The organism is Flammeovirgaceae bacterium (assembly GCA_015180985.1).
In the GTDB taxonomy this organism is placed as follows: Bacteria; Bacteroidota; Bacteroidia; order Cytophagales; family Cyclobacteriaceae; genus UBA2336.
Genome location: CP054185.1, coordinates 634387 through 692057 on the forward strand (window position 1 = coordinate 634387; position 57671 = coordinate 692057).

At 46.6% G+C, this 57671-nt stretch carries 60 protein-coding genes (2 of these 60 only partly in view); 32 read left to right on the forward strand and 28 right to left on the reverse strand.

Annotated elements, in window-relative coordinates; all coding sequences use genetic code 11:
• From HRU69_03055 to HRU69_03115, 13 genes are all read left to right on the forward strand, one after another.
• Positions 1–153, forward strand: the 3' portion of a protein-coding gene (locus HRU69_03055; GenBank protein ID QOI96525.1) for a hypothetical protein. 246 nt of this gene lie to the left of the window's left edge; only the last 153 of its 399 coding nucleotides appear in the window; its start codon lies off the left edge, out of view; it ends in the stop codon at positions 151–153.
• Complete coding sequence (locus tag HRU69_03060) at positions 154–1125, forward strand: hypothetical protein (protein ID QOI96526.1); 972 nt, start codon at positions 154–156, stop codon at positions 1123–1125. It begins immediately after the preceding gene.
• A 13-nt stretch (positions 1126–1138) separates the two neighbouring features.
• Positions 1139–1666 (forward strand): peptidoglycan domain protein, encoded by a 528-nt coding sequence (locus HRU69_03065; protein QOI96527.1) that lies wholly within the window; start codon positions 1139–1141, stop codon positions 1664–1666.
• Positions 1667–1692: 26 nt separating this feature from the next.
• A complete protein-coding gene (locus HRU69_03070) occupies positions 1693–2367 on the forward strand; it encodes a hypothetical protein (GenBank protein QOI96528.1) in 675 nt (224 codons plus the stop codon).
• Positions 2354–3235 carry a hypothetical protein gene (locus HRU69_03075; GenBank protein ID QOI96529.1) on the forward strand — a complete coding sequence of 294 codons (882 nt, stop codon included), beginning with the start codon at positions 2354–2356 and terminating at the stop codon, positions 3233–3235. The genes HRU69_03070 and HRU69_03075 overlap by 14 nt, the downstream gene beginning before the upstream one ends.
• A gap of 2 nt (positions 3236–3237) precedes the next feature.
• Positions 3238–3534, forward strand: a complete 297-nt coding sequence (locus HRU69_03080) for a helix-turn-helix domain-containing protein (GenBank protein QOI96530.1) — start codon at positions 3238–3240, stop codon at positions 3532–3534.
• A gap of 994 nt (positions 3535–4528) precedes the next feature.
• Positions 4529–4762 (forward strand): hypothetical protein, encoded by a 234-nt coding sequence (locus HRU69_03085; protein QOI96531.1) that lies wholly within the window; start codon positions 4529–4531, stop codon positions 4760–4762.
• Positions 4763–4866: 104 nt separating this feature from the next.
• Positions 4867–5955: an efflux RND transporter periplasmic adaptor subunit gene (locus tag HRU69_03090; GenBank protein ID QOI96532.1), complete on the forward strand. Its 1089-nt coding sequence runs from the start codon at positions 4867–4869 to the stop codon at positions 5953–5955.
• A gap of 19 nt (positions 5956–5974) precedes the next feature.
• Positions 5975–9220, forward strand: a complete 3246-nt coding sequence (locus HRU69_03095; protein ID QOI96533.1) for an efflux RND transporter permease subunit — start codon at positions 5975–5977, stop codon at positions 9218–9220.
• Positions 9210–10643 carry an efflux transporter outer membrane subunit gene (locus HRU69_03100; GenBank protein ID QOI96534.1) on the forward strand — a complete coding sequence of 478 codons (1434 nt, stop codon included), beginning with the start codon at positions 9210–9212 and terminating at the stop codon, positions 10641–10643. The genes HRU69_03095 and HRU69_03100 overlap by 11 nt, the downstream gene beginning before the upstream one ends.
• 85 nt (positions 10644–10728) lie before the next feature.
• Positions 10729–11484 carry a phosphatase PAP2 family protein gene (locus HRU69_03105; protein ID QOI96535.1) on the forward strand — a complete coding sequence of 252 codons (756 nt, stop codon included), beginning with the start codon at positions 10729–10731 and terminating at the stop codon, positions 11482–11484.
• A gap of 3 nt (positions 11485–11487) precedes the next feature.
• On the forward strand, positions 11488–12693 hold the full coding sequence (locus HRU69_03110) for an MFS transporter (protein QOI96536.1): 1206 nt from the start codon (positions 11488–11490) through the stop codon (positions 12691–12693).
• Between the two features lie 4 nt (positions 12694–12697).
• The gene (locus HRU69_03115; GenBank protein ID QOI96537.1) at positions 12698–13114 is read left to right on the forward strand and encodes a hypothetical protein; all 417 of its coding nucleotides are present in this window, start codon (positions 12698–12700) and stop codon (positions 13112–13114) included.
• A 12-nt stretch (positions 13115–13126) separates the two neighbouring features.
• On the opposite strand, the gene HRU69_03120 is transcribed toward HRU69_03115, so the two are convergent.
• The 5 genes from HRU69_03120 to ribD all read right to left on the reverse strand — a co-directional run bounded on the left by HRU69_03120 (position 13127) and on the right by ribD (position 17598).
• Positions 13127–13807 (reverse strand): hypothetical protein, encoded by a 681-nt coding sequence (locus HRU69_03120; GenBank protein ID QOI96538.1) that lies wholly within the window; start codon positions 13805–13807, stop codon positions 13127–13129.
• A gap of 4 nt (positions 13808–13811) precedes the next feature.
• Positions 13812–14954: a histidinol-phosphate aminotransferase family protein gene (locus HRU69_03125; protein QOI96539.1), complete on the reverse strand. Its 1143-nt coding sequence runs from the start codon at positions 14952–14954 to the stop codon at positions 13812–13814.
• Between the two features lie 84 nt (positions 14955–15038).
• Positions 15039–16025, reverse strand: coding sequence for a hypothetical protein (locus tag HRU69_03130; protein QOI96540.1), 987 nt, complete (start codon positions 16023–16025; stop codon positions 15039–15041).
• 39 nt (positions 16026–16064) lie between these two features.
• Entirely contained in the window at positions 16065–16547 is a 483-nt protein-coding gene (locus tag HRU69_03135; protein QOI96541.1) for a GAF domain-containing protein, read from the reverse strand.
• 10 nt (positions 16548–16557) lie between these two features.
• Positions 16558–17598, reverse strand: a complete 1041-nt coding sequence (ribD, locus tag HRU69_03140; GenBank protein ID QOI96542.1) for a bifunctional diaminohydroxyphosphoribosylaminopyrimidine deaminase/5-amino-6-(5-phosphoribosylamino)uracil reductase RibD — start codon at positions 17596–17598, stop codon at positions 16558–16560.
• A 28-nt stretch (positions 17599–17626) separates the two neighbouring features.
• Between ribD and prmC the strand changes: the two genes are divergently transcribed.
• Complete coding sequence (prmC, locus tag HRU69_03145; GenBank protein QOI96543.1) at positions 17627–18478, forward strand: peptide chain release factor N(5)-glutamine methyltransferase; 852 nt, start codon at positions 17627–17629, stop codon at positions 18476–18478.
• Positions 18475–19155 (forward strand): alpha/beta hydrolase, encoded by a 681-nt coding sequence (locus tag HRU69_03150; GenBank protein ID QOI96544.1) that lies wholly within the window; start codon positions 18475–18477, stop codon positions 19153–19155. The genes prmC and HRU69_03150 overlap by 4 nt, the downstream gene beginning before the upstream one ends.
• Here HRU69_03150 and HRU69_03155 read toward each other — a convergent pair.
• On the reverse strand, positions 19065–19607 hold the full coding sequence (locus HRU69_03155) for a hypothetical protein (protein ID QOI96545.1): 543 nt from the start codon (positions 19605–19607) through the stop codon (positions 19065–19067). The genes HRU69_03150 and HRU69_03155 overlap by 91 nt on opposite strands.
• Before the next feature lie 173 nt (positions 19608–19780).
• Here HRU69_03155 and HRU69_03160 point away from each other — a divergent pair, with 173 nt between their 5' ends.
• Together HRU69_03160 and HRU69_03165 are read left to right on the forward strand one after the other, a co-directional pair.
• A complete protein-coding gene (locus HRU69_03160; protein ID QOI96546.1) occupies positions 19781–20386 on the forward strand; it encodes a DUF4254 domain-containing protein in 606 nt (201 codons plus the stop codon).
• Positions 20383–21444: a glycosyltransferase family 9 protein gene (locus HRU69_03165; GenBank protein QOI96547.1), complete on the forward strand. Its 1062-nt coding sequence runs from the start codon at positions 20383–20385 to the stop codon at positions 21442–21444. Before HRU69_03160 ends, HRU69_03165 begins: the two co-directional genes overlap by 4 nt.
• Here HRU69_03165 and HRU69_03170 read toward each other — a convergent pair.
• Genes HRU69_03170 through HRU69_03185 form a run of 4 tightly spaced genes read right to left on the reverse strand, consistent with a single transcriptional unit; the run spans position 21416 to position 24167 of the window.
• A complete protein-coding gene (locus HRU69_03170) occupies positions 21416–21769 on the reverse strand; it encodes a DUF3307 domain-containing protein (GenBank protein QOI96548.1) in 354 nt (117 codons plus the stop codon). The two genes, HRU69_03165 and HRU69_03170, sit on opposite strands and share 29 nt — an antisense overlap.
• Before the next feature lie 12 nt (positions 21770–21781).
• Positions 21782–22324, reverse strand: coding sequence for a cupin domain-containing protein (locus tag HRU69_03175; protein ID QOI96549.1), 543 nt, complete (start codon positions 22322–22324; stop codon positions 21782–21784).
• Positions 22325–22337: 13 nt separating this feature from the next.
• Positions 22338–22940 carry a short chain dehydrogenase gene (locus HRU69_03180; protein QOI96550.1) on the reverse strand — a complete coding sequence of 201 codons (603 nt, stop codon included), beginning with the start codon at positions 22938–22940 and terminating at the stop codon, positions 22338–22340.
• A gap of 15 nt (positions 22941–22955) precedes the next feature.
• Entirely contained in the window at positions 22956–24167 is a 1212-nt protein-coding gene (locus HRU69_03185) for an alanine dehydrogenase (GenBank protein ID QOI96551.1), read from the reverse strand.
• Positions 24168–24216: 49 nt separating this feature from the next.
• Here HRU69_03185 and HRU69_03190 point away from each other — a divergent pair, with 49 nt between their 5' ends.
• The gene (locus HRU69_03190; GenBank protein QOI96552.1) at positions 24217–24792 is read left to right on the forward strand and encodes an isoprenylcysteine carboxylmethyltransferase family protein; all 576 of its coding nucleotides are present in this window, start codon (positions 24217–24219) and stop codon (positions 24790–24792) included.
• An 11-nt stretch (positions 24793–24803) separates the two neighbouring features.
• Here the strand turns inward: HRU69_03190 and HRU69_03195 are convergent, their stop codons facing one another.
• Positions 24804–25028 carry a hypothetical protein gene (locus HRU69_03195; GenBank protein QOI96553.1) on the reverse strand — a complete coding sequence of 75 codons (225 nt, stop codon included), beginning with the start codon at positions 25026–25028 and terminating at the stop codon, positions 24804–24806.
• Complete coding sequence (locus tag HRU69_03200) at positions 25025–26566, reverse strand: glutamate--tRNA ligase (GenBank protein QOI96554.1); 1542 nt, start codon at positions 26564–26566, stop codon at positions 25025–25027. Before HRU69_03200 ends, HRU69_03195 begins: the two co-directional genes overlap by 4 nt.
• Positions 26567–26846: 280 nt before the next feature.
• Between HRU69_03200 and HRU69_03205 the strand changes: the two genes are divergently transcribed.
• Complete coding sequence (locus HRU69_03205; GenBank protein QOI96555.1) at positions 26847–28508, forward strand: glutamine--tRNA ligase/YqeY domain fusion protein; 1662 nt, start codon at positions 26847–26849, stop codon at positions 28506–28508.
• Positions 28509–28574: 66 nt separating this feature from the next.
• Here the strand turns inward: HRU69_03205 and HRU69_03210 are convergent, their stop codons facing one another.
• A complete protein-coding gene (locus HRU69_03210; GenBank protein ID QOI96556.1) occupies positions 28575–28955 on the reverse strand; it encodes a RidA family protein in 381 nt (126 codons plus the stop codon).
• A gap of 60 nt (positions 28956–29015) precedes the next feature.
• Here HRU69_03210 and HRU69_03215 point away from each other — a divergent pair, with 60 nt between their 5' ends.
• On the forward strand, positions 29016–29678 hold the full coding sequence (locus tag HRU69_03215; GenBank protein QOI96557.1) for a 3-hydroxyacyl-CoA dehydrogenase: 663 nt from the start codon (positions 29016–29018) through the stop codon (positions 29676–29678).
• Positions 29679–29722: 44 nt separating this feature from the next.
• On the opposite strand, the gene HRU69_03220 is transcribed toward HRU69_03215, so the two are convergent.
• From HRU69_03220 to HRU69_03240, 5 genes are all read right to left on the reverse strand, one after another.
• The gene (locus tag HRU69_03220) at positions 29723–30046 is read right to left on the reverse strand and encodes a type II toxin-antitoxin system PemK/MazF family toxin (protein QOI96558.1); all 324 of its coding nucleotides are present in this window, start codon (positions 30044–30046) and stop codon (positions 29723–29725) included.
• Complete coding sequence (locus HRU69_03225) at positions 30040–30282, reverse strand: AbrB/MazE/SpoVT family DNA-binding domain-containing protein (protein ID QOI96559.1); 243 nt, start codon at positions 30280–30282, stop codon at positions 30040–30042. Before HRU69_03225 ends, HRU69_03220 begins: the two co-directional genes overlap by 7 nt.
• Before the next feature lie 154 nt (positions 30283–30436).
• A complete protein-coding gene (glmS, locus tag HRU69_03230) occupies positions 30437–32272 on the reverse strand; it encodes a glutamine--fructose-6-phosphate transaminase (isomerizing) (protein QOI96560.1) in 1836 nt (611 codons plus the stop codon).
• A 2-nt stretch (positions 32273–32274) separates the two neighbouring features.
• A complete protein-coding gene (locus HRU69_03235) occupies positions 32275–33741 on the reverse strand; it encodes a DUF4270 family protein (GenBank protein ID QOI96561.1) in 1467 nt (488 codons plus the stop codon).
• Entirely contained in the window at positions 33725–34528 is an 804-nt protein-coding gene (locus HRU69_03240) for a glycogen/starch synthase (GenBank protein ID QOI96562.1), read from the reverse strand. The genes HRU69_03235 and HRU69_03240 overlap by 17 nt, the downstream gene beginning before the upstream one ends.
• Before the next feature lie 252 nt (positions 34529–34780).
• On the opposite strand from HRU69_03240, the gene HRU69_03245 reads away from it, so the two are divergent.
• The 3 genes from HRU69_03245 to HRU69_03255 all read left to right on the forward strand — a co-directional run bounded on the left by HRU69_03245 (position 34781) and on the right by HRU69_03255 (position 37799).
• Positions 34781–35797, forward strand: a complete 1017-nt coding sequence (locus tag HRU69_03245; GenBank protein ID QOI96563.1) for a flippase-like domain-containing protein — start codon at positions 34781–34783, stop codon at positions 35795–35797.
• An 88-nt stretch (positions 35798–35885) separates the two neighbouring features.
• A complete protein-coding gene (locus tag HRU69_03250; GenBank protein ID QOI96564.1) occupies positions 35886–36581 on the forward strand; it encodes a zinc metallopeptidase in 696 nt (231 codons plus the stop codon).
• A 75-nt stretch (positions 36582–36656) separates the two neighbouring features.
• Positions 36657–37799: an acyl-CoA dehydrogenase gene (locus HRU69_03255; protein QOI96565.1), complete on the forward strand. Its 1143-nt coding sequence runs from the start codon at positions 36657–36659 to the stop codon at positions 37797–37799.
• Between the two features lie 3 nt (positions 37800–37802).
• Here the strand turns inward: HRU69_03255 and HRU69_03260 are convergent, their stop codons facing one another.
• Positions 37803–39020: a M20/M25/M40 family metallo-hydrolase gene (locus HRU69_03260; GenBank protein ID QOI96566.1), complete on the reverse strand. Its 1218-nt coding sequence runs from the start codon at positions 39018–39020 to the stop codon at positions 37803–37805.
• A gap of 50 nt (positions 39021–39070) precedes the next feature.
• Between HRU69_03260 and HRU69_03265 the strand changes: the two genes are divergently transcribed.
• Positions 39071–40231, forward strand: coding sequence for an AraC family transcriptional regulator (locus HRU69_03265; protein ID QOI96567.1), 1161 nt, complete (start codon positions 39071–39073; stop codon positions 40229–40231).
• The gene (locus HRU69_03270; GenBank protein QOI96568.1) at positions 40231–40998 is read left to right on the forward strand and encodes a hypothetical protein; all 768 of its coding nucleotides are present in this window, start codon (positions 40231–40233) and stop codon (positions 40996–40998) included. Before HRU69_03265 ends, HRU69_03270 begins: the two co-directional genes overlap by 1 nt.
• Before the next feature lie 6 nt (positions 40999–41004).
• Here HRU69_03270 and HRU69_03275 read toward each other — a convergent pair whose 3' ends face one another.
• Positions 41005–42477: an aminopeptidase P family protein gene (locus HRU69_03275; protein ID QOI96569.1), complete on the reverse strand. Its 1473-nt coding sequence runs from the start codon at positions 42475–42477 to the stop codon at positions 41005–41007.
• 96 nt (positions 42478–42573) lie between these two features.
• Here HRU69_03275 and HRU69_03280 point away from each other — a divergent pair, with 96 nt between their 5' ends.
• The gene (locus HRU69_03280) at positions 42574–44385 is read left to right on the forward strand and encodes a serine hydrolase (GenBank protein ID QOI96570.1); all 1812 of its coding nucleotides are present in this window, start codon (positions 42574–42576) and stop codon (positions 44383–44385) included.
• A 1-nt stretch (position 44386) separates the two neighbouring features.
• Here the strand turns inward: HRU69_03280 and HRU69_03285 are convergent, their stop codons facing one another.
• Both HRU69_03285 and HRU69_03290 read right to left on the reverse strand, forming a co-directional pair.
• A complete protein-coding gene (locus HRU69_03285; protein QOI96571.1) occupies positions 44387–45883 on the reverse strand; it encodes a serine hydrolase in 1497 nt (498 codons plus the stop codon).
• A gap of 20 nt (positions 45884–45903) precedes the next feature.
• A complete protein-coding gene (locus tag HRU69_03290; GenBank protein ID QOI96572.1) occupies positions 45904–46419 on the reverse strand; it encodes a GNAT family N-acetyltransferase in 516 nt (171 codons plus the stop codon).
• Between the two features lie 154 nt (positions 46420–46573).
• On the opposite strand from HRU69_03290, the gene HRU69_03295 reads away from it, so the two are divergent.
• The 5 genes from HRU69_03295 to HRU69_03315 are packed head-to-tail and all read left to right on the forward strand — an operon-like array spanning position 46574 to position 52510.
• Entirely contained in the window at positions 46574–47797 is a 1224-nt protein-coding gene (locus tag HRU69_03295; protein ID QOI96573.1) for an acyltransferase family protein, read from the forward strand.
• Positions 47798–47808: 11 nt separating this feature from the next.
• Entirely contained in the window at positions 47809–48966 is a 1158-nt protein-coding gene (locus HRU69_03300; GenBank protein ID QOI96574.1) for a serine hydrolase, read from the forward strand.
• A 60-nt stretch (positions 48967–49026) separates the two neighbouring features.
• Positions 49027–50277, forward strand: a complete 1251-nt coding sequence (locus tag HRU69_03305) for a right-handed parallel beta-helix repeat-containing protein (GenBank protein ID QOI96575.1) — start codon at positions 49027–49029, stop codon at positions 50275–50277.
• Positions 50278–50303: 26 nt separating this feature from the next.
• Positions 50304–51344 carry a hypothetical protein gene (locus HRU69_03310; GenBank protein ID QOI98807.1) on the forward strand — a complete coding sequence of 347 codons (1041 nt, stop codon included), beginning with the start codon at positions 50304–50306 and terminating at the stop codon, positions 51342–51344.
• Positions 51341–52510 carry a transporter gene (locus tag HRU69_03315; protein ID QOI98808.1) on the forward strand — a complete coding sequence of 390 codons (1170 nt, stop codon included), beginning with the start codon at positions 51341–51343 and terminating at the stop codon, positions 52508–52510. Before HRU69_03310 ends, HRU69_03315 begins: the two co-directional genes overlap by 4 nt.
• On the opposite strand, the gene HRU69_03320 is transcribed toward HRU69_03315, so the two are convergent.
• From HRU69_03320 to HRU69_03335, 4 genes are all read right to left on the reverse strand, one after another.
• Entirely contained in the window at positions 52511–52717 is a 207-nt protein-coding gene (locus HRU69_03320; GenBank protein QOI96576.1) for a hypothetical protein, read from the reverse strand.
• Complete coding sequence (locus tag HRU69_03325; protein QOI98809.1) at positions 52717–53091, reverse strand: co-chaperone GroES; 375 nt, start codon at positions 53089–53091, stop codon at positions 52717–52719. Before HRU69_03325 ends, HRU69_03320 begins: the two co-directional genes overlap by 1 nt.
• A 94-nt stretch (positions 53092–53185) precedes the next feature.
• Positions 53186–53596 carry a hypothetical protein gene (locus HRU69_03330; protein QOI96577.1) on the reverse strand — a complete coding sequence of 137 codons (411 nt, stop codon included), beginning with the start codon at positions 53594–53596 and terminating at the stop codon, positions 53186–53188.
• A gap of 70 nt (positions 53597–53666) precedes the next feature.
• Positions 53667–54956, reverse strand: coding sequence for a hypothetical protein (locus HRU69_03335; protein ID QOI96578.1), 1290 nt, complete (start codon positions 54954–54956; stop codon positions 53667–53669).
• 165 nt (positions 54957–55121) lie between these two features.
• On the opposite strand from HRU69_03335, the gene rocD reads away from it, so the two are divergent.
• The gene (gene rocD / locus HRU69_03340) at positions 55122–56360 is read left to right on the forward strand and encodes an ornithine--oxo-acid transaminase (protein QOI96579.1); all 1239 of its coding nucleotides are present in this window, start codon (positions 55122–55124) and stop codon (positions 56358–56360) included.
• A 46-nt stretch (positions 56361–56406) separates the two neighbouring features.
• Here the strand turns inward: rocD and HRU69_03345 are convergent, their stop codons facing one another.
• Positions 56407–57330: a restriction endonuclease gene (locus HRU69_03345; GenBank protein ID QOI98810.1), complete on the reverse strand. Its 924-nt coding sequence runs from the start codon at positions 57328–57330 to the stop codon at positions 56407–56409.
• 48 nt (positions 57331–57378) lie between these two features.
• Positions 57379–57671, reverse strand: partial view of an FAD-dependent oxidoreductase gene (locus tag HRU69_03350; GenBank protein QOI96580.1) — the final stretch only. Its footprint extends 1177 nt past the window's final position; 293 of the gene's 1470 nt are visible here — the last part of the coding sequence; its start codon lies off the right edge, out of view; its stop codon occupies positions 57379–57381.

A 57671-nucleotide genomic window follows, 5' to 3' on the forward strand; every position in this document is an offset into this window, starting at 1 on the left:
GTATTCAACGAGATACCGTCAAAGAGCATGTACACGAAAGTACAGAAGGAGTACGCCAATCTCTACGGTAGAAGTCTGAATGCAGACCTGGAGGAAGAACTAAGCAGTGATGAGTACAACGAGCTGATAAGAATTTTAAACGCTAAGAAGTAAATGGCTAAGAAGGCAACGAAGGGAAAGAAAACGCAGGGTAAGAAGCCAAAGAAAACAAGTCCCGCGAAAAAGGCTCCTGCAAAGAAGAAAGGAGTTAAACCGGCCAAGGTTTTCATTTACGCGCTTGCGTTAGCGGCTCTCGGTGGTGGCGGATACCTGGTGTATGACCGTCTGAAGAAACGGAAGGCGATGGAACAAAATCAAATTCCATCGGAAGCATCTTCAGATACGATAATCATCAACAACACACTGCCAACGTCCTATGCTTCCTTTACTTCACGATCGGTGTCAAGTGCCAGCGATAGTTTTCCTCTGAAAAGAGGAAGCAAAGGCTCAAGAGTTTCAATGCTCCAACAAGCACTCGCAAAGACTTCACCCGGTATTTCGGTTGATGGACAGTTCGGACCACAAACTGCCAGTGCGTTGAAGTCGGCAGGCTATTCGGAAACAGTAAGCGAATCATTGTTCAATCAGATCACCGGAGGTTCAGGATCACTGACCGTAGTGTTTAATCCTTCGGCACTGGCCACAAGTCTATACACTGGCGCACAATCGAAGAATCTGGAGCAAGTTCTGAGCGTACTGAAGCAGCTCAAAACAGTATCAGACTATTCAACTGTGAATGAGTACTACAAAAAGCAAAGCTTCATCGCAAAGACGATTGTGACCGACTTGCTGGACTATGCCTTCAAAAGCAATGAAGCGGCAAAGACGCAGATAAGAAATGAATTCCTGCGCATGGGTTTAAAGGTAAGTGGTACAGGTACGTGGAGCTTGCAGGGGATCAGGCTTTACAAAGACCTCATCACTATCCGGGAGACCGTAGTGACGGACGCACAAAACAACCGGATACCCGTGCGCAGGAATACGATACTCGGAGACGAATTGGAAGTATCGAACGGAATGACATGGTTCAAATCCATTGACAACAGCATTCTGAAAGTCCCCACCCAAGACGTCAAGTACACTTAAACAATTATTTACAATGGCGAAGTTTGAAAATTTCGCAGGCAAGCTCCTGCGATTAGAGGGAGGGTATGTGAATCACCCATTGGACAGAGGCGGCCCGACCAAGTATGGAGTCATCCTTTCGGTGTGGCAGGAACATGGCCACGACAAAGATGGCGATGGCGACATCGATGCGGAAGACATCAAGAAGCTAAGTGAGTCGGACGCCAAGTACATCGCGAAGAAGATCTTCTGGGATTACTTTCTGGCTGATCTGATCCTGAATCAATCATTGGCAGAGTTCATTGTTGATTGGGGCTACAATTCTGGAAGAAAGACTGTGGCAAAGATTGTTCAGCGACTGGCTAAAGTTACGGTCGATGGCATTGTCGGCCCACAGACGGTAACTGCAATCAATTGCGCGGATCAGGAATTGCTTTTCAATGCGCTCAAGATTGAACGCAAGGTATTCCTGAACAACATCATCAAGCGCAGACCCGACCAGATTGTATTCTATGATGGCTGGATGAACAGGGTTAATTCATTCAGCTACAAGGCAGCTTAGGCAAGAACAATTTAAACAGTAAACACATGCTATCTCGCGTCAAAGAAATATTGAAGGAATTCGACTTCACCCTATATACGAAACCGTATCAGTTGAACATTGTCGGGCTGCGAAGCAAAAATGTAAACTCAAATAGCTTTGATGACGAGATACATGTGTTTTACACAAAGCCCGATGGCAAGTGGAACTATCACATATTTCCGGCCACCACTGATCCGGGTACATTCTGGCTGAACAATCCTACATATCCACAAGGAACAGCTATCCTAGCTCAGGGGCAAAATCGAGATGCGTATGCCATTGGTCTGCATCGAGGGAAGTATGAAGCATTGGTTCAGGTAAAACCTGTTACCGTCATTCGTGACTATGACAGAGACGCGATCCTAGATTTCAACAACGGCTCGAAAGAGACAGGAAATTTTGGGATCAATATTCATCGCGCTGAAAGTACTGGCTCTACAAAATTCATTGACCAATACTCTGCCGGATGCCAGGTGTTCAAAGATGCCGATGACTTTTATGCCTTCATGCAGCTCTGCAAGCTTCACGCAAACCTTCATGGAAATTCCTTCAGCTATACGCTGGTGGACTTCAGGTCGCTCAGGCGAATCACACTCAAGCGAGTGGTAACGGCCACAACCGTATTCGCAGCTCTCGCTCTTGGATGGATTTTTACTCCAAAGGTTTATGAACACACCTAAGCCTCCATTCAGATCGGTAAGCGAGGAGTTACTCTATAATATCTACCTGAAAGTGACCAATAGTGGAACAAGCAATGGGATCACGCCAAATGACATTGACACGTTGGCAAAGCTTAACTCCTTTCTGACTGACGCAGTGCTAATGAAAGCAGACGATATCATGTTTGCCATTAACGCTTTAAAGGGAAACGTTCCAGTAGTAGCAAACTCACTGGAGAAGCTGTACAACATTGTCCAGGGCTTGACCTATCTCAAACGTGAGGACATCGACCATTTGGCGGAACTGAATGCCATTGTTCAGGATGCAGACTTAGTACGAACTGAAGATTTAACAACCGCAGTAAATGGCATCAAGGGAAATGTTCCGGTTAATGGAAACACTCTTGAGAAGCTCTACAACCTTATTCAAGGGTTTTCATTTCTGAGACGGGAGGATATTGACACTATTGGAGAATTAAATGCGCTTGTAACCGATGGCGATTTAGTGAGAGTTCAGGACTTGGCCGATGCATTAGTCGGATTGAATTTAAAGAAGAGAACGCTTCAATTTTTCTTCTCTGGAGATTGGGATGATGATGAACATTACAATCATTACCACGATAGGGACGCGTTCGTGCTCCGGGGCAAAATCAACTCATTGTTGCATGACTTTACGCACCAGCTATCTGGGGTGACCTACAAGAGCCGACTTGATGTGTCAACTAGCTGGACAAGTCATTCAACGCTAACCAGCTTGCAATCCTGGATCAATGCCAATGCAACAGGTGACGAAACGACAGGAACGAAGTATTGGATCAAGTGCCTGCCGATCTACAAACAAGGATATGACGATGAAGCAATGAATATTCTAACATATAATGTACAGTAACAATGAAAGACAGAAATGAGGGGAGGATTAATCGTGATCAACTTATCACGGTGGGAGATCTTGAAATATTTAAAACAAGCCTGATACAGGAAATAAAGAATTTACTGACGAACGCTACCAGCACAACGGCGAAGAAATGGCTAAAATCATCCGAGGTTAGAAAGCTACTGGGAATCTCGTCAGGAACCCTGCAAAACCTTCGGGTAAATGGTTCGCTCAATTTCACCAAGGTGGGCGGCATTATCTTTTATGATTGCGATGAGATTCAAAAACTACTTAGGGATAATGCAGACCGTTGAGGGACTTTGTGATTTCTTGAATCGAGTCACATCAGATACAAACCTGACAAGTGCTCATGTCAGCGTATGTGCCGCGTTGTGCTCCGCGTGGATTCATAACGGCTTCAATAATCCCTTTAATATTTCTCGTAGCCGCATCATGTTGGCAGCAAAAATTAAATCCAAGACAACCTATCATAAAGTCATTGGCGACCTCGCACAATTTGGATATTTAAAGTATAACCCGTCTTATCATCCCGGTAAGTGTAGCGAAGTACTTATAATGCCTTAAAGGGGGCTTGTTGCTAGCACGCGATTTGCTATATTTAGGAAAGAATTGCAGTCAAAGAAAGTGGTGAGTTAACTGGTGAGTCAGTTTGAATGCCACTCCTAAGATAATGAAATACAGCATGTTGAGGGTGATATTAAAATCCCTCCTCCTCTGCAAACCAAAGTCCCGCGAAGTTGGATTTTAGTTGACGAATAACCGAAGGAAGCGAAGCTAAATGTTATTCTGCTAGCGTAATCATATTCACAAACTGATCATAGCTATCCATCTCCCTGCCGATTACCAGGCAGGCTTCCTGCTGTTTCCAAAGAATAACAATAGAGAACGGGGTAATCATCGGCCTCCAGGATAACTTGGTATAGCAGCAGGTATTCAGCCAAATCGAGGGGGTGGCGTTCAGCAAAAATAAAGTTAATACAACTGAATAGTGGCTGTATCCGTTTATACAACGCCATTCAGCCTTTAACCGTAATTGGTGAATTGTTGCAATTGTTTTTAGCTTTGCGGCATACCTGCATAATGATAAGTAGCCTTGCCAGTAGGTTTAGACTTAAGGAAGCTTTTAAAAAAATTGCTTTGCATGGGCTTCTGCTGCTTTTTTTAGCCTTTTCGGCTCACGTTGAATATAGGTATGTTTCCTGCCGGACGGTCGTTTCACAAGTTTCACCGGCTACTCTTGCCCCTACTGACAGATCGTATCCTGGTAATTCTGGTGTTAACTTACCGATGGAAGCAGAATCGCTTCCAGGTGAGCGCGATGACGCAGATGAAAAGGGTCCTTTTGATCCTACTGAGGATGCAGCTTTTAGATTGCCGCGTTATGCAGCATCAATTCAACTTACACACCTTCATGATGCTTCCAATCTTAGTCGGCATCTGCATCGGTCCTTATTTAACCGACCTGTTATTTCTCTTATAATTCTTAATTGTTGCTGGAAAAATTTCTTTAAGCAACTGTAACGCTGTGCTTGTGCCCTTATAAGAGGGCAAATTTTAAACACAGGTACTGTACTCCATCCGGTACAACCGCATCAACACAAAATCAACATTTTAATAACATTACAATGAAGAGAACAATCATTCTCGGTATGTTGGCAACTTCACTCATTTGGACTGGGTGCCTGCATCATGAACATGAGGAGAAAGAGCCTCAACTATTTACTGTTTCTAAATCAATTAAAAAAGATACTGTTATTTTTAAGGAGTATGTTTCTCAGATCAGGGCTATTCAACACATTGAACTACGGGCACTTGAGAGAGGCTATCTGCAACAAATATATGTGGATGAAGGTCAATCCGTAAAAAAGGGGCAACTACTCTTTCAGATTCTGCCGGTTATCTACAATGCAGAAATGAAAAAGGCACAGGCCGAGGTATCGTTTGCCGGAATAGAATATCTAAATACAAAAGCATTGGCCGACAGCAATATTGTTTCGCAAAATGAGCTTGCACTGGCGAAGGCAAAATTAGAGAAGGCTCGTGCAGAGTTAACATTGGCACAAGCGCATTTAGGGTTTACGCAAATCCGCGCACCATTTGATGGAATTGTGGGTCGCTTTAATGATATAAGGCTGGGTAGCCTTGTGGATGAAGGTGAGTTGCTCACCACACTTTCGGATAACAGTAAAATGTGGGTTTATTTCAATGTGCCGGAGGCAGAATACCTGGAGTATGCTTCACGTCCTAAATCCGAAAGCCCCCTCCGGGTAAAGTTGCAACTCGCCAACAACCAACTTTTTCATGAAGAAGGAATAGTAGAGACCATTGAGGCCGACTTTAACAATGAAACAGGAAACATTGCTTTTCGGGCCACCTTTAAAAATCCGAACGGACTTTTGCGTAGCGGAGAAACCGGAAATATACTGATGCCGATATACCTCAACGATGTATTGGTCATTCCTCAGAAAGCAACATTCGAAGTGCTTGATAAAAAATTTGTTTTTGTTGCTGGTGCCGATAGTATCGTTCGCTCGCGTGAAATCCGTATTGGAGCAGAGATGCCCCACCTGTACACCGTTATTGATGGCTTACAGGAAACGGATATGATATTGGTTGAAGGTTTACGAAAGGTTAAAAATGGCCAGAAAATCAGCTATAAGTTTCATGACCTTCAGAAAATAATAGCCGAGTTACGTAACCTTCGCGCTGAGTAATTTCCTAAGGGCAACTTCTATGTTTAGCAAATTTATTCAACGGCCGGTCCTGGCTATTTCGTTATCAATAGCTATTGTTTTCTTAGGCATACTGGCGATTAACACACGACCGATTTCGCAGTTTCCGGATATCGCTCCGCCACGTGTAAACATCTTTATTGCTTACCCCGGCTCAAGTGCGCAGGTATTGGTCGAGTCAACATTAATTCCGCTGGAGCGGGCCATCAACGGTGTACAAGGTATGCAATACCTGACATCCGATGCGACAAGTGCAGGTGAAGCTACGATTCAAATAATCTTTGAACCGGGCACTGATCCCAACGCAGCGGTGGTGAATGTAAAAACCCGCGTTGATGCCATTATGAATAACCTTCCTCCATTGGTTCAACGCGAAGGGATCATCATCACACCCATTCAGCCCAGTATGTTGATGTACGTGAACCTGTACAGCACCGACAAGAATGCGGACGAGAAATTCCTGTATAACTATGCCAACGTCAGCATCATTCCTGAACTGCAACGTGTAAGCGGTATGGGGCGTGCACAAATACTGGGCAGCCGCACCTTTGCCATGCGTATATGGTTAAAACCCGACCGGATGCGGGCGTATAATGTTTCTACCGAAGAAGTAATGGAAGCCATGCAGGAGCAAAGCATCATTGGACGGCCCGGAAGGCTGGGCCAGGCTTCAGGTAAAACCGCACAGTCGTTAGAGTATACCCTTACGTATAAAGGCCGGTTCAATAAGCCCGAAGAGTATGAGAACATTATTGTACGGGCAAACCCGGAAGGTGAAATTTTGAAATTAAAAGACATTGCCGAAGTAGAATTAGGCAGTGAATTTTTTGACATCTATTCCAATAAAGACGGATACCCATCGGCCTCTATCGTACTCAAGCAAAACTTTGGCACAAATGCCAGTGCCGTTATTGCCCGCACCAAAGAAAAACTGGAAGAACTGCGAAAGGATTTCCCTCCGGGTATGGATTACGAAATCAACTACGATGTTTCCAAATTCGTAAACGCATCCATTGATAAGGTTATGCACACCCTGGCAGAAGCCTTTGTGTTGGTGGCGTTGGTAGTATTTATTTTCCTGGGCGACTGGCGATCAACGCTTATTCCCATCATTGCCGTTCCGGTCTCACTGATTGGGGCGTTTGTGTTTATGCAAATGTTTGGCCTCACCATCAACCTGATTACGCTCTTTGCTTTGGTGCTGGCCATTGGCATTGTGGTGGATGATGCCATTGTTGTGGTAGAAGCGGTTCACGCTAAAATGGAAGAAGAACATCTCTCTCCGTTTAATGCTGTTAAAAAGGTGCTGGGCGAAATCAGTGGTGCCGTTATTGCCATCACACTCATTATGACAGCCGTGTTTGTGCCCATTGCTTTTATGACGGGCCCGGTAGGTGTTTTCTACCGGCAGTTCTCAATCACCATGGCCAGTTCCATCATCTTATCGGGTGTTGTTGCCCTTACCTTAACCCCTGTACTCTGCGCCATGATTTTAAAAAACAATCATGGTAAACACAGACGCAGAACGCCTGTAAATCTTTTTATCGACTGGTTTAACAGGAAGTTTGATCAGGGAACAGGCTTTTATGTTCGTGTTCTCAAACGGATTGTCAACCGCAGGCTGGTAACGTTTGGTATGCTGGCCGCATTTGCACTTGGCATTTTTGGTATCAATAAAACATTACCGTCCGGCTTTATCCCCAACGAAGATCAGGGCCAGATATATGCTATCATACAAACACCGCCCGGCAGTACGTTGGAGCGGACCAATGATGTGAGCCGGCAACTTCAAAAAATTGCCGAGGAAATTGAAGACATCGAATCGGTAACATCGCTGGCCGGATATGAAATTCTTACCGAAGGGCGTGGCTCCAATGCCGGTACGTGTCTTATCAACTTAAAAGATTGGGAACACCGTGAACATTCGGTTAAAGAAATCATTGAAGAGCTGGAAGAAGAAACCCATAACCTGGGCGCTGTTATTGAATTCTTCGAACCACCTGCAGTTCCGGGCTATGGTTCATCCGATGGTTTTTCATTGCGCCTGTTGGATAAGAACAGCACGGTAGATTATCATGAATTCGATAAAATCAATACCGAGTTTATGGAAGCGTTGCATAAGCGCAAAGAGCTTACAGGGTTGTTTACTTTTTATGCAGCAAATTATCCGCAATACGAATTAATAATCGACAATCAGAAAGCCATGCAAAAGGGAGTTTCCATTGGTACGGCTATGGAAAACCTGAACATTTTAATTGGCAGTACATACGAACAAGGCTTTACCCGGTTTAATACGTTTTTTAAAGTGTATACACAATCGGGCCCGGAATACAGAAGGATGCCTTCTGATATTCTCAACCTGTTTGTGAAAAACAACCGCGATGAAATGGTTCCATATTCATCGTTTGTTGAACTGCGGAAAACACAAGGGCCTAACGAGATTACACGCTTTAACCTGTACACATCATCGGCTATTCGCGGAGTACCCGCTCCAGGCTACACCACTGGCGATGCCATTGATGCTATTAGAGAAGTAGCCGCACAAACACTGCCGAATGGTTATGACATTGCCTGGGAAGGATTGTCATACGATGAAGCCCATCGCGGCAATGAAGCACTTTACATTTTTATTGTTGTGTTGATATTCGTTTACCTGGTGCTCGCATCGCAATACGAAAGTTTCATTATTCCGTTAGCTGTTGTGCTGTCACTACCAGCGGGTGTATTCGGTTCGTTTTTGTTGCTCAAGTTAATGGGCCTGGCCAATGATATCTATGCACAGATAGGGTTGATCATGCTGGTTGGTTTATTGGGTAAAAACGCGGTGTTAATTGTAGAGTTTGCTGTTCAGAAACACCACCAGGGGGCAACGGTTTTATCGGCAGCTGTTGAAGGTGCAAAAGTCAGGTTCCGCCCCATCCTGATGACCTCGTTCGCATTTATTGCAGGCCTTATTCCTTTGGTGAGGGCAACCGGTGCAGGGGCAGTGGGTAATCGTACCATTGGTTCGTCTGCGTTAGGAGGTATGCTGCTCGGAACACTTTTCGGGGTGGTGATTGTACCCGGTTTATACTATGTATTCGGAAAATTGGCGGAAGGAAGAAGATTGATTCAAGACGAAGACGAAAATCCGCTCACGGAAGATTTGGTAGAAAATCGATCGCGGGCCTCATTGATTAAAAAGATTCAAAACCTTGGTTTGTTATTGAAAGCAGCAAATCGAAAAAGAAACAAAAATGAAAACTAAGATTATATATAAGAGCTGCATACTCGTTTTGATACTCTTGTCGGTTGTGCGTTGCAAAGCACCAGATTATGCCGCTAAAACCGTAAATAAAAATGTTCCTGAAACGTTTACGGCAGCGGCTAAGGATACGATAACAGTAGCACGCCTGAACTGGCGGACCTACTTTGCTGACCCTAACCTTGTTGCGCTGATTGACACGGCATTAAAAAACAATCAGGAACTCAATATCCTGCTAATGGAGATTGAGATTAGTAAAAATGAAGTGAAAGCACGAAAGGGCGAATATCTTCCTTTTGTTCACGTTCAGGCTGAGGCCGGTCTTGAAAAGCCGGCCCGTTATACCCCGGGCGGTGCGGTTGAAGAATCGTTGGAGATAAAACCGGGCACCTCTTTTCCGGAGCCATTGCATCGGTATGGCTTTGGATTGTCAGCTTCCTGGGAATTGGATGTCTGGAAAAAATTGCGCAATGCAAAGAAGGCCGCCTTTAACCGGTACCTGGGTAGTGTAGAAGGCAGAAATTTTATGATAACCAACCTGGTGGCCGAAATTGCCGACTCGTATTACGAATTAATGGCGCTTGATAATTTGCTTGCGATTGTTCAGCAAAATATTGCCATCCAAACAAATGCACTTACCGTTGTGCGGCAACAAAAAGATGCGGCCAAGCAAACACAACTTGCTGTAAATAGATTTGAAGCACAATTATTGAACACGCAAAACCTTCAATACGAAATTCAGCAACGTATTGTTGAAACCGAAAATCGGATTCATTTTTTAACGGGTTCGTTTCCTAAAGCAATTCCCAGAAACTCGGCACAGTATTTAAGTTTAAAAATAGATTCGGTGCAAGCCGGTATTCCAATACAGTTGCTGGTAAATCGTCCGGACATTCGGCAGGCTGAATTGGAACTGGCAGCAGCACGCTTAGATGTGCAGGCTGCACGGGCTAATTTCTATCCATCACTTGGCCTTGAAGCAGCGGTTGGTTATGCGGCCTTTAAACCAACATACCTTATCAAGCCCGAATCTGTGTTGTATACTTTAGCCGGTGGGTTAGTTGCACCGCTAATTAACCGAAATGCAATTTATGCTGCCTATAATACAGCAAATGCAAAACAACTGCAGCAGGTGTTTCAATATGAGCGTACATTATTAACGGCCTATCTGGAGGTGCGGAATGAGCTGGCTAAACTTCAAAACTATGCCGGCAGTTACGATGCCAAATCGAGGGAAGTGGAAATCCTGACGCAATCCATTACCATATCAAATAATCTTTTTATGTCAGCCCGAGCCGATTATCTGGAAGTGCTGCTAACACAGCGCGAAGCACTTGAATCGAAAATGGAATTGATTGAGATTAAGAAAAAACAACTGGCCGCACGAATCGGAATTTACCGCACACTGGGAGGAGGCTGGAAATAATACGGGTTGAGGTTAGCGGATAAAAAGCGGCTGTTGTGCCTGCGGAGGAGGTTATCATCTGAACCAAAACGAAACAGATACTGGAATGTATACTTCTAAAACACTTTTTTCCATCTTACTCTCTTTTTACGTAACACAAGGCAGCGCGCAGCAAAGCGATTCGACACAGCATAAATCCTATTTCACAAAATCAGCACGGTGGAGACAAGCGTTTGCCGTTCCGGGTTTATTGATTTCCACCGGAGTACTGGCTGCTACCGATAATGACCTTATCGACAAATTTGAAATACAAGAAGAGCGCAACGAAGTGGCGCCCCGGTTTCGCACGCATGCCGATGATTACCTGCAATATGCGCCCCTTGTTGCCGTGTATGGTTTAAATGCGTTAGGGTTAAAAGGCGAACATGACTTTGCCAACCGAACGGCCTTACTGGTTAAGTCGGAGTTGATTATGATGGCCATGGTGTTGTCGTTAAAGAAATTCACTGCCGTGCCGCGTCCCGACACGGGCACACCTAACTCTTTTCCATCTGGCCATACTGCTGAGGCGTTTGTAGCGGCCACATTTCTTCATAAGGAATATGGTAAAGAGCATCCGCTTATCAGTGTACTGGGTTATACTACGGCAACCGGTATTGGTGTGTTGCGGATTATGAACAACCGCCACTGGGCTTCGGATGTAATTACCAGTGCAGGCATTGGCATACTGGCAACTAACCTTGCTTATCTTACCCATCAGCACAAATGGGGCAGAAAGCAAGTAGTACGAAACTCAATAACGGTTGCGCCTACTTATTCACAGGCAAGTTGGGGAATGTATATGCAACTACGACTTCATTAACACATGCGAGTCATTACGCGAACCGTCTGGATTTTATCCCTGGTAAGTCTCTTCACCGACATGGCCAGCGAAATGCTTTATCCGGTGATGCCCATCTATCTGAAAGAAATTGGCTTTTCCATTTTATTGATTGGTATTCTGGAAGGCTTCGCAGAAGCTACAGCGGGCTTAAGCAAAAGTTATTTTGGCAAACTTTCGGATGTAAGCGGTAAACGGCTACCCTTTGTCAGGTTGGGTTATTTACTCAGCGCTGTCTCAAAACCGATGATGGCCGTTTTTGTTTATCCGCTATGGATTTTCTTTTCCAGAACTATGGACAGACTCGGCAAAGGTATCCGTACAGGAGCCAGGGATGCCATGCTATCTGATGAAGCTACACCCGAAACGAAAGGACAGGTATTCGGTCTTCATCGCGCTATGGACACGCTTGGTGCGGTACTTGGTCCGGTCCTGGCGCTTCTCTATCTTTATTTCTTTCCCCAAAACTATAAATCACTTTTTTTCCTGGCCTTCATACCCGGGCTAATTGCCATTGGCTTCACTTTTCTAATTAAAGATGGAAAGAAAGACAAGGACAACAAAATTGAACCGCAGGTTGTTTCCTTTTTTTCGTTTGTTCATTATTGGAAAGCAGGTGCGCCTGCCTACAAAAAGCTTGTTATTGGATTGCTCATTTTTACATTAATCAACAGTTCGGATGTCTTTCTGCTTTTGAAGGCTAAGGAATCCGGGCTGAATGACACAGCCGTTATTGCCGTTTATGTTTTCTATAACCTGGTATATGCCATAGCCGCATATCCTTTGGGCAAACTAAGCGATATAATCGGGTTTAAACGTGTGCTCATCTTCGGTTTAATTGTTTTTGCAACCGTTTATGCCGGTATGGCTTTGAGCAGCGAATTATATCAATTTTATGGTTTATTTTTCTTGTACGGAATTTACGCTGCAGCCACAGAAGGTGTTGCCAGGGCGTGGATAAGCAACATCAGTAACAAAAAAGATACAGCCACGGCTTTGGGTACCTTTACTGGCTTTCAGAGTATCTGCACAATGGCAGCCAGTGCGTTAGCCGGATGGATTTGGCTCGATTTCGGAGCTCAGGCTACCTTCCTTTTCTCATCCGGGGTTGCTCTGATGGTAGTCTTGTATATCCTGTTTGTCGTCCCTTCTCATTCTAATAAAACCGAACGGGCATTAAAACTAAATTAATAACATGAAATTTTCATCCGATTCCCATAACCGGGCTGTTCGCTCAATTGCTCAGTTGATGGAAGTGAAACTGATTGAACTTGAAAACCTTCTGCGGATACCCGATCATCAAAAGCCAATAAGCATGATGTGGGTCAACGACTTAACCACTGAGGAAGTCCGCCTCATAAAGCAAACCATTCAGGAGCTATTCGGGGTGCTGGTTCAATTTCGTGATCATTATGAAATCAAACCGGTTGAAATCAGTCTGAAGCGCGACATTACATTTAAAACTGCGTTGCTCTGGCAGGAAATATCCGGTGCCACCGGAAAGAACATGGAAGGATACGGCAGTCTTGATAAAGGATTAAAGAAAGAATTTGAGGAATACACATCCCGCATGAGCGCCTTGGTTAACACACTCTACCAAGTAAGTAATTAACGCAACAGGCACTTAATCGCTTAGGGTAACCATATTTACAAACTGATCATAACTATCCATCTCCCTGCCGATTACCAGGTAGGCTTCTTCAAGTTCCGACAAAAAAAACAATAATTGAGACCGGGAGGTTATGTCATCGGCTTTTCGGGTAAGTTGACGTATTAACAACTGTTCATCCATAATTGTGGTATTGGTGTACAGCGATGATAAGGCCAACACCTGTTCATAGGCCATAAAATTGAGTACCCCGGTGGCTTTGGCCGACTCCCAGGCAGCAGTATGGTATGAGCCTAGTGCTAGTGAGGAACTGGAGATGTGGACCGGAATAAAAATCGACTTGCTAGCTACACTGTCGAAATCAATGAACACCAAACCCTTATATGTTTTGTTAACGGAGTCCGCTGCGGCCTTGCTCCCTGTAAAAAGTAAATCTTCGGTAAGTTGTTGAGCCAACCGCTGTAGCACATCAATTTTCTCGAGGTTACCCCGAATGTTACTGTGTAAACTATTTTGGTTTATGAGTATTTCGGTTTTCAGGCGTTCAAGTGCCTGGGTAGTCAGCTCATGCTGGTTGCTGCGTTCACGCCACGAATCCAGTTCAAAAGCGATCAGGATTCCGAACAAGGCACTAAAAAACCCAATCACATGATTGGGCCAATCAATGGGTACTTTGGGCAACGAAAACTTTTTCATTTAGTCAGGCAATTACTTCATCAAAGGCTTTGGTAAACGCCTTCATTTCATCCAGTGTGCCAATGCTTACCCGGCACCACTCTCTATCCTGATAATCCCAGATGCGAATCTGAAAGCCCCGTTTTTCGGTTTCCTCTAAAATGGTCTTTCCGGCTTTCGGTGCAGGAAACAGCACCACGTTGGCGTGCGATTTCCCGTAAAACCATTTTTTACTGTCAAGGTATTTGCAGAAATAATCACGGGCTTCCGCGTTCTTTTTACGGGTATAACTCATAAACTCAGTATCCCCCAGGCTGGCGTTGGCTGCCGCCAGCACAGGTTGGTTGATGATGGTACCCGGCTGGTATTTAGCAAACTTCTGCAAGATATCCGGCTTTGCCACAAGATACCCCAGCCGTAAGCCGGCAAGACCATAAATTTTCGAGAACGTCCGCGACACAATAACATTATGGCCTTTCCGCACCAGGTCAACCATGGAATGCTGCTGCGAAGGTTCAAGAAATTCAAGGTAGGCTTCGTCCGAATACACAATGGCCTTGCGGGCCATCTCCTCGCTAAAACTTTTCAGCCTGGCCGGTTCTACAATGGTACCTGTCGGATTATTCGGGTTAACAACAAAAATAATTTTTGTATCCGGCTTAACAGCTGCCGCCATGGCCTCAAGGTTATGCGTAAGGGTTTCGTCAAGGTCAACCTTATCCCAGCGGGCATTAAACTTCACAGCAAACTCCATCAGTGTACGGAAAGTTGGAAATGCCGAAAGTACCGAGCCGCCTTCAATGCCCAGGCTCATACCGGCCAGCGCAAGCAACTCACCTGATCCCGCACCCAACAGAATGTAATCGGGCGATACTCCTTCCTTTTCGGCCAGCACTTTTTTAAACTCCTGCGACTCGGCAAACGAGTAGCGGTTGTGCTCAGTAATTGACGCTTTGATCGCTTCGCGTGCTCTGGCCGAAGGACCGTATGGATTTTCGTTTGAGCCCAGCCTGATTAGTTTGCCGGGGCGAAATACACCGTGCAGTTTCTCAGCACGGCTTACGGGCGCGGCCATCAGTTCTTCAGCAAGTGCAATGCTTAGCGGCAACCCTGCTCCCAGCGCTGCGGCCGATTTAAGCCAGTTCCTTCGGGTAAATGTATTTTCCATAGATGCCGGGTTATTATTAACAGAAGAAAAGGTACTCAAAAAAAACTTTTTCCGAACACAACATTTATGCAACTGGCTTCGTGTTTACCAGGGTGCTTTTTGATAATACGTTACGTACGTTTCGCCATCAAGCACAATCATCGGATCGTTGTTTTTAGGATGATTGCGCTTTTCCAGTTGGTACGAACCCGCCCCCCGGCCGGTTTGTGACTGGTAATAAATCCGAACACCATCGTACGTCCAGGTGCCGCGATCCATACTTTGCGAATTGGTACCGCCATAAAAAGCATCGGTATTAACACTGCGCGAAGTTTCTCCATAATATTCATAGGTGCCATCGGCATTCAGGGTAATGCATTTCTCGGTGCTGCTGCCTCCGCTGTTGCTGCTGTACACATTTACATAACACCATTTACCCACCAGTTCGGGCGCTACTCGTGCTTTGCCGGCTGATGCCGGAACCGATGAAGCCGTTGATTTGCTGTACGTAACTGTTTGACCGTTTGCCGTAAGTAAAAGTTGGTTATTCCTGATTTGATAGCCCAGTACTGCATCGCCCATCGGGGTTTGCAAAACAACATTATTGCCGTCAATCCGGTAGGTAATGTTTTGGCCGCGATAAGCGCACTGGCCATCGGCACGAAATTCAATTGCCTCTCCGTAACCTGACCACGTGCCTAATAAAACATTTTTTGCTGGCGGATTACTTGCCGATTGTACAGGTTGATCTTTTAGAACCGGTTCGTTGCCTGTTTGCGACAACCGGGTAAACGTAATAGCGGTATCAAGGTCGCCACCCGAAAGTGTCAGGGAGTTTCCGGCAACCGAAAATGTATAGGGTGTAGTTATGGCCGACTGGGTGATGGATAGTTTGTTGCCGGCAATGGCATAGCGAATCGGCTCACCATCAAACTCACCGGTACCATCTTCATTCAGAACCAGCGTCATCTGATAACCAAACTGGTTGTTTACCCATATTCCGGTTGGTTTGGCGGCCTGGGTCCTGGCGCCAATCTGGGCGATACAGGCCTCACAAATTATCAGCGTAAAAACGAGTAGAAACGTTCGCATACTTTCCCTTTCAGGAATGAAGGTAACGATTTTTAGCGGCTATAATCCAGCTTCAACCAGGCGCATTATTTTTTCCAATGCATTTTCATCAACGGCATCGAAGTCATTCAGCTTGTCGCTGTCCACATCAAGTACCAGGCTAACTTCACCGTTTTTGAAGGCAGGTACAACGATTTCCGATTTTGAAGCCGAACTGCAGGCAATATGACCGGGAAATTCGTCCACATTGGGCACCACAATGGTGCGCTTTTCTTTCCAGGCGGTGCCGCATACCCCTTTGCCAAAACTGATACGGGTGCAGGCGATGGGGCCCTGAAACGGCCCGAGCACCAGTTGGTTATCCTTTACCAGGTAAAAGCCCACCCAGAAAAATTCCATGGTTTGCTTTAATGCTGCGGCAAGGTTCGAAAGGTTGGCGATGAGGTCGGGCTCTCCGGCAATTAACGATTCAACCTGCGGTATCAGCGTTTGATATTTTTCCTTTTTACTGGTTGATGAGGCGATGATCAGTTCTTCGGCCATAGTAAACTTACTAAAGTGGATAATAGGTTGTAAGCGTATCTGTAAGTAAAGATTCCAAAGAAACTAAGTTTCCCTGAAATTGTGGCGCACGAATTCCCTTGCCAAATGCATGCTTCGATGTAAATACGCGGGCTTCATCCCACAGGCCCGCATCAATAAAATATTGAAGCGTTTGAGCGCCTCCCTCCACCAGCACCGACTGAATTTTTCGATTGTTCAAATCCTTAACCATTTCGTTCAAAAAATCATGCTCATCAACTCGGGCAAGAACAAAATTGCCATGCTCTTCATGTTTCAATACGTTATAAACCAGGGTTGGCTGCGACCGTTCGAATACATGAAGGTTGGAGCTGAGTTTTAAAAACCGGTCGATAACAATGCGTGTTGGATTTCGGCCGGTCCATTCCCGTACGCTCAGTTTCGGATTATCATGAAAAACTGTTTTTGTACCCACGAGCACGGCATCTTCTTCGCTGCGCCACTTGTGCACCAACTGGCGCGAATGCGCATTGCTTATCCACTTCGAATCTAAATTTTCTTTCGCCACAAAACCATCGGCAGTCTGAGCCCACTTCAGAATAATGTATGGACGGTTTTGTTCCATCCGGGTGAAAAACCGCTTATTCAACTCGCGACCTTCTTTCTCAAGGATGCCGGTAATAACCTCTATACCTGCCTCGCGCAGTTTACGGATACCCCCGCCATTAACCAACGGGTTCGGATCAACATTGCTGATGACCACTTTCTTTACCCGATAATTTATCAACATATCCGCACACGGAGGTGTTTTGCCAACATGTGAGCACGGTTCAAGGTTTACATATACGGTACTTTCAGTTAACTGCGATTTATCATCAACAGAATTAACTGCATTCACTTCAGCATGGGCTTCGCCATAGCGGGCATGCCACCCCTCACCAATAATCCGGCTGTTGCAAATGATTACGCAACCCACCAGCGGATTCGGGCTTACATAGCCCCGGCCCAGTTGCGCAAGCTCATGCGCGCGCCTCATAAACAATTCATCCTGGTGGTGATCGTGCCGGTTCATAAGTACTTTTGCAAAGATTGACAAAAGCGTGAATTCCCGAAAACTCTTTACCGAACTGGTGCTTCAGGTTAACCTGAACGAGCCTGCTTCAGAAATCAATGAGAAAATTCTGATGCTGATGGAGCAGGTGCTGGGCCTAACGAAGCCGAAAATTCTTACGGGTACAGCAATTACCCTGACACCAGAACTTAAAACACAACTGGATAAGGCGATTAGCCGCATAAATAACCACGAACCTATTCAGTACATCGTGGGAGAGGCCGAATTCTACGGACGAAGATTTAAGGTAAACTCATCCGTACTTATACCCCGCCCTGAAACTGAAGAACTGGTTCAACAGGCCGTTTCATTAATCCAGCCAAAAAGTAATCCGGTCATACTCGATATCGGCACCGGCAGCGGATGCATTGCTATTTCGTTAAACCTGGAACTGCCAACAGCCACCGTTTATGCTACCGATGTAAGCAAGAAGGCCCTGCGGGTGGCACAGGAAAATGCCAATCGGATAAAGGGCCGGGTTACTTTTCTTCATCACGACATTCTGACCTCCGAAATTCCGTTTAAAAACCTGGATTTAATTATCAGCAACCCTCCTTATATTGATGAGAATGAAAAAGAAACACTTCAGCCGAACGTTTTGGCCTACGAACCACACGAAGCCTTGTTTGCCCCTGGCAACCCGCTGATTTTTTATCAGGCCATTGCATCGAAAGGACACCAGGCACTGAGGCCGGGTGGATTAATCATGGTTGAAATCAATGAACACTTCGGCAATGAAACAGCAGGTATTTTTTCTCAGGAAGAGTATGATCAGGTGCACATCATAAAAGATATTTCAGGAAAAGACAGGATAGTAACGGCCATTAAACCCAAAGCATGAACTCCCTGATTGTACTGCATGGCGCGTTGGGCTCAAAAAATCAGCTTGATCCATTGTGTAAAGTACTGCGGCAGGCGCATCCTCATGTTTATTCATTAAATTTTTCAGGCCATGGTGGCAAGCCGTTTCGTCCATCATTTGGCATTGAAACGTTTGCCGAAGATGTGTTACGGTTTTTAGATGATCACCAGCTAAAACAAATTGATCTGTTCGGCTACAGCATGGGAGGTTATGTAGCCTTGTGGCTGGGTTACCGGCATCCCGAGCGTATTGGCAAAATAGTTACCCTGGGTACTAAATTCGATTGGTCGCCTGCATCGGCTGAAATGGAAACAAGGAAACTTAATCCGAAAAAAATACAGGCAAAAGTTCCGGCATTTGCACGAATCCTGGAGCACCGCCACGCCCCGAACGACTGGAAAGAATTGCTTCAAAAAACCTCGTTAATGATGCTGGGCCTGGGCCGGCAGCCTTTACTTACCGAAAAAGTTCTTCAAACCATCAATAAGCCGGTTACAATTTGCCTTGGCGATGAGGATGATATGGCCGACCGGAATTACTCTAAAAAAGTTTCGGAGATAGTGCCCTATGGCAGATTCATCCTTCTAAACAAAACACCGCACCCCATTGAGCGGGTTGATGTAAGCGTTCTTTCTTCAATCATTCTTAACTCGTAAGGCTCGCCTACCCAAAAGGGAGTGTTGCCTGTAATCCTCACTATACCCTGTGTCTGAACAATGTCATCAGTAAGTCCTTCTTTAGCAAGGTTGCCGGTAGAAATAAACCGGAGTTGGGTGCCTGCCTTCATCCACTTTTCAAAGCTACCATTACAAATTAATGACCAGCGAAAACCGGCATAGAATACCACAATGTTCATGTCCGAAAAAGGAAGCATTAGTTTCTCAGGAGGAACACCAATCAAATTAACCGAGGGGCACTTCGTAGCCTGCAAAAACATCATGGCCGTATGCAGCGGATTCTCTTTATCCTGGTATGATAAAATTTTTAACGGGGCATGGTCAGCTAACGCAGCGGCATGCATTTTTGCCCGTTCATACCCGCAAATCAACACATCAAATTTTACTCCCCAGCTCAGAAATTTTTCCAGTGCATCTTCAAGCGCAATCACAGTCGGGCTCCACTAAGGCAGTTGTTGCACAAGTGTAAACGGAACAGCCTGCGCATCGGCAATGACCAGGGCCGGCTCCAGATTTTCCCGTACAACATGGTGCGATGACATGGGATTCGATGTGGCTTTCAGGCGAATAAAATAACTAAATTTGCAGTCATCTGTATAAAAGTATGCTCAACGCCTCAGCCTGTTACGCCATATTTCAACAAAGCATTGACGACTATCATCTTCACGATAATGTCGATACCCCCGTCCGCAATCCGTACGCAGAAGGTTCCTTTGAATACCTGCTTTACCTGAAAAACTGGATTGACACCGTGCAGTGGCACCTGGAAGATATTATTCGGTTGCCGGATATTGATCCAAAAGCAGCCCTGCAAATTAAAAGACGGATTGATAAGTCGAACCAGGATCGGACCGATACCGTAGAGCGTATGGATGATTATTTCATGGAGCAATTTGCAGGCGTTACGTACAAGCCCACGGCACGCATTAATTCTGAAACTCCGGCCTGGCTGCTCGATCGCATGAGCATTCTGATGTTGAAGATTTATCACATGAAGGAGCAAACCGGGCGCACAGATGCCACAGCCGACCACATTGCCCGCTGCCAGCACAAACTGAACATTTTACTGGAGCAGAAAATGGACATGCACCTGGCATATGACCAACTGATAGAAGACATCCGTAATGGCAACCGGAAAATGAAAGTGTACCGCCAGATGAAAATGTACAACGATGCATCGCTTAACCCGATGCTGTACAACAAAAAATGACTAAAATTCTGATTCTTCGCTTTTCGGCCATGGGCGATGTACTGTTGCTCGTGCCGGTGCTTCGATCGCTGGTGACCGCACATACTAAGGTGGAGGTTGTTGTTGCCACCAGGCCACGTTTTGCTGCATTCTTTACGGGTATTGAGCGGGTAAAGGTTTTTGAAGCCGATGTGGACACGCGCTTTACCGGGTTTTTTGGCGTACGCAAACTTTTTTTTGCACTGCTGGTAAAAGAAGATTTTGATGTGATCATCGACATGCACGATCACTTGCGCACGCTCATCCTGCGCAACCTGTTTGCACTATTCGGAAAAAAGGTGATTGTTTTTAACAAAGGCCGAAAAGAAAAGAAAGCCTTTACCCGAAAGCAGAATAAAATAACTACACCACTGCCACACACTATTCAGCGCTATCAGGAGGCGTTTGAAAAAGCCGGTTATTCATTTCCGGTTATACCGGGCCCTTACCTGTTTACTAATGAAACGGCCCGTCAACACCTTCAGAAATGGCTGAATAAGTACGCGCTGGTAAAAAATGGCCCCTGGATTGGTCTTGCCCCATTTGCCTTGCACCAATCGAAAATATGGCCGCTGGCCAACTACCCTGGGCTGATTCAGGAACTCATCCGGAAAATAAACCCGACAATCTTTTTATTCGGTGGCGGTGATCATGAGATCAAGTACTTCCACGATTTGCAGGAACTCTTTCCGAAAAATTGCGTAACGGTTGCCGGCCAACTTAAAATGCAGCAGGAGATTGCCTTGCTTCAGCAACTGGACCTGATGGTGTGTACCGATTCGTCAAACATGCACCTGGCTACACTGGCCGGAACACCCGTACTTTCCATCTGGGGAGGCACCCATCCGGATGTCGGGTTCGGGCCGTTTGGCCAGGGGAATGAAAGCATTTTGCAGATTGACCAGAAAGAACTGCCCTGCAGGCCCTGTTCAGTTTATGGTAAAGAAAAATGCCACCGGGGCGATTTTGCCTGCTTAACCCGAATTTCTATTGAAATCGTTTCAAAACGGATTACGGAACGACTGAACTCACCGGAATAAAATATCCGAAGGAAATGATAAGCGTGGCTGAATGGATAAACTGGTCCAGGCCGATAATCAGAAAAAAAATTCTACGGTTATTCTTATACAAAGCCGTCAATCGGCTGGTCAATAAATCGGTAAGGCCGTGCAGCAAGCCGTTGATGGCAGCAAAATAAAGTGCATCCTGCCAGTGTAACAGCCATAAACAAAACACCGCAAGCACAGCGGTATAAACCAGAATATGAAATGCCAACCACTTTAAACTGCTGCTTTTATTTAGCGCCATCGCCTCGGTCTGAAACAGAAAATCAGCTACCCAATGCCCGAACAACAGTGTAACCAAGGCGCTCACCAATTAAAACGTAACGTACTTATTGATCAATTCCTTATCCAGTCCGGCAGCCCTTGCCTTTTTTGCCTGCCTGCGCAGAATGAACTCAAAAATGCTGCGCCAGCCGGGCAAGTTGCTTTCGCTGATCTCAAATAACCAGGCCAATGCCAACGGATTTCTGGGCATTCCGTTGCTGCGTACTTCGCCATCGCGAGCCAGGCCATACCCTATCTGTAATGATTGCTCAAAACCGCGGCTTGCCGGTGTTAATTCAACCCGAAATTTGCACGGTCTGCCTGAAGAATTGAAAAACCGGTGGTTCATATTCGGATGGGCTGTGGCCGACTGGCCGGCCAACAGCGTGTGTACGGTTTTTCCTACCTGCACGTTTAATTCACCTTCCAAACAATGAAATTTTTCCGCGTAGGTTTTGTGGTAATGAATGCCGACTCCGCCTTTTGGCGCCAACTCAACCTCAACAAGCGTGCGGGCACCCTTGGTTTCGGCTGCGGTTTCAAGAAAGGTTACATAATCTTTTTGAACAGGATTATAGATTTTTCTTTCCATTGCGTTTTGCTGATTACGATAATACCTCAATCACTTTGCCGGTATCAAAGCCTTCTACACTTTTAATGTAGCCTTGAACAATCTTCCACATGGGCACCGGTACATGGCCCGGGAAGAATTCAGCCAGTTGTGCTGCCGAGGCTTCGGCCAAACCGGGTGCAACCGCATTAATGCGAACATTTTTCTTTAATTCAATGGAAGATCCCAATACATACCCGTGAACAGCATTGTTAACCATACTCAGCACGGTCCCTCCGCGTACCGGGTCGCGGTACAAAATTCCGGTGGTAAGTGTAAATGACCCTCCTTCACTGATTTTGTTTTTGCCCAACATTACCAGGTTAATCTGGCCCATCATTTTACTTTTAATGCCTGTATAAAAATCTTTCTCCTTCATGGCATGAAACGGCCCGAAATAAGCTGTGCCGGCCGTACACACCACCGCATCGAACTTACCTACAAACTTATACATGGTTCGGATGGACGATGCCGAAGTAATGTTTACCTTAAGCGGCCCGCGGTTGGCACTGGCCCTTATAACTTCGTGCCGCTTTTCAAGTTCGGCAGCTACATGCGACCCAATAGTACCGGTTGAACCCACAATAATGATTCGCATAGCTCTTTGTGAATACTATCCGTTAACATAATCCTGAAGATACTGGAATACCGGGGTTAGTGCACCATTATTTGTTATGGTGGCACGTGCAATTATTCCCTCAACATCTTCTACCAGGAGCGGCTGCAGAATTTTGTCCAGCAGGTCGCGCCCGAATTCTTCCGAAGCATTGCGTGGCAACTCGCAAGGCAGGTTATCTACAGCCATAACCGTAACGTGGTGTTCGCTGCTTAGCGGAGGCTTCTCCTTTCCGGTAGCCGGGTCGTAATCATAAAGCGGCTCATCAATTGTGCTTGCCCGGAGTGTGGAAGGTATTGAGCCTTCAATGTCGCAGGTGATGTCGGCAATTACTTTAATCTTAAACTCAGGCGAAAGCATATCCTGACGTGTAAAGAGCACAGGTGCCTTCGGATTCCAGTATGCTCCGGCCAGCAGTACATCGGCTACCTTGGTAAATGAAAGAAATGTAGAGCTGTATCTTTCAGGCTGGCGGTGAAACTCATCGCGATTAAAATGTCCGCCTTCTTTACGCACATGGTAATCGGCACTGCTTAGTTGCACATATACCGGTTCATCGAAAGTCTTCGTCAGAAAATCAGCAGGACTTATTTTACGAATCCCGGCCGAGTCGAGCGTTTCCATGGCGCCTCTACCAACCCGTCCCGCACCGGTAAGCACAATTTTAACAGGCGGCAGTTTCATTTTACGCAACTCCAGTTTCAGGTCGTTTACATCAAAGCACTCGTGCGCACGCTTTAGGTTAAATTTTTTGTAACGTTTACCGTAAGTCCATAAGCCGTTATAGGCTCCTACCAGGCCGGCAAACCGGCCGAAGGCCACCAGCCTGTTGCCCAGTTTATCTTTCAGCGCCTCATAATCAATCAGGCGGATGTTTTTCTTTAAAATCTCCTGCAACAATTTGCGGTTATGCGGTTGTTTTTTGATGGTGTGCGAAAAGAACAAGTAGGTTTTGCCGGGGATTAGCTGGTCAACAGGTACCTCCTTTATCCCCATCAGGATGTCGCAATCGGCAATACGTTCAGCTACCTCCACATCCAAAGCACGATACTCCCTATCCTGAAAACAGCGGATGGGGCTTTCCTGCACTACCACCTTTACGTGCGGAAACCGCTGTTCAATCTCTTCAGCCTGAAAAGGTGTAAAGGGCACGCGTTTGTCAGGCGGAGTTTTGCCTTCGCGTATTAGTGCTACTCTGATCGATTTCATACCTGATTTTCGCTTTAAAGGTAATGAAGCTTTGCATTACCTTCGCAGCATGGACCACATTTACCTGGCTTTTGCTTGGGGCACTTACTTTTTTCTGCACAGTTACCTGGCCTCCAGCCAGGTGAAAGATTCTGTTAAGAAAACCTGGCCGCAACTGGCGGTATTGTACCGGCTGCTTTATGTTGTTGTGTCCACCACCGGGCTGGCAGGTATCGGTTGGTTGCTCACCGGCATTCCGAGCAGGTTTGATCTCGAACCTTCGCCTGCACTGCAGGTAACCGGAATTGTAGTACTACTAACGGGGGTGGTTATTATTCTTCTCTCCTTCCGGCAGTATAGTTTCACCGGCTTCATCGGCTTACGTAATGATGCACACGACACATTGCAAACCAATGGGTTGCTGAAGTACGTTCGGCACCCGATCTATGCAGGCACGGTACTTATTGTGTTGGGGTTTAGCGCGCTGTCGCCAACATCAACAGTACTGGTTTCTGTACTATGTATCTTTACTTACCTGCCTGTTGGAATTTATCTGGAAGAGAAGAAACTGATTGCGCTATATGGCCAAACGTACCGCGACTACCGCAAGTGCGTGCCGGCAGTGTTTCCAAAACTGAAATTCTGAAGTTCCGGTTCTCAGGATTTTTTATTCTTCTTACCCTTCTTCAATTCTTCGTAATCATCGCGTTCGGCAAGCTTCTTGTCCTCCACATTCTTATCCAGAAACGCATTGAGCTTTTCGATATCCATATTGGATTTGAGTTCACCAAATTGATCGACAGATAGCTCAAAGCCTTCCAGATCTTTGTGTACCCTTGGCTTTTTAGGTGCCTTTTTTGGTGGTGTGGCCTTCTTACTCATGATGCAGGTGCTTTTACCTGAAAATTAGAAAGAGCAAAACCCAATCTGTTTACGGTTTCTTCCCGGCCAATGATTTCAAGGGTCATCATCAGGTCGGGTCCGGACGAATCGCCCGTAATGGCCACGCGAAGAATTTGCATAACCTGCCCTGCTTTAATGCCCAACCCGGTAGTTACCTGTTCGATTGTTGTCTTTAATGTTTCTGCATTAAACTGATCAAGGATTTTCAATGCTGCTATCACCGCCTTAAAAAAACGGGCAGCATCTGCATTCCATTTTTTGGCAATCACGGCTGAATCGAATGTGGCCGGGGCATGGAAGAAAAATCGTCCGTGTTCGTAAAAATCTTTTGGAAATGAAACCCTATCGCGCATAGCCGTAACAATCTTTGCCGCTTTTTCAGGCGAGCAGGAAATCCCTTGCAGGGCAAGTTGCTGATTCAGGTAATCCGTAAGTTCCGCTATTGGCTTAGCTCGGATATACTGTTCATTGAACCAGGTTGCTTTTTGAATATCGAACCTCGCGCCTGCCCTGCCGATGCGCTCAATGGAAAAGGCGTTGATTAACGCTTCCATCGAAAAAATTTCCTGTTCGGTGCCCGGGTTCCAGCCCAGGAATGCCAGAAAGTTAATCAGTGCTTCAGGCAGATATCCCGCTTCGCGGAAGCCGATGGATTTTTCACCGGTATTCGGATCAGTCCAGTTCAGCGGGAAGATCGGGAAGCCCATCCGGTCGGCATCACGTTTACTGAGTTTTCCATTGCCGTCAGGCTTCAGCAGCAGGGGCAGGTGTGCAAATTGCGGCATGTTGGCCTCCCAACCGAAACTCTTGTACAGCAACACATGCAGGGGGGCCGAAGGCAGCCACTCTTCACCGCGTATTACATGCGAAATCTTCATCAGGTAATCATCAACCACATTGGCCAGGTGGTAGGTAGGCATGCCGTCTGATTTCATTAAAACCTTGTCATCCAGTTCGCTGGCCTTTACAACCACATCACCGCGGATTAAATCGTGTAACCGGATTTCACCCGTCTCAGGCACTTTCAACCGAATCACATACGGGGCTCCCGACTGAATAAGTTTTTCGGTTTCAGCTGCAGGCAGCGTAAGCGAGTTGCGCATGGTCATCCGGGTGAAGCTGCTGTACTGCTGGTGGTCTACTCCGGATTTCTTCAGCCGTTCGCGCATGACTTCCAGTTCGGCTTCCGAATCGAACGCATAGTAGGCATGCCCGGTGGCGATTAATTGATCGGCATATTTCCGGTATAATTCCTTCCGTTCCGATTGGCGGTAAGGCGCATGCGGCCCCCCAACACCTGCTCCTTCGTCAATACCAATGCCTGCCCATTTCAACGACTCGATGATGTATTCTTCAGCGCCCGGCACGTAGCGGTTCTGGTCGGTATCTTCTATCCGTAAAATCATCGTTCCACCCTGCTGGCGCGCAAACAGGTAGTTGTACAAAGCCGTGCGCACCCCGCCAATGTGTAATGCCCCTGTAGGACTTGGCGCAAACCGAACCCGTATCTTCTTCATCCCCCAAAGTTAATGGTTGCGTTCTATTTCTTCTTCAGGGGGAACTAACTAAGCTGTTTTCCGGCAATCAAATCTAATTGTCGTCCTGAGTTACGCCCAAGCGGGACGAAGGACCTTTATAATTTGAATAAGAGATGCTTCGCCTTGCCTGCAGCAGGTGCAGCTTAACAATAAAAACTTTTCTCATTATAAATGAACTTTCCAGGCAACAAGAACTGCCATTCAAAGCCTTCCAATATCTAAAATCCCGCTTACCTTTGCATCCTTTAAACACCCTTGTATGAGCGAAGAAAAGAGTTTGAACTTCCTGGAGGAAATTATTGAGAACGACCTGAAGTCCGGGAAGCACCAAACTATTATTACGCGCTTTCCGCCTGAGCCAAACGGCTACCTTCACGTGGGCCACGCCAAAAGCATTTGTCTCAATTTCGGGCTGGCAAAAAAATATGGCGGCTACACCAACCTGCGCTTTGATGATACCAACCCCGTTACCGAAGATGTGGAGTACGTGGAAAGCATTAAAGATGACATCAAATGGCTGGGTTTTGAATGGGCCAACGAATTGTACGCGTCAGACTATTTTGAGCAACTCTATGAATTTGCCGTTACGCTGATTAAGAAAGGCCTGGCGTATGTGGATGACAGCACCAGCGTAGAAATAGCCCAACAGAAGGGCACGCCCACGCAGCCCGGCACCAACAGTCCGTACCGTAACCGCAGGGTGGAAGAAAATCTGCAACTCTTTGCCGATATGCGGGCCGGAAAATACCGCGATGGCGAGAAAGTGCTGCGCGCCAAAATTGACATGACCCACCCCAATATGCACATGCGCGACCCGGTTATCTACCGGATTAAACACGCCCATCACCACCGCACAGGCGATGCCTGGTGCATTTACCCCATGTACGATTTTGCCCACGGCCAAAGCGACTCGATTGAAAAAGTAACGCACAGCATCTGCACGTTGGAGTTTGTACCTCACCGTGCACTATACGACTGGCTGATTGAGAAACTGGAAATATACCCTTCCCGGCAATACGAGTTTGCACGACTTAACATGACTTATACCGTGATGAGCAAGCGCAAACTGCTGCAACTGGTAAACGAAAAGCATGTTACCGGATGGGATGATCCCCGCATGCCCACCCTCAGCGGCATGAGGCGCAGGGGGTACACACCAGAAAGCATCCGCGATTTTTGCGACCGCATTGGAGTGGCCAAACGAGATAACCTGATTGATGTGGGCCTGCTTGAATTTTGTGTGCGCGAACACCTCAATAAAGTTGCCCTTCGCAGAATGGTTGTGTTCGATCCGGTAAAAGTCATACTCACCAACTATCCGGCCGGTCAAACCGAACAGGTGGCCAGCGAAAACAACCCGGAAGATCCTGCCGCAGGCGAGCGCCTCATTCCGTTTAGCGGAGAATTGTTTATTGAGCGTGAGGATTTTATGGAAAACCCGCCAAAAAAATATTTCCGCCTCGCCCCCGGGCAACTGGTACGCCTCAAGAGCGCTTACATCATCCGTTGCGATGAAGTGGCTAAAGATGCCAAAGGCAACATCACCGAACTGCGCTGCACGTACATACCGGAAAGCCGCAGCGGATCCGACACTTCCGGCATCAATGTTAAGGGAACCTTGCACTGGGTAAGCGCCCAACATGCCGTGCCGGTGGAAGTGCGGCTGTACGACCGCCTCTTTAAAGTTGAAGATCTTTCAGCGGCAGAAGGTGATTTTAAAGATTACATCAACCCCGATTCGCTGCAGGTTGTTCCAAACGCCTTGGCCGAGCCGGCTATAGCCGAAGTCAATCCACAAGAACACTACCAGTTTATGCGAAAAGGTTACTTCATTGCCGATGCTGATTCAAAACCCGGCAAGCCGGTGTTTAACCGAACAGTAACGCTGAAGGATATGTGGGCGAGGAGTAGCAAGACATAAGACATCAGACATAAGATATCAATCATCGCACTGACATCTTACTACTTACGTCTTGCTACTGATGTCTTACTTCACCGCGATACACGAAATCTCCACATTCACATCTTTCGGCAGGCGGCTCACTTCTACTGTTTCGCGGGCGGGCGGGTTGGTAGGAAAGTTCTTTCCGTAAACTTCATTAACAACCGGAAAGTTGTTCATGTCTTTTAAGAAAATAGTGCTCTTCACCACGTTGGAAAAATCCATGCCGGCAGCTTTCAGTATCTCACCCAGGTTTTTCATAACCTGAGCCGTTTCCTCGCTGATGTTGCCGGTTACCAGGTTACCCGAAGGTTTTTGAATGGCAATTTGCCCACTGATAAACAGCATATTGCCGACCTGGATGGCCTGGCTGTACGGGCCGATGGGCTCGGGCGCGTTGGGTGAATAAACAACCGATTTTGACATACCTATTTGTTTAACAATTATCTTTCGAATGGTTTCAAAATTAGAAACAAAATCCGGTTTATGAATATCCTTGTGGTTGGCAATACCGAAAACCTTGATGAATGCAAGGCCAAGTGGGGAGAACACAAGTACACGCTGGAAGGCGACCACCGCGAAGCCGAACGCTTTGTAGCGGGCAGCGACCTGGTGTTTGATTTCATCATTGATGAAGAACCTTTTCAAATCGAAATCTACCAGGAAAAGCCAACAACTCGTGCATTTCTGAATACTGCCAAAATTTCGCTGGCCGAACTTTCTAACCTGGCCGACCACAAAATAAAGGCCCACGTATTCGGGTTTAACGGCCTGCCCACCTTTGTTAACCGCGAAGTGCTGGAAGTATGCCTGCTTAACCCGGCACACGAAACCGAACTGAATGCAATTTGTAAAAAGTTAAACACCAACTACCTGGTGGTTGACGACCGCGTGGGCATGGTTACACCCCGCATCATCTGCATGATCATCAACGAGGCCTACTACACCGTACAGGAAGGAACAGCCACCCGCGAAGATATTGACAAGGCGATGAAACTGGGTACCAACTATCCGTACGGCCCGTTTGAATGGTGCCAGCGTATTGGCATTAAACACGTTTACGAACTGCTCGAGGCTGTATATGAGGATACTCACGATGAGCGTTACAAGATTTGCCCGCTGTTGAAGAAGGAGTACCTGATGGCGTGAGTCAATAAACCTATTACCTTCAATCCTGCATCGACATAATACCTTTATAGTTTGAAAATATCGGCTATTACATCCATAATCTCATCAATTTCACTTTGCTTCAAGCGCCCTAAAGGCTGTTTACTCAACCTGCTTTCGTCAACAGCCCGCAGTTGATCCAGACAAACTTCGCCAGTTTTGTTCTGAAAACGCACCTCCACTCTTGAGGGGTACCCGCGAATAGTCGATGTCATCGGAGCAATAATTACTGTACCCAACACAGCATTCATTTCATCCGGAGAAAGTACAACGCATGGCCTGCTCTTTTGTATTTCAAACCCGACAGTTGGGTCAAGATTAACCAGGTAAACACTATACGCTCTTACCATTCCCACTCCTTAGCATCAAAGGTATTAGCAACAAAGTCTGCCTTTTCTCTCTTTACACGTTTAAAATCAGACCACGCCTTTTTTTGCTTTTTATCTCCCGGAGTAATGATTATCACATTATTTTTTACAGTTATTTTAACCGTGTCAACAATGCCGCCCTCATCAAGAATGGCCTTGGGGAACAAGATACCTCTGGAGTTCCCGATTTTCCTTACTTTGGTTATTGTACTACCCATATCTTTCCTGTTATAACGTGAAGTTATAACATTAAGTTTACTTTGCAAAAAGAGGGTGTTTAATAGGACTTGCTGACTTTCGGCTGGGTCTTGTGAAAGACACTTCAAACTGTCGGAAAACTGAGCAGAAAGAAGAAGGAGTTATCTGGCATAATTATTCCACTGTCACACTTTTAGCCAGGTTCCTCGGCTGGTCAACATTGCAGCCGCGCATTACAGCAATGTGATACGACAATAGCTGCAGCGGAATAACCGAAACAATGGGCATTAAGGCTTCGTGAACAGCCGGCACCTCAATCACAAATTCCGACATGCCCGGGATGAGTTCATCCCCTTCAGTTACTACAGAAATCACCCGGCCCTTACGCGCCTTTACTTCCTGCACATTCGAAACTATTTTTTCATACGAACTGTCGCGCGTAGCGATAAACACTACGGGCATCTCCTCGTCAATCAGCGCAATGGGGCCGTGTTTCATTTCGGCTGCGGGGTACCCTTCGGCATGGATGTAGGAAATTTCTTTCAGCTTCAATGCGCCCTCCAGCGCCACCGGAAAGTTGCAGCCGCGACCCAGGTATAAAAAATTGGTAGCGTCTTTAAAGGTGTAGGCCAACTCTTTGATTTTATCGTTTTGCTTCAGCACCTCTTCCACTTTGGCCGGCAGGTTTTCAAGTTCTACCAGCATCTCGTGAAACTTGCGTTCGGTAATGGTGCCTTTCTTTTGAGCCACGATCAGACAAATCATGCTCAGCACCGTTAACTGAGCCGTAAAGGCTTTGGTGCTGGCCACCCCGATTTCAGGACCGGCATGCGTGTATGAGCCCGCATGCGATGCACGCGCGATGGACGAGCCCACCACATTACATACACCAATAATTATTGCGCCTTTCGCCTTGGCCAGTTCAATGGCGGCCAGCGTATCGGCTGTTTCGCCCGATTGGGATATGGCTATCACCACATCGCCTTCGCGGATGATCGGGTTGCGGTAACGAAACTCAGAAGCATACTCCACTTCTACCGGAATCCGGCAGAATTCTTCAATCATGTATTCGGCCACAAGGCCGGCATGCCACGATGTGCCGCAGGCCACAATGATGATGCGATCGGCATGAACCATTTTATTCACATACTCACGAATGCCGCCCAGCACCAGCCGGCCGGAAGATACATCCAGCCTTCCACGAAGGCAGTCTTTTATTGAACGGGGCTGTTCAAAAATTTCCTTCAGCATGAAATGCTCAAAGCCGCCTTTTTCAATGGCCTCGAGTTCCATTTCCAGTCGTTGGATGTACGGTGTGGTGGGGGCATCATCAATGGTCTTAATCCGCAGTTCACCACCGTCAATCACAGCTATTTCCTGGTCGTTCAGGTACACTACATCTTTGGTGTATTCAATAATCGGAGTAGCATCCGAAGCCATAAAAAATTCGTCTTTGCCAATACCAATCACCAGCGGACTACCCTTACGGGCCGCAATCAGCAACTCTGGATTCTCGGCCGACATCACCACGATAGCATACGCCCCGATTACCTGTGTAAGCGCAACGCGCACAGCCTCATCCAGTGAATAGTTATTGCTTTGCTGAATGTCTTCAATAAAATGAATGAGCACCTCCGTATCGGTTTCACTCACAAACCGGTGGCCTTTGTTGATCAGTTCCTGTTTCAGCGCGCTGTAATTTTCGATGATGCCGTTATGAATGATGGCGAGTTTTTTTGATGCCGAGTAATGCGGATGGGCATTGGTATCGTTTGGTTCGCCATGGGTGGCCCACCGGGTGTGGCCTATGCCGATGTGGCTGGTGAGCGGCTGGCCGTTAATGTACTCTTCAAGTTCACTTACTTTGCCTTTCTTCTTGTAAACATTCAGGCCATTGTTTAACAAGGCGATACCGGCACTGTCGTAGCCACGGTATTCCAACCGCTTCAACCCTTTAATGATCACTTGCTGGGCATCGCGGTGCCCGATATAGGCAACAATTCCGCACATAGTTAATCGGCTTTAGGCAAGGTGTAATACACCCGCAGTTTAATTTTATCCTTATGAAACAGCACCCTGTTCACAGTCTTCGCACCGTTTTTGGGGTAGAGAATAAAATACCGGAACCGCGGTTTATCAGTTTCCGGTATGGCAAGTTCCTGCGCGAAGAGGGTGAAAAAACCCCGGTACGAATTGGACGAGGCTGAATACCCAAGGTTAAAGTTGGTACTCGTTTCGGTAAAAATGGTAAGCACGCTGTCAGGATTTACAACAAAATTATCGGCTGTTAAGGTACGCGTACTATTATTATAAAGGTTCATAATCTTCAGGTCACGATCACGTGCCTGTGGAGTATTTTGCCGGTTAAACTTTTTAAGCCGGTTATCCGGGTCAAGCAACCTGACATACAACTCCCCGGGTGAACGAAATATTTCGGTTGACTCCACGTCAGTTATCACCAGTTCAGCCGAGTTAATGGCAATGTCAGGGATGGTATCCGATTCGAGGAAGCTAATGAACTCCGAGAAGTCAAGCTTGGTAAACAGCCCCACACCCGATTGTACGCAACGCAACCCGGTAACCGGATCAAAGTCAGTGAAGTACTGACTAACCTCCACTTCTGATCCTGTTCGATCGGATTTGATTTCATTAAAACTGGTGATTGCGTTACCCGCTATGGGAATATTAATGGTTTGGCTGTCTAGTGTCGGATTCTGATAGTGCACAATTATTCTCGACTCAAAATGTACCGGGTCAATACCTACAATTTTATCGCCCGATACAGCCTTAACGGCAAGTCCTTTAAATTCTTTAGTAAACGTGCTGAAATCGCGCCATTGAAGAGAGTCCTGAGGCGTTGTACCATTGGCATACCGCAAGGCCGCATTAAAAAGTTTTTGACTAAATGCCGAACTGAGCGGTATACGAATCAGCACGGTGTCTTTCTTGGCGGAGTCAAACTTATTTCTGAATTCCAGCGGATTAATGATCAACGAACCCGAACCCACCAGCGGGCCGGTGGGCACGGTAGTTTTATTGAAATAAAATGGAGCCGAGTTACGCGAAATCTGTTTAGCCAGTTCATACACTTCGAACTGAATCGGATTCATGGTAATGTTACCATATGTATAAAAATCCAACTTCAGTTGTAACACTGCCGAATCCAACGTTGAGTTGGTAGCAATTTTAGCGGTAGTTGTCGGAAAATATTGGGTATAAAAACCTGCAGAAACGGATCCGAGTTTTTCATCCGTATAGCTACCGAGTAACAACCGGTTTATTTCGTTTGGCCAATAAAAATTACTGGAACGTACAGAATCCAGCCAGAGCACGCTGCTGTGTACCGGGAACTCAATAAAACGAACATCAAATTTTGATTTTGGATTACGAAACCCCAACAAACTGGCCTCATCTTCACAGGCCAGCAAGAACAGGGCAGCCAAAAGCAACTGCCCCGTTCGCTTAACCCACAAGTTCATTATACAGATTGAAGTATGATTCGGTGTAGTTTTCGGATTTATCAATGGTTTCAACCTTCTTCTCTTTCATTTTCGAGAAGAGGCCTTTTATTTTTTTGTTTTCACCGGCTACGATAACGGCATCGGAAAATTCCACGCCCATTTTAATAAAGCCCTCGTAGTCGGCTGTCTTCAAATTGCCCAGCATGTTGTCTTCAATGTCCATCATCTTCACCTTCGAAAGAATATCGCCTTTAAATTTGTAGGTGAAGTCGTTGTTGTAAATGGTAAACACGGTTTTGGTGTTTTTAAACAACGGATCGTTTTTGTATGTGGTTTTAAGGTACAACGGGATGAAGCTTGTGATCCAATCGTTGCAGTGAACAACATCGGGCGCCCAGCCCAGTTTGCGCACCGTTTCTATTGCCCCTTTGCAAAAGAAGATGGCGCGCTCATCATTGTCTTCATAAAAACGGTTTTCTTTGTCGTGGAAAACTGACTTGCGGTGAAAGTAATCTTCGTTATCGATAAAATACACCTGCAGCTTAGCGTTAGGAATTGACGCTACTTTAATGGTCAGCGGTTTCTCTTCATCGCCTACGGCTATGTTAATCCCCGATAACCTGACCACTTCATGCAACCGGTTTTTACGCTCGTTGATAATGCCGAAACGGGGCACCAGAATCCTAATCTCCATCCCCTTCTCCTGCATGTACTGCGGCAGCTTGCGAACAAAGTCGGCTACTTCCGAAGTCTGCAGAAAAGGATTAATCTCACTGGCTACATAAAGAATACGAAGTTTTGACATAGGGGTAATTTTAGTACCGAACGGAAAAATGAGCCACAAAGGTACATAAAATACCCCCCTTATTCAACCGTTCTGCCAATTTTGGCCCCTGGATGTGCCTGCTCCACTGACTGTTAACGCGCAGATAATCAGCTTATTTGATAGGATTACGTTGGTTTTTGGACTCTCCAGGCCCCATTTACAATCATACAATGCCTGTGCTTCATTTAACCTCCAAATCCTATCTTTCAGGCTAAACATAGCCAGCCAACTGTGCCGTACCGAATTAAATCCCTCATTCAATACCTTTTACTACTTGCCGTAGCGGTGGCGCTGGTCTGGTATTCGCTCCGGGCGATAAGTCCGACAGCTGATCAGAGCAAATGGCAATACCTGGCTCACACCTGGAGCCGTGCTGATAAGGGCTGGCTTATGCTCATGGCTTTGCTTGCCATGATTAGCCATGTATTGCGTGCCGAGCGGTGGCGTATGCTTATTGAACCAACCGGTCATACAACGTCTTTATATAATAGTTTTCTGTCGCTGATGATTGGCTACCTGGTGAACCTGGTGGTACCCCGCGGAGGCGAAGTAACCCGCTGTTACAACCTGTATAAACTTGATAGGTGTCCGTTCGACAAAACATTCGGCACTGTTGTGGCCGAGCGCGCCATTGACCTGCTTTGCTTTGCACTGATTCTGCTGGCCACTTTTGCCGTTGAATCGGATAAACTGCTTGGTTTTATTTACTCGCTGCCACTTGATCCTATTTCAGGAGCCAGCCACTGGCTTACCATCTTGATCATGCTGGGTGCGTTAGTGATTCTGATTGCATTTGGTTTTTGGATCATAGCCCGGAATGTAAAGTTTAAGGAAAAGATTTTACAATTCTGGCTTGGCTTTAAAAACGGGCTTGGTACCGTTTTGCGATTAAAGAATCCTTACCTGTTTTATTTCTATTCTTTTATAATCTGGGTCTTATACTTTGCCATGAGTTACACGGTTATCAAAGCTTTTGATGAAACCAGTCACCTGGGCTGGAGCGCCATCCTGTCGGTTTTTGCCATCGGCTCCATCGCCATGATTATTCCATTACCGGGCGGCACAGGTTCGTACCATACGCTGGTACCAGCGGGGCTTACCTTTCTATACCACATACCTAAAGCGGATGCTGTGGCCTTTACCTTTGTTTTCCATGCCTGGCAAACGTTAATCATGGTGGTTGGCGGCTTTCTGGCCCTGCTCTCAACTTATTTGGTTTTACACTTCCGAAAAACCAATTCCGGTTAGAATAGTATATTTGACACCTGCCGGAATGGCAGAAACCTAAACTGGTGCAGATGTTGTTAAGAGATTAAATCAAAATAATTAGATAATTATGGGTCTATTAGTAATTGGTGTTGTTTTTATGCTGGTGGGCATGCTGGTAAGCGGGCGGCTGAAGAGCAAGTTCCGGGAATACTCGCAAATCCGGCTCAACCAGAACCTGACCGGTGCCGAAATTGCCCGGCTCATGCTGGCCGATAACGGAATACACGATGTACAGGTAATTAGTGTGGAAGGGCAACTAACCGACCACTACAATCCGGTTAACAAAACCGTTAACCTGAGCCACGATGTTTACAACGGCCGCAATGCGGCTGCCGCTGCCGTTGCCGCGCATGAGTGCGGCCATGCCGTACAGCACGCCACTGCCTACTCCATGCTGGAGTTGCGTTCAGCTATGGTGCCGATTCAAAACATCACTTCGCGCATCATGAATATTATCTTTATCATGATGATGTTCGGTGCGTTTGCAGTTAAAGGATTGTTTTCATTTGATACAGCCTTGCTGGTAATCATCGCGTCATACACCGTGTTTGCTTTTTTTGCGCTGATTACCCTGCCGGTGGAATTTGATGCCAGCCGCAGAGCCCTGGCCTGGATTGAAGCCCGCGGCATTGTAACTACACGCGAACACGAAATGGCCAAAGATGCACTAAAGTGGGCCGCCATGACCTACGTAGTTGCCGCCCTTGCCGCCCTGGCTTCGCTCATGTACTGGGTAATGATTTTCCTTGGAAGGCGCGAGTAATGCATAATTAATAAATACCTTAATTTTAAGGCCTGGGAGCTAACCCCAGGCCTTATTTTTTGTTAATCCATACGTATGAATTTTCAGCTTACCGAAGAACACCTTGCCGTACAACAGGCCGCCCGCGATTTTGCCCAGACTGAATTACTGCCCGGGGTAATTGAGCGCGATACGCACCAGAAATTTCCTGCCGAACAAATCAAAAAAATGGGCGAGCTTGGCTTTATGGGTATGATGGTCGATCCGAAGTACAACGGGGGCGGCATGGATACCATCGCATACGTGTTGGCCATGGAAGAAATCTCAAAAGTTGATGCCTCCGCATCGGTAGTCATGTCGGTAAACAACTCACTGGTATGCTGGGGTATTGAAAAATTCGGTACCCAAGAGCAAAAAGAAAAATACCTGAAGCGCCTGGCCAAAGGCGAAGTGATTGGCGCCTTTTGCCTGTCGGAACCCGAAGCCGGCTCTGACGCCACCAGCCAGCGCACCACAGCGGAAGACAAAGGCGATTACTATCTGTTGAACGGAACCAAAAACTGGATTACCAACGGGGGTACAGCTGGTGTGTATATCGTAATCGCACAAACCCACCCCGAAAAAAGGCATAAGGGAATCAATGCACTGATTGTTGAAAAGGGCATGCCGGGTTTTGTAGTGGGTAAGAAAGAAGACAAGATGGGCATACGCGGATCGGATACGCACTCGCTCATGTTTACCGATGTGAAAGTGCCGAAAGCCAACCGCATTGGTGAGGATGGCTTTGGGTTTACGTTTGCCATGACCACCCTTAATGGCGGGCGTATCGGCATTGCCTCGCAGGCGCTTGGCCTTGCCTCCGGCTCGTACGAACTGGCCTTAAGGTATGCCAAAGAGCGAAAAGCCTTCGGGCATTTTCTTTCCGAGCACCAGGCCATCCAGTTCAAGCTGGCCGATATGGCCACCAAAATTGATGCCGCCCGGCTGCTGGTATGGCAGGCGGCTTACCTGAAGGATCAAAATAAAAACTTTGTGAAGGCTGCCGCACAGGCCAAGTTGTTTGCTTCACAAATTGCGCAGGAAGTAACTACCGAAGCCGTGCAGATCCATGGCGGCTACGGCTATGTGAAAGAATACCATGTTGAACGCATGATGCGTGATGCCAAGATCACACAGATTTACGAGGGTACTACCGAAATACAGAAAATGGTTATTTCGAGGGAGTTGTTGAGGGTTTAATCTTCAGAAAGTAATCTGAAACGTTAGCACCTCCCCGCCCCGCTTTACTTTAACAGGTATAGTTTGCCCTTTCTCAAACTTACCAAGCGCTTCCATGTAGCTTTGCACATCTTTAATCGGGTATTCGCCCATTTCAATAATCAGGTCGCCCGCCACAATACCGGCCTTTTGTGCCGGGCGACCATCGGTAACCCCATCCACTTTCAACCCCGGTTCATCAGATGAATAGCTGGGCATAACGCCCATGGTTACTTTAAACGGGCTGCGAACGGCCATGGCGTTGCTCTTGGTTTTGAGGAACCGGAGTTTCGGCTCTCCGTCCAGCTTTTCAATCACCTGCCTGATCAGGTTTAAAACCGCCACGGCTCCATCGTAGTTGATTTTCTCCCAGTCATCCGAAGGTTTGTGGTAATCGGCATGCGAGCCGGTAAAAAAATGCAGCACCGGAATATCCTTCAGGTAAAAAGAGGTATGATCAGACGGCCCGATGCCGCTGGAATCGGTTTTGATTTTCAACTGCTCGGTAGCCAGGCTTTTTAATAACGGCTCCCACACCGGACTGGTACCACTGCCGTTTACCACTACGGTTTTAGTTTCGGGGTTAAGCCGGCCAACCATATCCATGTTAATCATGAAGTTGATTTTCGATAAGTCCGTGGTAGCATGTTCTGTAAAATATTTCGAGCCCAGCAGGCCAAGCTCTTCGCCTGAAAACAGGATGAACAGAAAGTTGTTTTTCTCTTTTTTCTTGTTGGCAGCAAAGTAGCGTGCCAGTTCAAGTACACCAGCTGTGCCCGAAGCATTGTCATCGGCCCCGTTATGAATCTTTGCCTGCGGGTTGGCATCCAGCGAACTGCCCTGATCGCCCATACCCAGGTGGTCATAGTGTGCACCGATAATGATGGTTGTTGCAGCCTTATTATCCAAATAGGCGATCACATTGCTTGCCGTTCCTCCTTCGCCTTCGCCATGGGCACCGCCTTTAAACGGAAAAGCCTGCAGGTACGTACCGTTCTCGCCCATGGGTTTTAGTTTCAATTTTTTAAACTGGCTCTGCAGGTAGGCTGCGGCCATGCGTTCGCCTTCTTTGCCGGTTCCCCTGCCCTGAAGTGAATCGTTGGCCAGTATTTTAATGTGTTGCTTGATTTTAGCGGCCTCAATTTGTTGCGCCTGCACTGCAGTTGACGCAACAAGCAGAAGAAAAACAAAGATTATCCTCATAATCATAAATTTTAAAGTCGGAAAGATAACACCCACCGGTTGGATAAAAAATGATAACTTCGGGAATGGCCTACCGCATGGATGTGTTTGCTGTTTTTATGTTGCTGGGATTGGTGCAGGCTGTCTTCATCAGTTTCTTTTTCTTCTCGGCACAAAACCGCGTACGGCAACCCAATGTTTTGTTCGGAGCTTTGCTGCTGGCCATTGCCGGATGCCTGCTTGAAATTTTCCTGATGTACACGGGGTACATCGTGCATGTGCTGCACCTGGTTGATTTCTCAGAGCCGCTGGCTTTGCTTATCGGCCCATTGCTTTATTTGTTAACCCGGTCACTGGCCGAGGGGCAGGTGGGCAAAAAACCCATGCTGTTGCATATGGTATTGCCGTTTGCTTACACACTGCTGCTAATCCCCTTTTTGGCAGCCAATGCTGATTTCAAGTATAATTCGTGGATTGAAGCGTATCACCCCGGAATGCCCTTGCGGGAAACGGAACCTGGTTATGATCCGCGTTGGTTCGCACCTACCGATTGGCACACCGAATTGGTGCTGATCAGTCTGGGTGTGTACATCATCCTGAGCGTTATGATAATCGTAAAAAGCTTTCGCAAAAAGAAAGAAAGTTTTTGGAAAGCTCAATCGCTTACGCTTAAAACCATGCGCAACGGGGTGTTGCACATTGCTGCGTTTACATTATTGATGATACCGGTAAAATTGCTGAATAAGAACGATACCGGTGATCATTATTTTGCCGCCTTCGGCTCGCTGATGATTTATGCCACCAGTTTTTCGGTGATGCGCAATTCCGGGTTCTTCAGGCAACCTGCGTTAAACGAGCCGGTCAAATACAAAACCTCAACGCTTAGCCAGGCGGACCAGCAAAAAATCATATCAAAAATTGAACACCTGATGGCCGGGCAGAAGCCTTACCTGAATTCATCCTTCTCGCTGCCTGAATTGGCTGATCAGATAAACGAACCGGTACACAATGTTTCGCAGGCTATTAATGACGGGCTCGGAAAAAATTTCTTTGAACTGATTGCGTGCTACCGGGTAGAGGAAGCCAAGCGCTTGTTAATAGAAAACCTGCACATTAAAATTGAGGAAATAGCCGAACAAGTAGGTTACAGTTCCAAATCATCGTTTAATACGGCTTTTAAAAAGAATACCGGCTATACGCCTTCGGAATACCGGGCCATGAAGATAGCCTGATGAACGGCAACCGGCAAACACCGGGTACCGTTAAAGCAGGCAATATACAGCATGTTATGAACCTTATGTACCTTGGAACGGCTTTGGGTTTTTCTATATTGACAGCCCTTTTCTTTGGACTTGTTCTTCGACACCTGCGTGTTGCGCTAACAAAGACCGGATGGACTGAGGAGCGACAAAAAAGGGTACAAGTCCAGACCATGCTGATTATTATACTATGGGCTGTTGTGGTGGCCGTAGGCTCGTTTACCGGATTCACCCAACGCTTCGATTTGTTCCCTGCCAACCTAGCACCGATGTTGCTCATTCCGCTGGCGGGAATGCTGGTTATTACATTTTCAAAATCAACGGGTCAGTTACTTCAGGTTGTACCTATTAAAACACTTACCTACCTGCAAGTGTTCAGGGTGTTTGTTGAAATTCTGTTATGGATGCTCTTCCTTCAAAACATTATTCCCGTACAGATGACTTTTGAGGGATTGAACTTCGATATTGTTGCCGGAATCACCGCGCCTGTTATGGCCTACTTCTTTTCAGGCAATAAAAAGGTAATGATTGTGTGGAACATCGTGTGTCTGGGGCTGCTCATCAACATTGTTACCATCGCCATTCTTTCAACGCCCACATTTCTTCGTGTTTTTATGAACGAACCGGCCAACACCATTGTAACGGTTTTCCCCTTTATTTTTCTACCGGCCTTCCTGGTGCCGCTGGCCTATGGTTTACATTTTTTATCGTTGCGAAAACTGATGATGAAGCCAGGGTAGTGTTTTTCAGTTTTTACCTGGTGTTACTTTATTCAATTCGGGTAGAAAGAATTTATCCAGCGGACTGGGCTCCTTCATCATTGCTTCGATGGCTTCGGTGGTGCGTGGTGCAAAGGATGATAGGTGTTCGCAGCCGGTTTTGGTAATCAGGTAATCGTCTTCAATGCGCACGGCTATGCCCCACCACTTCGGGTCTTTGGTGGTATTTTTTTGTATATAAATACCCGGTTCTATAGTAATCACCATGTTTTCCTGCAGTGCATCATAGGTGCCGCGGTCGTGCACATCCAAACCAATATGATGGCAGCAGCCGTGCGGATAGTACAGGTGCCGGTCGGTAGGCTTGTCGATGATTTTCAGTTCGGCCAGACCTTTGTTGATCACACGGGCAGTGGCATCATACAAGTCAGAAAATTTGGTGCCCGGCTTGCAGATCTTCATCGCTTCTTCCTGGGCGGCCAGCACCAGATCATAAATCTGTTTTTGTTCAGTTGAAAACTTGCCGCCTACCGGAATGGTGCGGGTGATATCGGCCGTGTAGCCGTGGTATTCGGCACCGAGGTCCATCAGAATAAGTTCTTTCGGATCGAGCGCGGGTTTGTAGTTATCGATGTAATGCAGGATGCAGCCGTTGTGTCCGCCTCCTACAATGGATGGATAGCCCAGGTCTTCGGCCTGGTATTTTTTAAACACGAATTCGTGGATGCCCTGCACTTCGCGTTCGCTCATGCCGGGTTTCATGGCCTTCATTACTTCCACCTGCCCGATACAGGAAATCATTACCGCTTTGCGCAACAATTCAAGTTCTTCAGTGGTTTTAATGCCACGCAAGTCGTCCATAATATCACCAAGAACCTGCGTATTCAGATTATTTTGCGGCTGTTCGCGCTGCACGCTGAGCGCATCCTTGCGTGGATAGTTTGTTTTAACCTTGAATTGTTCTATCAAATCATATAAATCGCCTTTATCGCGGGCATCATCCCGCACATCGTTAAAGAAATCAAAAAACAGGACCTGGTTAAATGATGAGAAATCGATAGCATAGTCTTTAAAATCGGTGTTGTTAAACGCTTGCTCAAAACCCAGTTGTTCTTTCGTACCCAGGTTACCGAGCCTGCGGCCCGTCCACATTTCCATGATCGGGTTGCGGGGCTGCACAAAAATAATTTCATCGTACAGGCTGCCGTTGGGTGCCTTTTGCTTGTCTTTAAAAATCAACAGCACGGCATGGGGTTCGCGGTAGCCGGTGAGATAATAAAAATCCGGATCGGGATGATACACATAGTCCACATCGTTACTGCGGTTACGCACGGCATTGGCAAAGAACACCGCCACCGAATTAGCGGGTAATTTTTCGCGTAGCTTTTGCCTGCGTTGCTTGTGCCACTCCTTGCTCAGAAAATCGGTGGGCATATCCGGATTTTGGGCGTGTACGGATAGGAGCACCAGTACCAGGATGGATGTGAGGCGGTATCTCATGGGAAATAATTTTGTTAAATAAACAACTTAACCGGCACACGCAAAAGGGTTTTTGCTTAAGGAAATTGCTTACTTTACTTCATTAATCTTTCGAAGATGAAATACACCTTATTTACTGGCTGCATGCTTCTGGCCTTGCTAGTTTTTGCACAAAAAAAACCAACTCCCATTGACAAACGGCTGGCCGGCCTGGATGCCGAGTTGCAACAACTGCCCGGCAAATGGCATGCAGCGGGTTTTGCTGTTGCTGTTGTAGAGAAAAACAAAATCATTTATGCAAAAGGCTTCGGCTACCGCGATGTCGAAAAGAAACTTCCGGTAACACCCAATACCCAGTTTGCCATCGGCTCCAGCAGCAAAGCTTTTACCTGCGGCCTGCTGGGTATTTTACGCGAAGAGAAAAAACTGTCGTTTGATGATAGCCCGATTAAATACATACCCGAACTACGGTTTAACAAACCGGAGATGAACAACCTCATCACCATTAAGGATATCATGACGCACCGCACCGGCCTGCCCCGCCACGATTACAGCTGGTATCTTTTCCCTACCCATTCGCGCGACAGCCTGATGCTGCGCATTGAACACCAACAGCCCTTTGCGACCGTGCGCGAAAAGTGGTATTACAACAACTTTATGTTTTTAACCCAGGGCGTAATAGCCGAAAAGATTACCGGCAAAAGCTGGGAAGAAAATATACGCGAGCATTTTTTCGAACCGTTGCAAATGAAAAACTCAACTACCGTAATTGATGGCCTCCGTAAAGGAACTGAAGCGGCCATTGGGTACCAGGTAAAAAATAAAACCCAGATTACTAAAATGGATTATTACGACATTGCCGCAATGGGCCCGGCCGGCAGCATTAACAGTTCGGTAAACGAAATGGCCAACTGGGTCATTACCTGGCTTAACGGAGGAAAATTTCAGGGCAAACAAATATTGCCTCAGAGCTATGTAAAGGAAGCGATGGGTTCGCAGATGGTCGTTAACAGCGATCCGCCTGATCCAGAATTTCCAGACATTAACATGGGCAACTATGGCTACGGCTGGTTCATCTCTTCCTACAAAGGTCATTACCGCGTTGAGCATGGCGGCAATATTGACGGCTTTTCGGCCAACGTATCATTCTTCCCGACCGACAGCATCGGTATTGTGGTGCTGGTTAATCAAAACGGGTCGGTTCTTCCTTCGCTTATCCGCAACACCATCAGCGACAAACTGCTGAATGTTAAGCCTACCGACTGGAACAAGGTGTACACCAAACGGGCTGACGATGCCGAAAAGCAGCAGGCTGCCGCTAAAGCCACCATGCAGTCATCGCAAAAGAAAAACACCAAACCCTCGCACATACTTTATGAGTATACCGGCACGTATCACCATCCGGGTTACGGCAGATTTGAAATAACAGCAGAACGTGATTCGTTATTTGCAAAAACACCGTTACAAATGCTGTGGCTTAAACATTACCACTACGATATTTTTCTGCCCTACGAAATAGAAAACGGCAAGATAGATACAACCCAACAGGCCAACCTGCATTTTAATTTCCGCACAAATGAATCAGGAGATATCTCATCGCTTACCGCCAAACTCGAGCCCGCCACCGACCCGATTGAGTTTAAACGCACACCACGGGCTGTGACGGTTGATAAACAAACACTGCAAACCTATGCCGGTGAGTATGAACTGGCCGGTATGGTTGCCAAGTTCTATCTGAAAGAAGATGGAAAAACACTGTACCTGTTTGTTCCGGGCCAGCCCGAATATGAGTTGCTCGCCACCGACAAACATGCTTTCGTAATTAAAAACCTGGATGGTTTTAAAATACGATTTACCGAAGCCAACGGAAAAATAACCGAGGCAACGTTTATCCAGCCCAACGGTACGTTTGTGGCCAAACGGAAGTAAGTCAGTTTGTTTTACTAAAATCCATTCCGTCAACCTGAACGGACACAATCTTTCCGGTTGGCCCCAGGGTGTATGTCATGTTTGCTTTTCCATACCACTTTTTATCAAACCAGCCGCGGAAGGTATCGTAGTGCCAATGGGTAAAGGTGGCCTTCAGAAAGTTGTTGGCCACCGCAGTTAACCGGTCGCCATCGCGGGTAATGATCAACTCACCAAACAGCGGACTTGTGTATTTGCCGGTATAGTCATCGAGGGGTAAGGTCGGCTTTGTTCCTTCAACACGCTTGCCTTCAAATTCCTTTTCTTTCCTATCACTTTCTGCCTGGATGCCGCGGTACAGTTGCAAAAACTCTGCACTCCAGTCGCGCGTACCGCCCAGCGCAAACAAGTCGAAGGCTTTGTACATGAGGGCATGGCGCAACTCGGCATGGTCGAAATTGCCGAACACATAAATGCCCAGTTTTTCATCGGGCAACTGCCCATGAATGGCAATGGCTCCGGCCAAACTACCGGTATGGAAGTTCACTTTCTTTCCTTTATAATCATGCTGGAACCAGCCGAGTCCGTAGGTTGTCCAGTTGGGCTTTGTTAAACGGGCTGTTGGATAAAATCCGCTTGGTGTTACCAGGGTTTGGGGTTTAAACATTTCGGTCCACGTTTTGGCCGACAACAATCTTCCTCCTGCGTGTTTGCTGCTGTCGAGCATGCAAAGCACCCACTTGCTGATGTCCTCGGCACACGACCACACACTGCCGGCCGCGCCCACCTGGTCGGCACTGGTGTGTTCAATCACGCTAATGGTTCCCCCGATTTTAAAATGGGGTTTGGTCTGGTTAGGGTCGGTTACATCTTTTAGTAGCGGAACAGTTCGGGTCATATCAAGGGGTTGAAAGATGCGTTCGCGAATAAACTGATGCCAGGGTTTGCCGCTTAGTTTTTTGATGATTTCGCCCGCTGCTACATAAAAAATATTCTGGTAAATAAAGCCTGCGCGTAAACTATAACTGGGTGGCACATCGCGCATCTTGTACAAAACTTGCTCGGCCGGAATATCCATCACACTCCACAAAAAATCGGCATTGCCCACGCCCGAGTTGTGAATAAATAAATCGCGGATGCGCAGCTCACGGGTAACATACGGATCGTACAGCTGAAACTCGGGCAGGTGTTTATACACCGGATCGTCCCAGGTTACTTTGCCTTCATCCACCAGCATCCCCATGCAGGCCGCTACCATGGCTTTGGTGGTGGATGCGCAGGCAAACAGGGTTTGGGCATTAACCGCATCGGGCTTGCCAAGTTCGCGCACGCCATACCCTTTGGCCAGCAGTACCTTTCCGTCTTTCACCACGGTAACCGCCATGCCGGGCACCTCCCAGTCTTTCATGCCTTTTACGATGTAGGCCTCGTATTCCTGAATCTTCTTATCGATGGTAACGGGCTTTTGTGCCCAACCCGTTGCTACCGGGAGCAAAAGCAGTAAACCAAGTAATCGCATAGTATCATGTTTAGCGTTCATCAAATAATTTGTTTCTCCATAATCATAAATTCCAGCGGTTGCTTCGGAAAGCCAAACCGGGGGTCGGTGAAAGCAAAGGGTTTACGCTTGCCCGTATCATAATAACCGTGGCGCACATACCAATCGATCAGCTCTTTTCGTACCGTCAGTACATTCATAAAAATGGTTTTGCACTTTTGTTTTCGGGCTTCGTCCTCCGATGCTTTCAATAATGCTTTACCGATGCCTTTGCCTTGTATGGTGGGGTTAACCGTAAGCATGCCCAGGTAAAGTTTATCGCCTTCTTTGCGCAACTCCACACAGCCGATGATACTTCCGCTATCAACGTATTTAAGAATTACACTTCCTGGTGTTTCAATTACAGCTTTCAATAACTCGGCATCGGTGCGGGAGCCATCAATCAAATCGGCTTCGGTGGTCCAGCCCTGCCGGCCGGTATCGCCCCGGTAAGCGGAATTAACTAATTTACTGAGTTCGGATGCGTCTTCGGGTAATGCAGGCAATATATCAGCCATGGAAGTAGGATAGCGGCTACGAATATAGGCAACTTATTTGTGCAGGAAAGCAGGGTTTAGTGCCGTTCGACTTTATAAAATCGTCCTCCCAGCTTATAAAAACAGTCGTAGTTTCGGGGTTCATGCCTTTTTCTTTGGACAAAAAAGAAAAACTATGGAAACAACATTCACCCCATCAACCCGCAGGCATTCCTTCGCTGACGCTTCGGCACGCAGGCACGACCTCGACTGGCTCCGGATCATCGCCATTTTAATCTTGCTTTTCTTCCATACCGGCATGTGGTTCGTGCCGTGGGATTGGCACGTAAAGAACAACGAACTTAGCGGCAGCTTTCGCTACTGGATGGTGTGGCTGCACTTCTGGCGTATGCCGCTGTTGTTGTTTATTTCGGGTGCAGGTACCTATATGGCGCTCGGCAAACGCTCCATTAAACAATATGCCGGTGAGCGCTTTCGCAGGCTGTTCGTACCGCTGGTATTCGGCATTTTTGTGGTGGTGCCGCCACAGATTTACTATGAACATATTTTGAAGTACGGAAGCTATTGGGATTTCTATAAAACCGTTTTCAATTTCGTGCCATACCCCGAAGGAAGTTTCAGCTGGCACCACCTGTGGTTCATTTTGTACCTGTTGTTGTATTCGTTACTGCTCATTCCGTTTTTCAAGTTTATCCGTTCAGAGCGTTCAGCCGATTTTAAAATTAAAGTAAGCCGTTGGCTGTCAAGCCCTGCCGGCATGCTGTTGATACCTTCCGTTATCATCATCTTTACTCAAGCAATTTTGCGTCCGTACTTTCCCGAAGAAACACACGACCTCACCGACCTGGGCTTTTTTGTTTTCTACATGTGTTTCTTCTTTTTCGGAGTATTGTTCTATTCCGACAGGAATCTTTGGTTAGCTATCGGACAAAACCGAAAGCACTTGCTGGTAGCCGCCTTGTTTGTGCTGATTCCTTTTTACCTCCTGTATTTTCATTTCAGGGGTATTATGAATTTTCCATGGCCGGAGGATACCATCGAAACGCTTTTTGATATTAGCGGTATGTTCATGAGCTGGTTTACCGTGCTTACGGTAATTGCCTACGGACAACATTACCTGAACAAACCGCACCCGTGGATCAGCAAACTGAATGAAGGATTATATCCATTCTACATTCTTCATCAAACGGTAATCATTGCCATTGGGTATTATATCTGTCAGTTGGAGTGGAGCATTGCCGCCAAGTATTGGTCGATTGCTTTGCTTACACTGATCAGTTGTGTTGGATTTTATTTGGTTTTGATTCGTCCGTTTAATACGATGCGCTTCTTGTTTGGGATGAAACCAAAAAAGAGGTCTGGTGTAAAACAGTTGGAAGAAATTAAGAAAGCCGCTTAATTCCACGCACCATGAAAAAGAAAATTGCATATGCAGTAATAATCCTGGCAGTGTTAAGCATTGCCTTTGCTTCGTGCAGCACCAAAACCTATATGGGCCGGTGGATGAAATGGCGTGCATCCGACATACTTGATCATGAAAAATTCCCTAACCATCCGTTTGATGCTTCTCCTCATCCTTTTTCATTCATCGAAGCAACGGATAGCAGGCTGACTGATTTGATGATTGAAACTAAAAAAGGTAAAGCTACACTGAAAAGGGTTCTGGAATCCTCGGAAACAACAGCTTTCCTGCTTATTAAAAATGATTCATTGCTGTATGAGGGCTATTTTAACAAATATTCACGCGAATCTATTAACACTTCGTTTTCAGTTGGTAAATCCATTACCTCATTACTGTTAGGTAAGGCAATGGATGATGGACTGATCGAATCGTTAACCGATCCGGTTACCCGGTACCTTCCGCAACTTGCCCAACAGGATGCGCGCTACCAGAAACTAACACTATTACATTTATTGAATATGCGCAGCGGCATCCAGTTTAAGGATCATGATTTGCCTTGGGGCGATAAGCCGAAGGCATACTACCACCCTCGTTTGCGCGAACGTATTTATGAATTGCCAATAAAAGCTGAACCGGGCACTGCATTTAAATACAATTCCTATAATCCGATAGTTATCGGCATGGTGTTGGAAAAAACTTGCGGGCAGTCTCCGGCCGAATACTTTGAAAGGAACATCTGGAACAAGCTGGGCATGGAGTACAGTGGTTCATGGAGTATGGATAGTGACGAGTCGCGCATGATGAAAATGGAAAGCGGACTAAACCTTCGCGCAATTGATTTTGCCAAATTCGGCCGCCTGGTACTGAATAAAGGAAAGTGGAATGATGAACAGGTTATTTCCGAAAAATGGATTGAGGCAAGCACTGCAGTTTCACTGGAAAATCATGTTCCGGAATTTGGTAATGAGATTCACTACGAGAAATTCTGGTGGCTGCACAGCAAAGACCAAAAGCATGCCTACATCATTTCAGGCTGGGGCCACCTGGGGCAGTACTTGTATATTTTTCCGGATGAGAAAATTATTATTGTTCGCATGGGAAAAGATATAGGTCGTGTTGGGAGTTGGAAAAATATTTTTCTTCAGGTCGCGGATGCTGTTAGATAATTTTTTGAGATTTATGAGCTAGCCGTTTATGTGTAAGAAATTCTTTATCTTCATAGCCTTATGAAGAAATTTCAATTAGGTGTAATTGCCTTGGTGATATGCACGGCATGCAGCGAATCACCGAAAGAACCCATCGTATGGAAATCCATCGAAAAAGATTTGCAGGCTCAGTTTATCCTGGCGCAGGATGGCGATGTAATTGAACTGCCCGAGGGCAACTTTATGTTTACCCGCACCTTGAGCATGGACGGGAAATCGAACATCACTATTCGCGGAAAAGGCATGGACAAAACCGTTTTGTCGTGGAAAAATCAAACCGAAGGCGCGCAAGGTTTGCAAATCAGCAACGGAAAAAATATTGTGCTTGAAGATTTTTCAGTAGAGGATGCCAAAGGCGACAACCTGAAAGTGAACGACACGAATGGGATTACGTTGCGAAGAATCCGTTCCGTGTGGGCCGATGGCCCCAAAACTGAAAATGGTGCTTACGCACTTTACCCGGTGTTGTGTAAACATGTGCTGATGGAAGAGTGTATAGCCATGGGTTCATCCGATGCCGGCATTTATGTGGGGCAATCCGATTCGGTCATCATCCGCAACAACAAAGCCTACTGGAACGTTGCCGGCATCGAAAGCGAAAACTCCAAGTGGGTTGAGATTTACGGCAACGAAGCGTATGACAATACCGGGGGCATTTTGGTTTTTGATCTGCCTGGTCTCACAACCTACGGCCATTCCACCAAAGTGTATAAAAACATCATCCGCAGCAATAACTATAAAAACTTCGCCCAAAAGGGCAACATCGTGGCCAGCATACCGCCTGGCTCGGGCATGATGATCCTGGCCACACACGATGTGGCCATTTACGACAACGATTTTAAGGATAACACAACGGTAGGCCTGGCCATAGTAAGTTACGAACTGGTGGCCGCCCTGAACGAAGGCGAGCAGGAACAACCCGGGTCAGTTGGCGGAGTGCAAACCGTGAACAACCGGTACAAAGAAGATTCGCTGTACAATCCGTATCCTTACAACGTGCACGTAACCAACAACCGGTTTTCCAACAAACACTGGTTCCCCACGTTTCAGAACGACATCGGCAAGCTGCTGGCCATGAAATCGCTGTTCAGTCCGCCTGATATTTTATACGATGGCATCCCTGATCCCAACCGTGCCGAACGCAACATCTGTATTGATGAAAGCAGAAAAATAACCTTCATTAATCTGGATGCGGCCAACGATTTCAAGGGGTTAACAAAAGATGTAAAAAACTTTGCCTGTAAGGCTAACGAAAAAGTTTCGCTGAAGTGAAATCAATACGTGCGATAACCGTACTGATGCTGGCTATTTCGTGCAGCCGGCCAAAGCCTGCTGTGGTTGTGGTAGAGGAGCAGCCGTTGGGAGAAACTGAACTTACCCTCCCCGGAGAAAAAATGCTTTCGGCCTATAACTTTTTTAAGGGTGACCTTAAAAATCTTGAACCGGCAGAAGGGGTCATCCACTATGAACTAAATTCACCGCTCTTTACAGATTACGCGCACAAAAAACGATTCATCCGGTTTCCTAAAGGCACATTTGCCAACTATAATGCTAACAATGTACTGGATTTCCCGGAGGGCACGGTGCTTATTAAAAACTTTTACTATACCGCTGATTTCAGAAAACCGACTGAAAACATCCGCATCCTTGAAACACGCTTATTGATTCTGGAAAACGGAACCTGGAAAGCCCTGCCCTACATCTGGAACGAGGAACAAACCGAAGCCTACCTGGATGTGAGCGGAAAAAATATTGATATACGGTGGATACATCCTGACGGCACCGTAAAGCAGGTGAATTATTCTGTGCCGAACATGAACCAATGTAAAGGCTGCCACCTCCGTGGCGATAAGATAGCGCCCATCGGGCCTACAGCAAGGCAACTTAACGGTACAATCCGCGGACAATCAAAAAATCAACTTGTGCAGTTAGCTGAGCAAGGTTTGCTGCATAATCTGCCCTCGCTTAATGAGGTACCACGACTGGCTGATTACGATAATAAAAACGAAGCGCTCGAACTGCGCGCCCGCGCCTGGCTTGAAGTAAATTGCGCCCACTGCCACCGCCCGGATGGGCCGGCAAAAACCAGTGGCCTTCATTTGCTTGCTGATGTGAAAAACCCATTTGAGTTGGGTATCGGCAAACCCCCTGTTGCGGCCGGCCGGGGTTCGGGCGGGCTGAACTATGATATCGTTCCCGGTAAACCGGAACAATCCATCCTGTATTACCGCATCAATTCGGCTGACCCTGGCGTGATGATGCCTGAACTGGGCAAAAAAATGATCCACCAGGAAGGAGTTGATCTGATACACGAATGGATCAGATCCATGAAACAATGAGTCTTAGTAAGATTAAGTTCAATCGAAATGAATGTGCGGGCGCTTTTGGCGACATCGGCACCGACTTTCCGCTGATTGTCGCCATGATTCTTGCGGCCGGCCTGTATACACCCAGCGTACTGATTGTGTTTGGCCTGATGCAAATTTTTACCGGGCTGGTGTACCGCATGCCCATGCCAGTGCAACCACTGAAGGCCATGGCCACCATTGTTATCTCCCAAAAAATAGCCGGAACAATTCTGCTTGGTGCCGGGCTCGCCATCGGGGTAGTGATGCTGATATTATCCCTAACCGGACTACTGGACAAACTGGCTCAATGGGTACCCAAAGCAGTTGTTCGAGGCATCCAGTTCGGTTTGGGACTTAGCTTATGCCTGCTGGCATTTAAAGAATACATACCCGCTACCGGGTTAAATGGCTTCATCATTGCAGCCATAGCTTTTGTACTGATTATTGCACTGATTGATAACCGCCAATATCCGGCTTCGCTTATCGTTATCCTGGGGGGGATACTTTATGCCGTTCTAACCAAACTGAATCTGCACGAACTTGCCGGGTCGGCTGGGTTTACACTACCCCATATACATACTCCTTCAATTGATGACATTGCTAAGGGCTTCGTGTTACTGGCCTTGCCGCAAATTCCGCTTTCACTGGGCAACTCCATATTAGCCACACGTCAGGTTGCACATGATTTGTTTCCGCAACGCACCGACCTTACTATTCGGAAAATCGGGTTAACCTACTCCATCATGAACCTTGTTGCTCCGTGGGTTGGCGGCATACCCTGTTGCCACGGGGCCGGGGGTATGGTTGGACATTATACATTTGGCGGCCGGACAGGCGGCTCGGTAATACTATACGGTGCGCTATTTATTTTGCTTGGGATATTCTTCGGAAACAGTATTCATCAACTGATTGAAGTTTTTCCTTTACCTGTACTTGGAACAATTCTGTTATTTGAAGGTGCTGCCCTTATTCTGCTTATCCGCGACCTGGCTCACGATCAAAAAGGACTTGTTGTTGCTATACTAACCGGTTTGCTGGCGTTTGGCTTGCCATACGGTTTCCTGGTGGGTATTGTAGTTGGACTATTGTTACACTACCTGCCCGTTAACCTGAACACGTTAAAGGAAATCGGGAGAAAAAAAGATAAAACCGGGTAGCTACTCCATCTCCCGGATTTCAAAATCCCTGCCCTTACCGTAACGGATTAAATCCTTGAGCAGAAATTGCTCGAGTGTATGAAGGTTCTTTACTTTGAAATCACCATCAGCCAGAATATACTCAACTACAAATTCGTTTACCTCGCCAAAATTGATTAAGCGGTATTTTTTTCCAACACGAAGCACATCAAACGAAAGACCCTGCATTACAATTCTTCTTCACGCTCCAGCATTAAAATGGAACTCTGGGGAACAATAAAATATTTCTCGCCTTCATAAATCACTTCAATAGCCCCCTTCTGTAAAAAGATAGCCAGGTCCCCCTCCTGCGCCTGGAGCGGAAGGTATTTTACCTGATCTTCCTTGCCTTTCCACAAGTCATCTTCATCGGCAGGCATGGGCAGCGGGTAGCCCGGACCTACTTTAATGACATAGCCGCTCTGGATCTTTTCTTTTTCCTGAACACCCGGAGGCAGGTATAAACCGCTGTCGGTTTTGTCGGATTGTTTTGACGGGCGTATCAAAACCCGATCGCCCACAACAATGATTTTCTTGAGTTTGTTGTCAGGTGTAAGTTTCATAGGCGACATAAAAGTACAGAGTTTTTGAAGAACAGCAGGCAGCAAAAAGGCAGACCATTTTGATCTGCCTTTTTCACTTGTTGTCAACCGGCAACTACTTTTTCCCCAGCACCACGCCTATCACGCCACCGGTAGCGCCCATCATTACGCCAATAACCAATGGATCAACTAAGGCACCGGTAAGGTTCATGATGTTGGTGGTGCCATACATGGTCAGGTCAACACCATATCCAATAATCAAACCAATGATTAGGCCCGATTTAAAACCTCCGCCAAAGGTGGTAATGTTGGCCCAGTTGCCAAAAATGTACACCAGCAGGTACGCCTGCAACAGGTTGCCTACAACCAGTGCCCACCACACCATTTCAGTTTCTGCGCGCATCACACCGGTTGCTGTGCCCTGGTTGCTGTTAAAGAAATCCATCAACACCATGCCATACAACAACCAGCCGAGGAGGAAGAATACCACAAAACCGGCCAGGGTAGCCAAGAGTCTTTTTTTCATGTCCATAGTTTTAGGGGTTTAGTTTATATTTTGATTAGTCTAATGCAAATCATTCTGCAATCACAAGCTACTACTCAAATAAATCCTTCTGCTCCTGTCCTTGCGGCTTATCGGTATACAGCGGGAGCTTGCCCAGGCTTTTTGATACGAGCGCTTCATCCATAGCAATTCCACGTTGTTCGGCATCGGCTTTTTGCTCCTGTATCTGCATGGCCAGTTCCTTGTTGCTGATTTGTTTTGCCCTCCGCTCGGTGGGAGGATTAAGTTTTTCGGCACGTTCAAACTCAATTACCTTGTCCAGAAAATCTTTCGGCAAATCGGCTTCGCTGCGGTAAACCAATTCAAAAAACTGCTTGGCAAAAAAACCGTCAATCTGAATTCTTCGTTTGGACAAATGCACAAACTTGCCGATAACGCGGCAAATGTTTTCGCGCTCTTCCGGACTAAGTTGTTCGGCAAATTCATAATCCTCAATTCTGCGCAACGAAAGAATGATGGGTTCGAGCGCATCGGTAGAGATAACATACACCGTATAATCGCTCAGCTTATATTCAAATTGTTGAATTACCTCGAGTGTATTGGTTGGCACAACCAAAAATACCTCTCTGCGTACATTTTCTTCCTTTACATATTTGTTTACACTTTCGGCCTGGTTGCGCAGGTAAAGCGGAAAATTGGACAGGTCGTCATTGCCCGGGCTTTTGGCATCAAACACAATATACTCGTCATTAATCTTTAAGGTGTTGTCGGGCTTTCCCTTAAAAGGTACGGTATCTACATACTCTACGCCATTCCGGCTGCAAATAATTTTAATCCGGTTTTTTACATCGGCTTCGTGGTGCGACCAGGTTTCTTTTAATTTACGGAGCCGCTCGTACTCAGCCTGTTTCTGCTTTTCTTCTTTTTCGTTTCGTTCTTTTACAATGTCTTCACGCAATTTTACCAATTGGCTAATGTTCCGCTCATGCTCGGCTCTGCGCTGTTCTTCCCGTGTTTTAAACTGCGTATTTTCCTCGCGCAGCCTGCGGTTATCCTGCTCTGTGCTTTCAACTTTTTGGCGGATGGCAGCAACTTCATTGGCCAGTTCCTGGCCGCGTTTTAAAAAACTTTCGTTCTTCTCTTTCAGTGATGCAATTTCCTTTTGCAGATCTGCCTTATCGGCTACCAGCCGGTCAATCGTTACCTGCATTTTTGAATTTTCGGCACGAGCCACATCCAGCCCCGAAACCAGCCGCTGCAATTCGGCACTGGTGTCAATTAACATGGATTTAATTCTTCTCCAGCGGAACAACCGGTCCCACAGCGAATACGACCGGAGTTCGTTAAACAACTCTTTAATGGTATCCAATCCGTTTTCCATAAGCTAAAGGTAAGTGAATTAGCGGGTAAACCGGTTAAAGATGGTAGCCAGAACCTGACAGCCTGTGTCAGTTTCGTAAGGAACGGCAAAACAGGCAAAATTGGGTTTGCGAGGCCTCTTTTGGTAACTTGCAAAGCGTTTTATTAAACAGAAACTATCCTGATTATGACTGATTTAATCACATCCAGCAGCAAAGCCATTGAATTAGAAGACCGCTACGGGGCGCATAATTACCACCCGTTGCCGGTGGTACTTACCCGGGGCGAAGGCGTTTTTCTGTGGGATGTGGAAGGCAAACGCTATTACGATTTCCTGTCGGCCTACAGTGCCGTTAACCAGGGGCATTGCCACCCGCGCATCATTAACGCGCTGGTTGAACAGGCAAAAGAGCTTACGCTGGTTAGCCGGGCTTTCTATAACGATAAACTGGGCCTGGCCGAAAAATTTGTATGCGAAACCTTTGGTTATGATAAGGCCTTGTTTATGAACAGCGGTGCCGAAGCCAACGAAACCGCCATTAAGCTGGCCCGCAAGTGGGGCTACACCAAAAAAGAAATACCCGAATACGAAGCCGTGATTGTTGCCGCAAAGAAAAATTTTCACGGCCGAACTACTTCCATTATTTCTGCTTCGTCCGATCCATCTGCACGAAAAGGGTTCGGACCTTTTATGCCGGGTTTTGAACTGGTGGATTACGATAATATACCTGCCCTCGAAAAAGCACTGAGCAACCCTAACGTGTGCGGGTTGTGGATTGAGCCTATTCAAGGCGAAGCCGGTGTGTACGTTCCGGCTCACGGCTACCTGAAGGCTGCGGAAAAATTGTGCAAGCAACACAATGTGTTGTTAATGATGGATGAAATCCAAACCGGTATTGCGCGCACCGGTAAAATGCTGGCAAGCGATCATGAGGGCGCGCGGCCCGATTTGCTGATTCTGGGTAAAGCTTTGAGCGGTGGTGTACTGCCGGTTTCAGTTGTGTTGGCCGATGATGACATTATGCTGGTTATTAAACCGGGGGAGCATGGCTCCACGTTTGGCGGCAACCCGCTGGCCGCTGCCGTGTGCATGGAGGCTTTGCAGGTAGTGAAGGATGAAAAACTTGCCGACAATGCCGAGCGGCTTGGAAAAGTCTTCCGCAAGCGGATGAATGCATTAATTAAAAAAACAAAGTTGGTTACGCTGGTGCGCGGCAAGGGTTTGCTTAATGCCATCGTCATCAATGACACACCGCAGAGTGAAACGGCCTGGAACATTTGTTTAAAATTTGCCGAAAACGGCTTGCTGGCAAAACCTACACACGGCAACATTATTCGGCTGGCGCCACCGCTGGTTATTACCGAAGAGCAGCTTCACGAATGCTGCGATATTATCGAGAAGTCAATACTGGCGTTTGATAATTAAATGAGCCTGAGTCGTCCTACGACTTGAAGTCGTAGGACGACTACCATTAATCCTCACCAAAGTAGTCACTATCAATCCTTTTTACTTCATAATTACTAACACTGGTAACGCCAATGTTGTAATCAATCATAAGTTGTGCAAGTCTGTCACCATCCACTAAAACTATTTTAGTTTCATTCCTAGGCACATAATCCAAGGCATCACGGGTAAATGAGGAGGTGGTTATAAATATTCCCTTTTTAGCTCCTTGTCCGGCTAACGCCCCTACAAACTTTTGTAATTCCGGGCGTCCGACAACATTGCCCGGCTGCCATCTTTTTGCTTGAATATAAATAATGTCAAGACCAAGCTTATCTTCTTTAATAGTGCCATCAATTCCTTCATCACCACTTTTTCCTATCGCCTTACCTGCATCTTTTATTGATCCCCCATAACCCATTTTAACCAGCAACTCAACAACAAGTCGCTCGAAAAAAGGGGGTGAGAGATTTAAAACCCGGTTAATCAAATCCTGAGCTAATGATTTTCTGATCCTTTGGTAGGCGGCTTCAAGGGTTTCTTCTGGCGTTTGAATTATTTTTTCCTCATTCGTATCGGAATCATTTTCAGTACTGCTTTCTAATCGCCTGGCCGGTTGAAATTCAACAAACTCAGGGAATTGCTTTAAAAATTTGACATCGATCGAATTGATATTCCTTTTTAAGACGTCAAGGCCTCGGTTGGTTATAGTAATAGTAGCTCTTTTAGGAGTGTCTATCAAGCCGGCCTTTTTTAAATAAGTTTTAGCCCATCCGACACGATTATCAAATATTGGCTGAACTCCACTTGGTAGCAACTCCCTTCTTTCATTTTCGGTTAATCCAAATTCTACTGATAATTGTTCAATTATGTCACGAAACTTGTGTTCAGCCTTGTCCGAAACCCTTCGGAGTAGTGGCAACATAATAGTTTGATAATCGGGTATCATTATTCTTCTAAAGAATAAGTCGTCCTACGACTTCAAGTCGTAGGACGACTATTACGGAACAATCGTGTCAATCACTTCAAAGGCGGCCCGTTCGCCTGATTTCAGTGCACCGCTCACCGTGCCGAACTCACCGGTGGTGTCGGTTGCTTCGCCTGCAAAAAACAGTTTGCCATCAACGGGCGCAGCCAGCGCATCCCGGTCGGCCGGAAGGCCCCCCGTTAACGGAAATGAAAATCCTCCCCTGGCAAAGGGGTCTTTGGTCCAGTCTTTAATGGTATAGAGCAGCTTATTCTCTTCGCCAGCCAGGGTACTTCTGCGCACGTTTTCGGTAGCATCGCCATTAA

Bases quoted from the DNA above. Each gene is read 5' to 3' on its own strand.
- HRU69_03110 (QOI96536.1), top strand. From the start codon at position 11,488: ATGCGAGTCATTACGCGAACCGTCTGGATTTTATCCCTGGTAAGTCTC.
- HRU69_03255 (QOI96565.1), top strand. From the start codon at position 36,657: ATGAATTTTCAGCTTACCGAAGAACACCTTGCCGTACAACAGGCCGCC.
- HRU69_03065 (QOI96527.1), top strand. From the start codon at position 1,139: ATGGCGAAGTTTGAAAATTTCGCAGGCAAGCTCCTGCGATTAGAGGGA.
- HRU69_03205 (QOI96555.1), top strand. From the start codon at position 26,847: ATGAGCGAAGAAAAGAGTTTGAACTTCCTGGAGGAAATTATTGAGAAC.
- HRU69_03225 (QOI96559.1), bottom strand. From the start codon at position 30,282: ATGGGTAGTACAATAACCAAAGTAAGGAAAATCGGGAACTCCAGAGGT.
- HRU69_03295 (QOI96573.1), top strand. From the start codon at position 46,574: ATGGAAACAACATTCACCCCATCAACCCGCAGGCATTCCTTCGCTGAC.
- HRU69_03250 (QOI96564.1), top strand. From the start codon at position 35,886: ATGGGTCTATTAGTAATTGGTGTTGTTTTTATGCTGGTGGGCATGCTG.
- HRU69_03075 (QOI96529.1), top strand. From the start codon at position 2,354: ATGAACACACCTAAGCCTCCATTCAGATCGGTAAGCGAGGAGTTACTC.
- HRU69_03080 (QOI96530.1), top strand. From the start codon at position 3,238: ATGAAAGACAGAAATGAGGGGAGGATTAATCGTGATCAACTTATCACG.
- rocD (QOI96579.1), top strand. From the start codon at position 55,122: ATGACTGATTTAATCACATCCAGCAGCAAAGCCATTGAATTAGAAGAC.
- HRU69_03115 (QOI96537.1), top strand. From the start codon at position 12,698: ATGAAATTTTCATCCGATTCCCATAACCGGGCTGTTCGCTCAATTGCT.
- HRU69_03280 (QOI96570.1), top strand. From the start codon at position 42,574: ATGAAATACACCTTATTTACTGGCTGCATGCTTCTGGCCTTGCTAGTT.
- HRU69_03125 (QOI96539.1), bottom strand. From the start codon at position 14,954: ATGGAAAATACATTTACCCGAAGGAACTGGCTTAAATCGGCCGCAGCG.
- HRU69_03105 (QOI96535.1), top strand. From the start codon at position 10,729: ATGTATACTTCTAAAACACTTTTTTCCATCTTACTCTCTTTTTACGTA.
- HRU69_03240 (QOI96562.1), bottom strand. From the start codon at position 34,528: ATGTCAAAACTTCGTATTCTTTATGTAGCCAGTGAGATTAATCCTTTT.
- HRU69_03090 (QOI96532.1), top strand. From the start codon at position 4,867: ATGAAGAGAACAATCATTCTCGGTATGTTGGCAACTTCACTCATTTGG.
- HRU69_03305 (QOI96575.1), top strand. From the start codon at position 49,027: ATGAAGAAATTTCAATTAGGTGTAATTGCCTTGGTGATATGCACGGCA.
- HRU69_03130 (QOI96540.1), bottom strand. From the start codon at position 16,025: ATGCGAACGTTTCTACTCGTTTTTACGCTGATAATTTGTGAGGCCTGT.
- HRU69_03100 (QOI96534.1), top strand. From the start codon at position 9,210: ATGAAAACTAAGATTATATATAAGAGCTGCATACTCGTTTTGATACTC.
- HRU69_03200 (QOI96554.1), bottom strand. From the start codon at position 26,566: ATGAAGAAGATACGGGTTCGGTTTGCGCCAAGTCCTACAGGGGCATTA.
- HRU69_03315 (QOI98808.1), top strand. From the start codon at position 51,341: ATGAGTCTTAGTAAGATTAAGTTCAATCGAAATGAATGTGCGGGCGCT.
- HRU69_03330 (QOI96577.1), bottom strand. From the start codon at position 53,596: ATGAAAAAAAGACTCTTGGCTACCCTGGCCGGTTTTGTGGTATTCTTC.
- HRU69_03210 (QOI96556.1), bottom strand. From the start codon at position 28,955: ATGTCAAAATCGGTTGTTTATTCACCCAACGCGCCCGAGCCCATCGGC.
- HRU69_03165 (QOI96547.1), top strand. From the start codon at position 20,383: ATGACTAAAATTCTGATTCTTCGCTTTTCGGCCATGGGCGATGTACTG.
- HRU69_03265 (QOI96567.1), top strand. From the start codon at position 39,071: ATGATAACTTCGGGAATGGCCTACCGCATGGATGTGTTTGCTGTTTTT.
- HRU69_03135 (QOI96541.1), bottom strand. From the start codon at position 16,547: ATGGCCGAAGAACTGATCATCGCCTCATCAACCAGTAAAAAGGAAAAA.
- HRU69_03335 (QOI96578.1), bottom strand. From the start codon at position 54,956: ATGGAAAACGGATTGGATACCATTAAAGAGTTGTTTAACGAACTCCGG.
- HRU69_03275 (QOI96569.1), bottom strand. From the start codon at position 42,477: ATGAGATACCGCCTCACATCCATCCTGGTACTGGTGCTCCTATCCGTA.
- HRU69_03120 (QOI96538.1), bottom strand. From the start codon at position 13,807: ATGAAAAAGTTTTCGTTGCCCAAAGTACCCATTGATTGGCCCAATCAT.
- HRU69_03310 (QOI98807.1), top strand. From the start codon at position 50,304: ATGCTGGCTATTTCGTGCAGCCGGCCAAAGCCTGCTGTGGTTGTGGTA.
- HRU69_03290 (QOI96572.1), bottom strand. From the start codon at position 46,419: ATGGCTGATATATTGCCTGCATTACCCGAAGACGCATCCGAACTCAGT.
- HRU69_03150 (QOI96544.1), top strand. From the start codon at position 18,475: ATGAACTCCCTGATTGTACTGCATGGCGCGTTGGGCTCAAAAAATCAG.
- HRU69_03095 (QOI96533.1), top strand. From the start codon at position 5,975: ATGTTTAGCAAATTTATTCAACGGCCGGTCCTGGCTATTTCGTTATCA.
- ribD (QOI96542.1), bottom strand. From the start codon at position 17,598: ATGAACCGGCACGATCACCACCAGGATGAATTGTTTATGAGGCGCGCG.
- HRU69_03190 (QOI96552.1), top strand. From the start codon at position 24,217: ATGGACCACATTTACCTGGCTTTTGCTTGGGGCACTTACTTTTTTCTG.
- HRU69_03070 (QOI96528.1), top strand. From the start codon at position 1,693: ATGCTATCTCGCGTCAAAGAAATATTGAAGGAATTCGACTTCACCCTA.
- HRU69_03285 (QOI96571.1), bottom strand. From the start codon at position 45,883: ATGCGATTACTTGGTTTACTGCTTTTGCTCCCGGTAGCAACGGGTTGG.
- HRU69_03270 (QOI96568.1), top strand. From the start codon at position 40,231: ATGAACGGCAACCGGCAAACACCGGGTACCGTTAAAGCAGGCAATATA.
- HRU69_03260 (QOI96566.1), bottom strand. From the start codon at position 39,020: ATGAGGATAATCTTTGTTTTTCTTCTGCTTGTTGCGTCAACTGCAGTG.
- HRU69_03175 (QOI96549.1), bottom strand. From the start codon at position 22,324: ATGGAAAGAAAAATCTATAATCCTGTTCAAAAAGATTATGTAACCTTT.
- HRU69_03235 (QOI96561.1), bottom strand. From the start codon at position 33,741: ATGAACTTGTGGGTTAAGCGAACGGGGCAGTTGCTTTTGGCTGCCCTG.
- HRU69_03085 (QOI96531.1), top strand. From the start codon at position 4,529: ATGGAAGCAGAATCGCTTCCAGGTGAGCGCGATGACGCAGATGAAAAG.
- HRU69_03180 (QOI96550.1), bottom strand. From the start codon at position 22,940: ATGCGAATCATTATTGTGGGTTCAACCGGTACTATTGGGTCGCATGTA.
- HRU69_03325 (QOI98809.1), bottom strand. From the start codon at position 53,091: ATGAAACTTACACCTGACAACAAACTCAAGAAAATCATTGTTGTGGGC.
- HRU69_03220 (QOI96558.1), bottom strand. From the start codon at position 30,046: ATGGTAAGAGCGTATAGTGTTTACCTGGTTAATCTTGACCCAACTGTC.
- HRU69_03215 (QOI96557.1), top strand. From the start codon at position 29,016: ATGAATATCCTTGTGGTTGGCAATACCGAAAACCTTGATGAATGCAAG.
- HRU69_03185 (QOI96551.1), bottom strand. From the start codon at position 24,167: ATGAAATCGATCAGAGTAGCACTAATACGCGAAGGCAAAACTCCGCCT.
- HRU69_03195 (QOI96553.1), bottom strand. From the start codon at position 25,028: ATGAGTAAGAAGGCCACACCACCAAAAAAGGCACCTAAAAAGCCAAGG.
- HRU69_03060 (QOI96526.1), top strand. From the start codon at position 154: ATGGCTAAGAAGGCAACGAAGGGAAAGAAAACGCAGGGTAAGAAGCCA.
- HRU69_03300 (QOI96574.1), top strand. From the start codon at position 47,809: ATGAAAAAGAAAATTGCATATGCAGTAATAATCCTGGCAGTGTTAAGC.
- HRU69_03320 (QOI96576.1), bottom strand. From the start codon at position 52,717: ATGCAGGGTCTTTCGTTTGATGTGCTTCGTGTTGGAAAAAAATACCGC.
- glmS (QOI96560.1), bottom strand. From the start codon at position 32,272: ATGTGCGGAATTGTTGCCTATATCGGGCACCGCGATGCCCAGCAAGTG.
- HRU69_03160 (QOI96546.1), top strand. From the start codon at position 19,781: ATGCTCAACGCCTCAGCCTGTTACGCCATATTTCAACAAAGCATTGAC.